Annotated in this window: 50 protein-coding genes and 4 tRNA genes (2 of these 54 cut by a window edge); 48 read left to right on the forward strand and 6 right to left on the reverse strand. The window is 42.8% G+C overall.

The window, feature by feature from the left end; genetic code table 11:
• On the forward strand, positions 1 to 12 hold the end of the coding sequence (gene ftsZ, locus AC0YN7_RS02675; protein WP_475808390.1) for a cell division protein FtsZ. 1,101 nt of this gene lie to the left of the window's left edge; 12 of the gene's 1,113 nt are visible here — the last part of the coding sequence; its start codon lies off the left edge, out of view; the stop codon is at positions 10 to 12.
• A gap of 881 nt (positions 13 to 893) precedes the next feature.
• Here the strand turns inward: ftsZ and AC0YN7_RS02680 are convergent.
• On the reverse strand, positions 894 to 1,574 hold the full coding sequence (locus AC0YN7_RS02680; protein ID WP_475808391.1) for a DNA-binding response regulator: 681 nt from the start codon (positions 1,572 to 1,574) through the stop codon (positions 894 to 896).
• A gap of 782 nt (positions 1,575 to 2,356) precedes the next feature.
• Here AC0YN7_RS02680 and spoIIGA point away from each other — a divergent pair.
• The 12 genes from spoIIGA (at position 2,357) to AC0YN7_RS02740 (ending at position 13,254) form a co-directional block, all read left to right on the forward strand.
• Positions 2,357 to 3,274: a sigma-E processing peptidase SpoIIGA gene (spoIIGA, locus tag AC0YN7_RS02685; protein WP_475808392.1), complete on the forward strand. Its 918-nt coding sequence runs from the start codon at positions 2,357 to 2,359 to the stop codon at positions 3,272 to 3,274.
• Positions 3,275 to 3,311: 37 nt separating this feature from the next.
• Entirely contained in the window at positions 3,312 to 4,034 is a 723-nt protein-coding gene (gene sigE / locus AC0YN7_RS02690; RefSeq protein ID WP_475808393.1) for an RNA polymerase sporulation sigma factor SigE, read from the forward strand.
• A 104-nt stretch (positions 4,035 to 4,138) separates the two neighbouring features.
• The gene (sigG, locus tag AC0YN7_RS02695; protein ID WP_475808394.1) at positions 4,139 to 4,921 is read left to right on the forward strand and encodes an RNA polymerase sporulation sigma factor SigG; all 783 of its coding nucleotides are present in this window, start codon (positions 4,139 to 4,141) and stop codon (positions 4,919 to 4,921) included.
• A gap of 183 nt (positions 4,922 to 5,104) precedes the next feature.
• Positions 5,105 to 5,386, forward strand: coding sequence for a YlmC/YmxH family sporulation protein (locus tag AC0YN7_RS02700; protein ID WP_475808395.1), 282 nt, complete (start codon positions 5,105 to 5,107; stop codon positions 5,384 to 5,386).
• Between the two features lie 91 nt (positions 5,387 to 5,477).
• On the forward strand, positions 5,478 to 6,329 hold the full coding sequence (pgeF, locus tag AC0YN7_RS02705) for a peptidoglycan editing factor PgeF (protein WP_475808396.1): 852 nt from the start codon (positions 5,478 to 5,480) through the stop codon (positions 6,327 to 6,329).
• Positions 6,330 to 6,332: 3 nt separating this feature from the next.
• A complete protein-coding gene (locus tag AC0YN7_RS02710) occupies positions 6,333 to 7,052 on the forward strand; it encodes a YggS family pyridoxal phosphate-dependent enzyme (RefSeq protein ID WP_475808397.1) in 720 nt (239 codons plus the stop codon).
• Between the two features lie 3 nt (positions 7,053 to 7,055).
• Positions 7,056 to 7,511 carry a cell division protein SepF gene (locus tag AC0YN7_RS02715; protein ID WP_475808398.1) on the forward strand — a complete coding sequence of 152 codons (456 nt, stop codon included), beginning with the start codon at positions 7,056 to 7,058 and terminating at the stop codon, positions 7,509 to 7,511.
• A gap of 34 nt (positions 7,512 to 7,545) precedes the next feature.
• Positions 7,546 to 7,797: a YggT family protein gene (locus tag AC0YN7_RS02720; protein WP_475808489.1), complete on the forward strand. Its 252-nt coding sequence runs from the start codon at positions 7,546 to 7,548 to the stop codon at positions 7,795 to 7,797.
• A 14-nt stretch (positions 7,798 to 7,811) separates the two neighbouring features.
• Positions 7,812 to 8,594: a YlmH family RNA-binding protein gene (locus AC0YN7_RS02725; protein ID WP_475808399.1), complete on the forward strand. Its 783-nt coding sequence runs from the start codon at positions 7,812 to 7,814 to the stop codon at positions 8,592 to 8,594.
• 98 nt (positions 8,595 to 8,692) lie between these two features.
• Entirely contained in the window at positions 8,693 to 9,193 is a 501-nt protein-coding gene (locus AC0YN7_RS02730; RefSeq protein ID WP_475808400.1) for a DivIVA domain-containing protein, read from the forward strand.
• Between the two features lie 487 nt (positions 9,194 to 9,680).
• Complete coding sequence (gene ileS / locus AC0YN7_RS02735) at positions 9,681 to 12,773, forward strand: isoleucine--tRNA ligase (RefSeq protein ID WP_475808401.1); 3,093 nt, start codon at positions 9,681 to 9,683, stop codon at positions 12,771 to 12,773.
• A gap of 142 nt (positions 12,774 to 12,915) precedes the next feature.
• Positions 12,916 to 13,254 (forward strand): DUF5665 domain-containing protein, encoded by a 339-nt coding sequence (locus tag AC0YN7_RS02740; RefSeq protein WP_475808402.1) that lies wholly within the window; start codon positions 12,916 to 12,918, stop codon positions 13,252 to 13,254.
• 3 nt (positions 13,255 to 13,257) lie between these two features.
• Here AC0YN7_RS02740 and AC0YN7_RS02745 read toward each other — a convergent pair whose 3' ends face one another.
• Positions 13,258 to 13,986, reverse strand: a complete 729-nt coding sequence (locus AC0YN7_RS02745) for a TraR/DksA C4-type zinc finger protein (protein ID WP_475808403.1) — start codon at positions 13,984 to 13,986, stop codon at positions 13,258 to 13,260.
• A gap of 238 nt (positions 13,987 to 14,224) precedes the next feature.
• On the opposite strand from AC0YN7_RS02745, the gene lspA reads away from it, so the two are divergent.
• The 23 genes from lspA to AC0YN7_RS02860 all read left to right on the forward strand — a co-directional run bounded on the left by lspA (position 14,225) and on the right by AC0YN7_RS02860 (position 38,166).
• A complete protein-coding gene (lspA, locus tag AC0YN7_RS02750) occupies positions 14,225 to 14,746 on the forward strand; it encodes a signal peptidase II (RefSeq protein ID WP_475808404.1) in 522 nt (173 codons plus the stop codon).
• A complete protein-coding gene (locus tag AC0YN7_RS02755; protein ID WP_475808405.1) occupies positions 14,727 to 15,665 on the forward strand; it encodes an RluA family pseudouridine synthase in 939 nt (312 codons plus the stop codon). Before lspA ends, AC0YN7_RS02755 begins: the two co-directional genes overlap by 20 nt.
• A 118-nt stretch (positions 15,666 to 15,783) precedes the next feature.
• A complete protein-coding gene (locus AC0YN7_RS02760) occupies positions 15,784 to 17,019 on the forward strand; it encodes an LL-diaminopimelate aminotransferase (RefSeq protein WP_475808406.1) in 1,236 nt (411 codons plus the stop codon).
• A gap of 348 nt (positions 17,020 to 17,367) precedes the next feature.
• Positions 17,368 to 17,943 carry a bifunctional pyr operon transcriptional regulator/uracil phosphoribosyltransferase PyrR gene (pyrR, locus tag AC0YN7_RS02765; RefSeq protein WP_475808407.1) on the forward strand — a complete coding sequence of 192 codons (576 nt, stop codon included), beginning with the start codon at positions 17,368 to 17,370 and terminating at the stop codon, positions 17,941 to 17,943.
• Positions 17,940 to 18,839 carry an aspartate carbamoyltransferase catalytic subunit gene (locus AC0YN7_RS02770; RefSeq protein WP_475808408.1) on the forward strand — a complete coding sequence of 300 codons (900 nt, stop codon included), beginning with the start codon at positions 17,940 to 17,942 and terminating at the stop codon, positions 18,837 to 18,839. Before pyrR ends, AC0YN7_RS02770 begins: the two co-directional genes overlap by 4 nt.
• A 39-nt stretch (positions 18,840 to 18,878) precedes the next feature.
• Positions 18,879 to 20,165 carry a dihydroorotase gene (locus AC0YN7_RS02775; RefSeq protein WP_475808409.1) on the forward strand — a complete coding sequence of 429 codons (1,287 nt, stop codon included), beginning with the start codon at positions 18,879 to 18,881 and terminating at the stop codon, positions 20,163 to 20,165.
• A 75-nt stretch (positions 20,166 to 20,240) separates the two neighbouring features.
• A complete protein-coding gene (locus AC0YN7_RS02780) occupies positions 20,241 to 21,386 on the forward strand; it encodes a carbamoyl phosphate synthase small subunit (RefSeq protein ID WP_475808410.1) in 1,146 nt (381 codons plus the stop codon).
• Entirely contained in the window at positions 21,373 to 24,594 is a 3,222-nt protein-coding gene (gene carB / locus AC0YN7_RS02785) for a carbamoyl-phosphate synthase large subunit (RefSeq protein WP_475808411.1), read from the forward strand. Before AC0YN7_RS02780 ends, carB begins: the two co-directional genes overlap by 14 nt.
• A 144-nt stretch (positions 24,595 to 24,738) precedes the next feature.
• Positions 24,739 to 25,476: an orotidine-5'-phosphate decarboxylase gene (pyrF, locus tag AC0YN7_RS02790; protein WP_475808412.1), complete on the forward strand. Its 738-nt coding sequence runs from the start codon at positions 24,739 to 24,741 to the stop codon at positions 25,474 to 25,476.
• Positions 25,469 to 26,116 carry an orotate phosphoribosyltransferase gene (pyrE, locus tag AC0YN7_RS02795; protein WP_475808413.1) on the forward strand — a complete coding sequence of 216 codons (648 nt, stop codon included), beginning with the start codon at positions 25,469 to 25,471 and terminating at the stop codon, positions 26,114 to 26,116. The genes pyrF and pyrE overlap by 8 nt, the downstream gene beginning before the upstream one ends.
• A gap of 185 nt (positions 26,117 to 26,301) precedes the next feature.
• On the forward strand, positions 26,302 to 28,029 hold the full coding sequence (locus AC0YN7_RS02800) for a methyl-accepting chemotaxis protein (protein ID WP_475808414.1): 1,728 nt from the start codon (positions 26,302 to 26,304) through the stop codon (positions 28,027 to 28,029).
• A gap of 216 nt (positions 28,030 to 28,245) precedes the next feature.
• A complete protein-coding gene (locus tag AC0YN7_RS02805; protein ID WP_475808415.1) occupies positions 28,246 to 28,974 on the forward strand; it encodes an ABC transporter ATP-binding protein in 729 nt (242 codons plus the stop codon).
• A complete protein-coding gene (locus AC0YN7_RS02810; RefSeq protein WP_475808416.1) occupies positions 28,940 to 30,013 on the forward strand; it encodes an efflux RND transporter periplasmic adaptor subunit in 1,074 nt (357 codons plus the stop codon). Before AC0YN7_RS02805 ends, AC0YN7_RS02810 begins: the two co-directional genes overlap by 35 nt.
• A gap of 3 nt (positions 30,014 to 30,016) precedes the next feature.
• The gene (locus AC0YN7_RS02815; RefSeq protein WP_475808417.1) at positions 30,017 to 32,938 is read left to right on the forward strand and encodes an ABC transporter permease; all 2,922 of its coding nucleotides are present in this window, start codon (positions 30,017 to 30,019) and stop codon (positions 32,936 to 32,938) included.
• Positions 32,939 to 32,943: 5 nt separating this feature from the next.
• A complete protein-coding gene (locus AC0YN7_RS02820) occupies positions 32,944 to 33,819 on the forward strand; it encodes an ABC transporter ATP-binding protein (RefSeq protein ID WP_475808418.1) in 876 nt (291 codons plus the stop codon).
• A 5-nt stretch (positions 33,820 to 33,824) separates the two neighbouring features.
• Complete coding sequence (locus tag AC0YN7_RS02825; RefSeq protein ID WP_475808419.1) at positions 33,825 to 35,327, forward strand: ABC transporter substrate-binding protein; 1,503 nt, start codon at positions 33,825 to 33,827, stop codon at positions 35,325 to 35,327.
• A gap of 218 nt (positions 35,328 to 35,545) precedes the next feature.
• On the forward strand, positions 35,546 to 35,713 hold the full coding sequence (locus AC0YN7_RS02830) for a hypothetical protein (protein ID WP_475808420.1): 168 nt from the start codon (positions 35,546 to 35,548) through the stop codon (positions 35,711 to 35,713).
• A gap of 110 nt (positions 35,714 to 35,823) precedes the next feature.
• Positions 35,824 to 35,900 (forward strand) — tRNA-Met (locus tag AC0YN7_RS02835).
• A 37-nt stretch (positions 35,901 to 35,937) separates the two neighbouring features.
• A tRNA-Ile gene (locus AC0YN7_RS02840) sits at positions 35,938 to 36,014 on the forward strand.
• A gap of 20 nt (positions 36,015 to 36,034) precedes the next feature.
• Positions 36,035 to 36,120: transfer RNA gene (locus AC0YN7_RS02845), tRNA-Leu, on the forward strand.
• A gap of 41 nt (positions 36,121 to 36,161) precedes the next feature.
• Positions 36,162 to 36,770, forward strand: coding sequence for a hypothetical protein (locus AC0YN7_RS02850; RefSeq protein ID WP_475808421.1), 609 nt, complete (start codon positions 36,162 to 36,164; stop codon positions 36,768 to 36,770).
• Between the two features lie 43 nt (positions 36,771 to 36,813).
• Positions 36,814 to 37,467, forward strand: a complete 654-nt coding sequence (gene rnhA, locus AC0YN7_RS02855; protein WP_475808422.1) for a ribonuclease H — start codon at positions 36,814 to 36,816, stop codon at positions 37,465 to 37,467.
• A 12-nt stretch (positions 37,468 to 37,479) separates the two neighbouring features.
• Positions 37,480 to 38,166, forward strand: coding sequence for a uracil-DNA glycosylase (locus AC0YN7_RS02860; protein WP_475808423.1), 687 nt, complete (start codon positions 37,480 to 37,482; stop codon positions 38,164 to 38,166).
• Between the two features lie 66 nt (positions 38,167 to 38,232).
• Here AC0YN7_RS02860 and AC0YN7_RS02865 read toward each other — a convergent pair whose 3' ends face one another.
• Positions 38,233 to 39,189: an S-layer homology domain-containing protein gene (locus AC0YN7_RS02865; RefSeq protein WP_475808424.1), complete on the reverse strand. Its 957-nt coding sequence runs from the start codon at positions 39,187 to 39,189 to the stop codon at positions 38,233 to 38,235.
• Between the two features lie 134 nt (positions 39,190 to 39,323).
• Between AC0YN7_RS02865 and AC0YN7_RS02870 the strand changes: the two genes are divergently transcribed.
• Positions 39,324 to 39,399, forward strand: a tRNA-Val gene (locus AC0YN7_RS02870).
• 745 nt (positions 39,400 to 40,144) lie between these two features.
• Here the strand turns inward: AC0YN7_RS02870 and AC0YN7_RS02875 are convergent.
• Positions 40,145 to 40,957: a helix-turn-helix domain-containing protein gene (locus AC0YN7_RS02875; RefSeq protein ID WP_475808425.1), complete on the reverse strand. Its 813-nt coding sequence runs from the start codon at positions 40,955 to 40,957 to the stop codon at positions 40,145 to 40,147.
• Positions 40,958 to 41,232: 275 nt separating this feature from the next.
• Here AC0YN7_RS02875 and AC0YN7_RS02880 point away from each other — a divergent pair, with 275 nt between their 5' ends.
• The 3 genes from AC0YN7_RS02880 (at position 41,233) to AC0YN7_RS02890 (ending at position 44,327) form a co-directional block, all read left to right on the forward strand.
• Complete coding sequence (locus tag AC0YN7_RS02880; RefSeq protein ID WP_475808426.1) at positions 41,233 to 42,219, forward strand: phytanoyl-CoA dioxygenase family protein; 987 nt, start codon at positions 41,233 to 41,235, stop codon at positions 42,217 to 42,219.
• A 582-nt stretch (positions 42,220 to 42,801) separates the two neighbouring features.
• The gene (locus tag AC0YN7_RS02885; RefSeq protein ID WP_475808427.1) at positions 42,802 to 43,092 is read left to right on the forward strand and encodes a hypothetical protein; all 291 of its coding nucleotides are present in this window, start codon (positions 42,802 to 42,804) and stop codon (positions 43,090 to 43,092) included.
• A gap of 389 nt (positions 43,093 to 43,481) precedes the next feature.
• On the forward strand, positions 43,482 to 44,327 hold the full coding sequence (locus tag AC0YN7_RS02890; protein WP_475808428.1) for an AraC family transcriptional regulator: 846 nt from the start codon (positions 43,482 to 43,484) through the stop codon (positions 44,325 to 44,327).
• A gap of 54 nt (positions 44,328 to 44,381) precedes the next feature.
• Here the strand turns inward: AC0YN7_RS02890 and AC0YN7_RS02895 are convergent, their stop codons facing one another.
• The gene (locus tag AC0YN7_RS02895; RefSeq protein WP_475808429.1) at positions 44,382 to 45,305 is read right to left on the reverse strand and encodes a phytanoyl-CoA dioxygenase family protein; all 924 of its coding nucleotides are present in this window, start codon (positions 45,303 to 45,305) and stop codon (positions 44,382 to 44,384) included.
• Between the two features lie 471 nt (positions 45,306 to 45,776).
• On the opposite strand from AC0YN7_RS02895, the gene AC0YN7_RS02900 reads away from it, so the two are divergent.
• The 5 genes from AC0YN7_RS02900 (at position 45,777) to AC0YN7_RS02920 (ending at position 53,042) form a co-directional block, all read left to right on the forward strand.
• Entirely contained in the window at positions 45,777 to 47,501 is a 1,725-nt protein-coding gene (locus AC0YN7_RS02900; RefSeq protein ID WP_475808430.1) for a sensor histidine kinase, read from the forward strand.
• A gap of 5 nt (positions 47,502 to 47,506) precedes the next feature.
• Positions 47,507 to 49,117, forward strand: a complete 1,611-nt coding sequence (locus tag AC0YN7_RS02905) for a response regulator transcription factor (RefSeq protein WP_475808431.1) — start codon at positions 47,507 to 47,509, stop codon at positions 49,115 to 49,117.
• 209 nt (positions 49,118 to 49,326) lie between these two features.
• Positions 49,327 to 51,123 (forward strand): type 2 periplasmic-binding domain-containing protein, encoded by a 1,797-nt coding sequence (locus tag AC0YN7_RS02910; protein ID WP_475808432.1) that lies wholly within the window; start codon positions 49,327 to 49,329, stop codon positions 51,121 to 51,123.
• 90 nt (positions 51,124 to 51,213) lie between these two features.
• Entirely contained in the window at positions 51,214 to 52,140 is a 927-nt protein-coding gene (locus AC0YN7_RS02915; protein WP_475808433.1) for an ABC transporter permease, read from the forward strand.
• Between the two features lie 11 nt (positions 52,141 to 52,151).
• Positions 52,152 to 53,042 carry a carbohydrate ABC transporter permease gene (locus AC0YN7_RS02920; RefSeq protein WP_475808434.1) on the forward strand — a complete coding sequence of 297 codons (891 nt, stop codon included), beginning with the start codon at positions 52,152 to 52,154 and terminating at the stop codon, positions 53,040 to 53,042.
• A gap of 859 nt (positions 53,043 to 53,901) precedes the next feature.
• On the opposite strand, the gene AC0YN7_RS02925 is transcribed toward AC0YN7_RS02920, so the two are convergent.
• Positions 53,902 to 54,840, reverse strand: coding sequence for an aromatic acid exporter family protein (locus tag AC0YN7_RS02925; RefSeq protein ID WP_475808435.1), 939 nt, complete (start codon positions 54,838 to 54,840; stop codon positions 53,902 to 53,904).
• Positions 54,841 to 55,201: 361 nt separating this feature from the next.
• Between AC0YN7_RS02925 and AC0YN7_RS02930 the strand changes: the two genes are divergently transcribed.
• From AC0YN7_RS02930 to AC0YN7_RS02940, 3 genes are all read left to right on the forward strand, one after another.
• A complete protein-coding gene (locus tag AC0YN7_RS02930) occupies positions 55,202 to 56,149 on the forward strand; it encodes an ABC transporter permease (protein ID WP_475808436.1) in 948 nt (315 codons plus the stop codon).
• A gap of 54 nt (positions 56,150 to 56,203) precedes the next feature.
• A complete protein-coding gene (locus AC0YN7_RS02935) occupies positions 56,204 to 57,106 on the forward strand; it encodes a carbohydrate ABC transporter permease (protein WP_475808437.1) in 903 nt (300 codons plus the stop codon).
• Positions 57,107 to 57,172: 66 nt separating this feature from the next.
• A protein-coding gene (locus tag AC0YN7_RS02940; protein WP_475808438.1) for an extracellular solute-binding protein crosses the window boundary here: on the forward strand, positions 57,173 to 57,671 show its start. It continues 1,154 nt past the right edge of the window; only the first 499 of its 1,653 coding nucleotides appear in the window; it begins with the start codon at positions 57,173 to 57,175; its stop codon lies off the right edge, out of view.

Consider the following 57,671-nt stretch of genomic DNA (forward strand, 5'->3'; position numbering starts at 1 on the left):
AGTGATCGTTAATACATTTGGAAACCGCTGCACCAGCTTAACCGGTGCGGCGGTTTTTTTATGTAGATTTGTTGTATGTGAGGCTGTTCACTACATGACTGGCTTAAACTGCGCTGTCCTCTACGCTCTGTAGGGGAACTAGTATATCATCAAGAAAATTGGCGATTACTGCCTGCATTCACGTAAATCGAAAATGCAGGATGCTTACTCCCTTCAAGTGGAAGGGAAGGAGAAAGGGGAGGAATAAGCGCTAAAGCGTGAAAAGCACCTTTACAGAACGAGGTTGCCCGCTAGGATGATGCGTGCGGAGATGGAGTACGGCAGGCATGAATAAGTAAATATGAATGCACGAAAACACGAAAACACGAAAACACGAAAACACAAAAACACTACGGCACGACAATCGAACAGAAATGCTTGCTATTATGTTGACATAGAAAGTAGAAAACTGTAAGCCTGAAAAGTGTGTTACATATCCGAGTATGAATACTGGGTGAAGGTAACAGAGTGCTATGAGCACGAAGAAGTAGAACGGAAACACTAAAATTAGCTATTGAACGGAAAGGCTTACGATGATGGAGAGACAAAAAAACTTAAGCACGAAAATCTAGCTTACAGCTTACAAATTTAATGATTTTTTGGCCATAAGCACGAAAACCATGCTTACAGAACGGAAATGTCCACAGAGAAGCAGAAAAAGCGAGCTGTAAGCGCAAAAAGCATGCTTACAGTCTAAATCTGAGGTGAGTTGCTATCTGTAAGGCCAAAAATTGATCTTAAGCGTGGCGACTGCCTACTAACGAGGCAGGTAATGAGAGTTGTGGGTATTTGCAAGTGCTGAAATTAGAATATTGACTCGAAAGTTACGTAATCACAAGCCGAAAAAATGTATACTATATTTGTAATCTTTTTTTATTCAAATAGTCCATATTGACCTTATAGCATCGTATTCTTTGGTTTCCATCACCAGCAGGCAAAAGACTATTTTTTTGCCTCATACGATGAAGATGATTCTGCGCTCGATTTGTGCTTATTTGAAGAAACTCACTTACATCGGATGGGCGAATGTGATGATGCAACCTCATTGCTAGCCGAATGATTTCTAGTTCTAAAATATCATCTAGACTAGTTTGTTCAGAATGGCCAACTATCCACGACCCCATAAATTGTTGGAGTAATTGTTGGCAGAACCGAGGTTTTTCATTTATATCGTCATATGAGAAACGTAATATTTTCCAGCCGTCTAACACTAGGTGGTTTTGTCTTATTAACGCATCAGAAAATTGCCACCTCGTTATGTTGGCTGCGTGTGAACTAAATCCGTCAATTTCGATAGCAAGCGATAGTGGATAATGTATGTAAGCAAAATCTAAATAGCGAGATCCATCTCGAAAATCAGCTATTTCATACTCAGGATGTAAGTACTCAAAGTGTTTGAAAGCTGGATACCAGACGTTTTCTAAAAACTTCTTTTCAGCATGGCCATGTCCAGTTTCTAGCCTACCTTTCCTTTCTCCCCTTGGATTCTTAATATGCTTCTCCATCCACTTCGAATAAGCTAATTCAAAAGTCATAACCTCTCAACCTCCCTAAAATAAAAAACCGCTCTCAAGGGCAATGGTTAATTCCCCTGAAAGCGGTGTTCTACACGGCTCAATTGCTATGTTTTATTCTTCAAATCATACTACGTATCATCAACTACAACAACCTAAAAAATGAAGTTTAAGTAGCAAGTTTGTGCAGTAGAAAATGGTGAACAAGTGGTCTAATATAGCTTGCAGTAAGTCATGTCGAAGTAGCATGTAATAGTGTGTAGGTTAAAGCAGTGGGAAAGTATCGTGTAATGTTTGTTAGGGTAGGTAGCAGCATGTCACTAAGTTAACAGAGAAAGACTTGAGCAATCATTAATAACTATTTAGTAATTGATTGATTTCTTATAGAACACTGCTTAAGCGCATGAAAGACAGCTCGAAAAAGATAGTCAAACTAGATAGTCAAACTAGTTGGCATTACAAGTCACTATCTAGCGCCGAAAATATTGTGAGCATGATAGAAACCTATGTAATGATAGGCAAGTCTATGTTTTGCTTCACTGCTTCATAATAGGTGAGGGCTTCATAGCATCGACATTTTTTACAGCTGTAAATGTACTTGGACATACTTGATAATCATGACTTTGCACCTAAAGCAGAACGATAGAATGGCGGATTTTATATGGTTACTCGACAAAAAAAGATGTGTCATGACGTCATGAATAGACAGACTTTGAAATAGGATTTGAATATACTAGTCTCAATCGTTCTCTCGGGTGCCAGCCGCAAACCCGTTTACCTACAGTGGCAGGAAGGTGACCGAAGTGGCTGTATATGTAGATGTCATGTTTTTGCAAGAGCTGCTCGTTGATGGTGCTGTTCTATTAACTACAGCGTGGGCTCGTCATCTGAAGCCGCGACCTTGGCGGGTGCTGCTCGCTTCTACAGTAGGTGCTTGTTATGTCGTTTTGATGTTGTTTCCACAATTGACTTTTATGTTTACGTTAGTTGTGAAAATTGCCATGTCGTTGTTAATGATTTGGATTGCGTTCGGATATACGACGATTCAGCATTTTCTTCGAAATGTGGCTTCATTTTATGCGGTTAATTTTGTTGCGGCCGGTGCTATTCTAGGCATTTATTATTTGCTTATGAATGGATCTGATGAAGTTTGGAGAACGATGAACTTCGTAAACGGCAGTATGAATGTGCAGCTGAAGATGAGTTTATTTTATTTGATTGCTGCGTTTTGTATCGGATTATATATATACCGTGCCGTTTTAACGCAAAAAAGAGAACGGGAGCTGGTGCATACTCATTTAGCAGATGTAAAAGTGACAATTGGCGATCGCATACAAACATGTGTTGGTCTGATCGATACCGGAAATCAGCTCTACGATCCTCTGACGCGTATCCCGGTTATGGTAATGGAGGCTGCCCTCTGGCAGGATGAATTGCCTGAGTCATGGTTAAACAGCATACGAGATGCACAAGTAGATCGACTTGTAGCAGGGTTGGATAGTGAATCCTTTGTTTGGCAAGACAGGCTGCGTCTCGTACCGTATAGAGGCGTTAACCGCGGCACACAATTTATGCTGGCGCTTAAGCCGGATGTAGTTGAGATTACCCGAGAAGGCCAAATGTTTGAGACGCGGAAGGTTCTAATTGGACTTGATGGCGGCAAGCTTACGTCCGATGGAGCATATCGAGCGATTATCCATCCGTCAATGGTACAACAGTAAAGAATGTATGCTCATAATTTGAGGAGGGATGGGTCTGATGCTCGTCAAGTATAAATTGATCCTGCAGTTATATTATTACCGGGTTTTATTTTTATTCGGACTAAAAAGTGAAGAGATTTATTATATAGGCGGCAGTGAGGCGCTTCCGCCTCCATTGACCCGTGAGGAAGAGGAATATTTGCTGGAAAAGCTGCCTACAGGCGACACAGCTATCCGTGCAATGCTGATAGAACGGAATTTGAGACTTGTTGTATACATCGCTCGCAAATTCGAAAACACAGGTATTCATATTGAAGATCTTGTATCGATAGGCGCGATTGGTCTTATCAAGGCAGTTAATACGTTCGACCCAGAAAAAAAGATAAAGCTTGCGACCTATGCTTCTCGCTGTATTGAGAATGAAATATTGATGTATTTACGTCGGAATAGCAAAACGCGGACAGAGGTATCTTTCGACGAGCCCCTCAACATCGATTGGGATGGCAATGAGCTGCTGCTTTCTGACGTGCTTGGAACGGAAAATGATACGATTTATCGCAATATTGAAGAGCAAGTAGACAGAAAGCTGCTGCATAAAGCACTCGATAAATTGTCAGAGCGCGAGCGAATTATTATGGAGCTTCGTTTTGGTCTCGCCGATGGAGAAGAGAAAACTCAGAAGGATGTTGCAGACCTGTTAGGTATATCGCAATCCTATATTTCTCGCCTAGAAAAGCGAATCATTAAGCGGCTCCGCAAGGAATTTAACAAAATGGTTTAGTATCCATTTGCTTATTGTTGTTGTCGAATGATGTCGCATTAGGAATAAAAAGAATGCCCAGGGAGATAATGTACAATAATGTTTCTCCTTGGGAGGTAATCACGTTGACCCGAAATAAAGTCGAGATCTGTGGAGTGGATACCGCTAAACTGCCAGTCCTTACTAATGTCGAAATGAGGGAATTGTTCACGGCTTTGCAAACACGCAACGAGTGGACAGCAAGAGAGAAATTAGTAAACGGCAACTTGCGTTTAGTACTTAGCGTTATACAACGGTTTAACAATAGGGGAGAGTTTGTAGACGACTTATTCCAAGTTGGCTGCATCGGACTTATGAAGGCGATAGATAATTTCGACCTTAGTCAAAATGTCAAATTTTCCACCTATGCCGTACCGATGATTATTGGAGAAATACGCCGTTACTTGCGAGACAACAACCCGATACGCGTATCACGCAGCTTGAGGGACATCGCTTATAAGGCGCTTCAAGTAAGAGACAGCTTAACGAACAGAAACTCGCGCGAACCGACGATTTTTGAAATATCGGAAGCATTGAACGTACCGAAAGAAGATGTTGTGTTTGCACTTGATGCCATTCAAGATCCCGTCTCGTTGTTTGAACCGATTTATCATGATGGCGGAGACCCGATTTATGTGATGGATCAAATTAGTGACGAGCGTAATAAAGATGCATCGTGGATTGAAGAAATCGCATTAAGAGAAGCGATGCACAAGTTGAACAGTCGGGAAAAAATGATACTGTCCATGCGATTTTTCGAAGGGAAGACGCAGATGGAGGTTGCTGATGAAATCGGCATTTCCCAGGCTCAAGTATCACGGCTGGAAAAATCAGCCATTCAGCAAATGCAAAAGCATGTAAAAACGTAAACTAGACGGTGCCGAGAGGCACCGTTTTTTATATTTCAATGAAAAAATTAGGCTGTCGCTATCATCAAATTGAGTTTTATCCCCATGATTTTTTGGCGGAGTAGGACATTTTGGGCAAATGGCTCATATAGTTATATAAGGCATTAACGGACGAATATCACAATGGAAAAGTGGTGAAACAAAATGAAAATATCTGATTTTCAAACGAAGGATGTTATAAATATAGTGGATGGTAAAAAGCTGGGACAAATAACCGATTTAGAGCTAGATTTACGGCAAGGTAGGATCGATTCCATCGTTGTGCCACAGTTTACAAAGTTTATGGGTATCTTTGGCGGGGGAGGCACGGAGGTTGTTATTCCTTGGAGAAACATTGTGAAGATAGGTGCTGACGTTGTTCTTGTTCGCATGGATGACAATAAGGCGCTGAGGTCGGAGGAGGATGATTTGCACGTTCGGACGTAACACGGTAAAATTAACCTATATTGCTAAACAACCTAAGTGAATGCTTACGAAGTAGGTTTGTTACACAAACCTTTAGAGAGGTGAAAGTCAGATGGAATCATTTCAACCCTTGCAAATAGCGAAGAAACCTTCGCTTTTTTTGTTGTCTGATTGGCAAAAAAGATACGGACGGTTAACGGCTGGTTTTACAGGCAGGGACGGTGGTGTTAGCGGGGCTCCTTGGGCTTCTTTTAATATGGGCTTGCATGTAGGTGATCAAGACGAAGATATCCTGACCAATCGTCAAATGCTGACGGATGCGCTTGAATGGCCTTTTGAATCGTGGACATGCGCGGAGCAGGTACATGGAAATAAAGTTTATGAAGTGACAGAGAAGGATCGTGGAAGGGGGAGAGCCTCGCTGAGTGATGTCATCGCTGACTGCGATGCGATAATGACAAATGTGCCAGGGGTGTTTTTAACTTCCTTCTATGCGGACTGTGTACCTCTATATTTCTATGATCCCGAGAATGAAGCGGTAGCTTTGGCGCATGCTGGCTGGAGAGGGACGGTACAGCAAATAGCAGCGGAGACCATTCAAGCTATGTCGAAAGCGTACGGTTCAAAACCGGAATCACTAGTTGCGGCTATAGGACCATCAATAGGCAGCTGCTGTTATGAAGTTGATGGCATGGTTATTTCACAGGTTACTGAACTGCTTGAGGGCTTGAACCTGAGTGACGATACGATTTCTACCATGCTGGAAATGAATGTGAGTGGTAAAGCAAATATAAACTTGAAAGAAATAAACCGACAGATTATGATAAAAGCAGGAATTTTGCCGATCTATATCGAAATAACAAAGTGGTGCACTGGCTGCAGACGGGATTTATTTTTTTCCCATCGCAAAGAAGATGGCTTAACCGGCAGAATGGCCAGCTGGATCGGCATTCGGGAGAGGTGAAGCATGAGTAATACAATAGACAATAGAATAAAGCTGGTTGAAGAACGTATAAGGCAAGCATGCGACCGTTCTGGACGGAGCAGAGAAGATGTTCAGATTATAGCGGTTACTAAATATGTATCGTTAGAAACGACCGTGAGCGCTTTAGAGCATGGCTTAATTCATCTAGGCGAGAACCGATGGCAGGATGCGCAGACCAAATGGGAAGCAATTAGCGGACCCGCTGCGGAATTAAAAGTTGGACAACCTATTTGGCATTTTATTGGATCCTTACAAACGAATAAGGTAAAGGACGTCATCGGGAAGTTTTCATACATGCATTCTCTGGACAGGCTGTCGCTTGCCCAGGCGATTAACAAGTATGCAGCGCAGCTTGGCATTATTGTTCCTTGCTTTATCCAAGTTAACGTATCAGGCGAAGATTCAAAGCACGGCATTGAGCCGGAGCAGCTACTTTCGTTCACAGAACAAATGCAGCAGTTCACTTCTCTTAAGGTTATTGGTTTGATGACAATGGCTCCATACGTAGCTGAACCTGAACAGACTAGATCTGTTTTTAGAGCGCTTCGCGAGCTGAGAGACGGGCTACAGCAGCATTCACCGCAGATGAAAGACATTACACAATTATCAATGGGGATGTCAAATGATTTCGAGGTGGCGATTGAAGAAGGGGCGACTTGGATTCGTTTGGGTACCATACTAGTAGGAAAAGAGGAGGAATAACCAATGAGCGTTATGAACCGATTTATGAATTTTCTTGGCTTGCAAGAGGAAGAAGAAGTGATCGAGCGTGAGAGTATAACTCAAACTCAATCGGAGGAGCAAGAACCTGAAACCTCTCCCTTCGAGGCACGTAAAAATACAAAGAGCAATAACGTTGTCAGCATTCATTCCCAGAAAAATGTTCGGGTTGTACTTAGTGAGCCGCGTTCGTATGATGAAGCGCAGGAAATTGCCGATCATTTGCGTTCACGCCGCGCTGTTATAGTGAATCTTCAACGTGTTAGAACCGATCTGGCTGGTCGGATTGTTGATTTCCTGAGTGGTACAGTGTACGCTTTAAACGGCAGCATTTCTAAGCTAGGTCCCCATATTTTTCTATGCACGCCGGATTCAGTAGAAATTCAAGGTACCATAACGGATATGCTGGCAGAGGATAACGACTACAATAGGATGAGGTGACCTTGATTTGTTCAATAGTGTCTATGATTTAATTATGACTTTGCAAAGTATATACAGCTTTATGATCATTGGTTATGTGCTGATGTCATGGCTGCCTAATGCAAGAGAAAGTTTCATCGGTGTATTTCTTGGGAAGCTCGTAGAACCATATCTGGGTGTTTTCCGTAGATTTATTCCTCCGATTGGCGGGATGCTTGATCTATCCCCAATCATAGCGATTTTCGCTCTGCGTTTCATCGCAGCTGGCTTAGTTGCTGTTATTAGCTTTTTTCTTAATTTATTTTAAGGACATGACGAACTATGAAAACAGTTATATATGATCATTTCCACCCAGACGAGAAGTCTTTCGTCGATCGGGCATTGGAATGGGTGGAACGGTCCGCACAACAGCACGAGCTGAAGCGGACCGATTTTTTAGACCCGAGACAAGCTCAAATATTGGTAATGCAGGCAAACCGTAATCCAGATGTAAGCTTACGTTTAGATGGTGGTTATGAACAGGCTGAACGGAAGAGAGCAATAATCGGACCCGATTATCGTAATATGGATGACGAGGCTGTCGGAATCTCCGTACTTGAGGTCAGCGGACCCAGTCAAGCTGAATGGGAGCTGGATCATGGTGATTTTCTAGGTGCTCTGCTTGGGCTGGGCATTAAACGAGATCGTATCGGTGATATTCATGTGCATGAGCATTTTTGTCATATCATCATTATGGATGAAATAGCCGATTACTTGAATATACATCTGAGACAGGTTCACCGGATTAACGTGCTAACGGATATCATTCCTCTGGCTGAGTTGAAGACAGTAATACCTAAGCTTGAGGAAATGAGTTTGTCTGTTGCTTCTATGAGACTTGATGGAATCGCGAGCGATGTTTATCGCGTGAGTCGATCCAAAATTGTCGATCCGATTCGATCTGGCAGGTGCAGAGTCAATTGGAAGTCAGAAGAGGATCCATCTAAGCAGCTGAGGCAAGGAGATGTCATTTCGTTCAAGGGCCTAGGCAGATTTAAGGTGCTTGAGGTGGATGGTGTGACAAAAAAGGGCAGAATCCGAGTCAAGGTTGGTAAATTTATTTAAATCCTTGAAGGATTTGCGAGCTGCTTGTCGAATTTGTCTTCTACAATAATAGTATAATCCGGTTGTCCGTGTTACAAATAAGTTGAGGAGGTGCGCCAATGCCTTTATCGCCATTGGACATACATAACAAAGAGTTTGGACGCAGATTACGTGGCTACGATGAGGATGAAGTGAATGAGTTTCTAGATCAAGTCATCAAAGACTATGAGTCGCTCATTCGTGAAAATAAAGAGATGCAAAATCAAGTGCTAATGCTGCAAGAAAGACTGAATCATTTTACTAATATTGAGGATTCACTAAGCAAAACGATTATTGTTGCGCAAGAAGCAGCCGATGAAGTAAGAAGCAACGCGAAGAAAGAAGCTCAGCTAATCATCAAGGAATCTGAGAAAAATGCTGATCGGATCATTAACGATTCACTTTCAAAGTCTCGCAAGGTATCACTTGAAGTCGAAGAACTGAAGAAGCAAGCTTCTGTATACCGTGCTCGCTTCCGTACTCTTGTTGAAGCACAGCTTGAGCTGCTAGCCGTTGACGGCTGGGATACGCTGGAGCCGCAGCAATCCAGACAATCGGAGCATGAGCTCCTAAGAGGCTAGTGTTTAACAATTGGGCTCAAGTATATTTGACAATTAGTCGGTAATTAAGCTATAACTAATAGTAATAAATTGATGTAGTAAACTTCGTTGATGAGAACAAGTACGTTCTAAGTGCACTCCAAAGAGAGCCGGCGGTTGCTGAAAGTCCGGTGTGTGAACTATTGCGGAATATCCTCTCTGAGAAGCGGTGCCTAACCTGAAGCTATAACCGAAATAAGCTAGCGAATCCAAACTGGATCTCCTAGTGGTATTTTTTTTCGAGTGTAGAAGCAGTAATAAGTGCTGACGGCTGTCCCCCGTTACAGGGAACACGAACGATACGTTCGTGACTAAGGTGCCGCATGATGCGCAGTCAATAGGACTGTTTGTATCATCAGCTCGTTCTTAACGAGCAGAAAGTGCGGAACAAGGGTGGTAACGCGACTAAGCCTCGTCCCTTCTCATAGGGATGAGGCTTTATTTTTGTCTAAATTAGGAGGCTGGAAAGATGCAACGCGTTGATGTGAAGGAACCTGCACGCAGCCGGGAGCTGCGTGTGCTAAACCAGTGGAAGCAAGATGATACGTTCAAACAATCCATTTTAAATCGTGAAGGAAAACCAAACTTTGTATTTTATGAGGGACCTCCAACGGCTAATGGCGCGCCGCATATTGGGCATGTACTAGGGCGGGTTATTAAGGACTTTATCGGCAGATACAAAACAATGTCTGGCTACCGGGTTGTCCGTAAAGCCGGCTGGGATACGCATGGTCTTCCTGTTGAGCTCGGAGTTGAGAAGCAGCTTGGTATTTCTGGTAAACAAGAAATTGAGAAATATGGTGTAGAAGCCTTCATTAAGAAATGCAAAGAGAGTGTGTTTGTCTATGAAAAGCAATGGCGTGAGCTTACAGAAGCAATTGCTTATTGGACTGACCTAGATGATCCTTACATTACGTTAAAAAATGAATACATCGAAACGGTTTGGCATATTTTATCGACGATTCATAGCAAAGGCTTGCTATACAAAGGCCACCGTGTAAGCCCTTATTGCCCTTGCTGCCAAACGACGCTGAGCTCTCATGAAGTAGCGCAAGGCTACGAGGATGTTAAGGATTTGAGCGCTACAGTAAAATTCAAGCTTACAGAAACAGGTGAGTTCGTTCTGGCTTGGACTACAACTCCTTGGACTTTGCCTGCAAATGCTGCACTAGCTGTAAATCCAGAGCTGGATTATATACGTGCTTCAAAAAATGGCGAAGTGTACATCGTAGCTCAAAACTTGGCGGACAGTGTGCTGAAGGATGAGTATGAGACACTTTCCGTATTCAAAGGCTCTGAGCTAGTTGGCCTAAGCTATGAGCCGCCGTTTAATTACGTGCCAATCGAGAATGGCCATACGGTTATTGCAGGGGAATTTGTTAGCGATACGAGTGGTACAGGTATCGTTCACATTGCTCCAGCACACGGGGAAGACGATTATAAAGTCGCTCGTCAAAATGGTGTCAGCATGCTTACAGTCGTCAATAACGCGGGTCGGTACGTTGATGATGTGACTGATCTTGCCGGACGTTTCGTGAAGGATTGTGACGTTGATATCGTGAAGATGCTGAGCGAGAAAGGCTTGCTCTTCTCCAAAGAACGCTACGAGCATAGCTATCCGTTCTGCTGGCGCTGTAAGTCACCGCTGCTCTATTACGCGACGGAGAGCTGGTTCATTCAAACGACGGCTGTTAAAGATCAACTGATCGCTAACAATAATAGCGTGGATTGGTATCCTGGACATATCCGCGAGGGCAGATTCGGTAAATTCCTTGAGGATCTCGTTGATTGGAATATTAGCCGCAACCGCTACTGGGGAACGCCGCTAAATGTTTGGGTTTGCGATACAACGGGTAAAGAATATGCACCAAGCAGTATTGCTGACTTGCGCGAGCGGGCAATTGGTGATGTGCCAGCCGATATTGAGCTTCATAAGCCTTATGTGGATGATATTAAATTGAAATCACCATTCTGTGAAAATGGAACAATGACGCGTACGCCTGAAGTAATCGACGTATGGTTCGACAGCGGCTCGATGCCTTTTGCGCAGCATCATCATCCATTTGAGAACGGAGAAACCTTTGCTGAGCAATATCCTGCGGACATCATCTGCGAGGGCATTGACCAAACGCGCGGTTGGTTCTTCAGCTTATTAGCTGTCTCCACGTTGTACAATGGTAAAGCGCCATATAAAGCAGTTATTTCGACAGGCCATATTTTGGATGAGAACGGACAAAAAATGTCCAAGTCAAAAGGAAATGTCATTGATCCTTGGGAAATCATCAATGAGTACGGCACGGATGCTTTCCGTTGGGCATTGCTTGCTGACAGCGCGCCTTGGAACAGCAAACGATTCTCGCGCGGCATCGTAGGTGAAGCGAAATCGAAAGTAATCGACACGATCGTCAATACCCATGCTTTCTTTGCGCTTTACGCATCGATCGATGCGTACGATTATTCAGCGCATGGCGAGATAAAATCGGACAATAAGCTTGATCGATGGATCCTTTCCAGATTAAACAGCCTTATTAAGACGGTAACTAAAGGGCTTAATGAAAATGATTTTCTCAATCCGGCAAAATCAATTGAGACTTTCGTCGATGAGCTCAGCAACTGGTATATCCGTCGTTCACGTGATCGTTTCTGGGGTAGCGGACTTACAGAAGATAAGCTGGCCGCCTACCAAACCTTGCGCAGTGTGTTGATGACTTTATCGCGTCTAATAGCTCCTTATGCTCCACTGCTAGCTGATGATGTATTCAGCAATCTTGGCGGCGAGGGTAGCGTTCATCTGACGAACTATCCGCAAGCGGATGAAACAGCGATAGATGTAACACTTGAGCGTGACATGGAAAGCGCGAAGCAGATCGTAGAGCTTGCACGTAATGTACGTAACGAAACAGGTATTAAGACACGTCAGCCTTTGTCAGAGCTAATCGTTTCACTGGATCGTGATTTCGAAATTGCTGGATATGAGGATATCGTGAAGGATGAAATTAACGTCAAAGCGATAACGGTACAAACATCCGACAGCGGATTTGTAGATTTCACATTGAAGCTGAACTTGAAGGTAGCCGGTAAAAAATACGGTAAGCATGTTGGACCGATTCAGGCTATGCTGAAAGGCTTGTCTGCTGATGAGACTCGTGCAATTGTAAATGGCGGCAGTCTAGATTATGTTGGCGGTGATGGTGAACAACTAGCGATTGCTGTAGATGAGTTATTGGTTGAGAAGCAAGCGAAATCCGGCTTCGCATCAGCATCAGGTAATGGTGTTACTGTTGCTCTCAATACGGATATTACAGCGGAGCTGGAACAAGAGGGCTGGGTACGTGAAGTTATTCGTGCTGTTCAGGATACTCGTAAAAAGCTGGATCTACCGATTGAGAAGCGTATTAATCTTGTGCTCGATGTCGACAGTGAGCTGCAAACTGCGCTTGAAGTATTCGCTAATGTGCTACAAGAAAACGTGCTTGTACAAACGGTCTCCTTTGAAGCGGTTGAAGGAATGGAGAGAGTCGCGCTCGGTGAAAAAGAAATTGGGATTTTCATTCGCGGATAAGGTAATAGTATAAAGGGATAATAACAAGCGAAAAACGAGGCCGCTGTCCTACAGAGCTGCATCAAGCAATCAGACAGCAATGCTTGATGCCGACGCTGGAAAGACGGACCTCGTTTTATTGTTTACAAAGGGGATGACTCGTATGGAACAAAAAAATCCGGAAAAATCGAAGGATTCTGACGAGCTATATACTTCGTTAAGCAAGCTTGATACAAGGCTTCAGCATATCGCTTCCAAGATGGAGAAGACGCATATTGCAGCGTATGTTGATTTACTAAACAGACCATGGTCACTTATTTGGCGGAATTTGCTTTCCGGTACCGCAAGGGGTATCGGAATTGCGACTGGATTCACTTTTTTTGCAGCAACCATACTTTATGTCTTGCAAATATTAGGCGCGTTGAATTTACCGATAATAGGCGACTACATAGCAGATATTGTACGGATTGTTCAAATCCAGCTAGAAGGCAAGGCATATTAAAGGCTAGCTAAACTCAGAGTCGTCGAATTCAAGGCCGTGGTCACCCTCGCCTGATTCCATGTAACGATCATAGGCATGGTTGCGAATGACGGATACATGCCTTCCTGTAATATCAGTAGCGATAAAACTTTCCAGTGGTTCTACAAAGCCATCGTTCTCGTCTGCTTCGAGGCCGACATGTTCGTAGTCAGTGACATTTCGGTTTTCGGACATGGCAGGTGAACTTGCGTTGCCCCACTGTTCAACGATTTGCCAAGCGTCTTCACCATCAAAGCCATTATAGGAATCATGCTCATCCATACTTGTCCTGCCAAACGCGGGAGTGAGTAAGAGCTCTTCTATGGGACGATTGAACGCAAGCTGTTGCCGCGGTGCATGCTCAATGCAATAAATAGTATCGGGTACAGCGTCTAATCGTTCGTAAGGAATTGGTTCCTTGCATGTTAAACAAACACCATAGGTTCCTTTGTTTATTGCTTCAAGAGCAGCTTCAATTCGTACGAGATGCAAATCTTCTTGCTCGAGAAGGGCAATGTCCTTCTCTCGCTCGTAGAGCTCAGTAGCCAGATCTCCTGGGTGGTTGTCGATTGGAGAAAGCTCTCCGGTGTCATCACGCAATGAATGGCTTAGACCGTAATGCTCATTGTCCGCGAGACGTTGTTCAATTTCATGGCGCTCAGCTTGCAGTCTGCTGCGGAGCGAATTAATTTGTGCTTGAGTAGGGGTTGACATATGAAGCACCATCCTTTCCAGAAAACATAATTGCTTCATTAGCTTTTGCTGTTGTGCGTTTTTTCAGTATGGACATCGTTGGAAGAAAAACAGTGTGCGCTGGCTCTTGCTTATCCCAGTATGCTACAATAATTTGGGACTAAATTAATTGGTCTATGTTGTTGGCTTTACTTCGCAAAACCTAAGTTAATGCTTACGATGCTGGTTTTGCTACGCAAAACCTAAGGAGAGTGAAAAGATGCGGTTTTATTATTATTTAATTGCAGTACTTGTTTTGGTGCTTGATTTTATAACGAAGAAAATAATTGAAACGCAGTTAGTTCTGGGTGAGCAGATAAGCGTTATTGGTAATTTTTTTCTTATTACCTCGCATCGAAATAGCGGTGCAGCCTTCGGTATAATGCAGGGGCGGCGTTGGTTTTTCGTTATTATTACTTGTGTAATTGTAATTGGAATTATTTGGTACATTCAAGCTGTGCGTAAGTCAGCGAAGCCATGGCTATTAGTTGGACTAGGGCTTGTGCTTGGTGGTGCCGTTGGCAATTTCATCGATCGGGCTCTTTATGGTGAAGTTGTTGATTTTCTACAGTTTAATTTTGGCAGCTATCAGTTCCCGATATTTAACGTTGCTGATTCTGCTATCGTATGCGGTGTAATATTAATATTAATTGACACCTTGCTAGTGGCTAGGGATGAGAAGAAACAATTGCAAAACGGAGAGGACAAGGATCAAAACAATCATGAGCAGCAACCCGTATAATGAAGAGTCGTTAGAATGGATCGTCTTGCCGGAGCAATCTGGAGAACGATTAGATAAGTTTGTGACTGACTGCATCGATGATGTCGCGGTATCGCGAACGCAAGTTCAAGAGTGGATTAAGGCTGGGGCCGTTGAGGTTAACGGGAAAGTCGCAAAGGCAAATTATAAAGTTTCGGAAAATGATCAAGTTGCTTTGCAAATACCAGAGCCTCATGAAGCGGCTATTTTGCCCGAAGCTATTCCACTTGAAATCATCTATGAGGATTCTGATGTGATTGTGATTAACAAACCTCGCGGCATGGTTGTTCATCCCGCGCCGGGTCATTCATCAGGAACAGTCGTCAATGCGCTTATGCATCATTGCCGCGACTTGTCCGGAATTAATGGTGTTCTTCGCCCCGGTATTGTGCATCGTATAGATAAAGATACTACAGGCTTGCTAATGGTTGCCAAAAACGACCTGGCACATATATCGCTAGCGGAACAGTTAAAGGAGCATACCGTTACACGCAAGTATATTGCACTTGTACACGGCAATGTGCCGCATGATCAAGGAACAATTGACGCTCCTATCGGACGCGATTTAAATGATCGGAAGCTGTTTACTGTAACAGAACACAATAGTAGGCACGCGGTGACTCATTTTGTAGTGATGGAGCGTTTGGAGGATTATTCGATTGTAGAATTGCAGCTTGAAACTGGACGTACGCACCAAATTCGTGTCCATATGAAATACATTGGACATCCTCTTGCCGGTGATCCGGTATATGGCAGAAACAAAACGGTTGCCTTGAAAGGACAAGCTCTGCACGCAGCGGTAATTGGATTTACACATCCGCGGAGCGGGGAGAGATTGGAATTCGAAGTGCCAATACCTGCTGATTTTGAGCATGTATTAAATAGCTTGCGGTTACGGTAACATTAAACGTGCAAAAGTGCAAACTTTTCAGCAGATTATTCATTATTTCAGTCAGGGAAGTACGTTATTCTAAACAATAACAACGAAATTAATGAATTTTAAGGGCTGGTGACACGAAATGACATCGATTAATCAAAACTATTTAGAGCTGCAAGGCAGCTTTTTGTTCTCAGAAATTGCTAAGCGACGCACAAAATTTATTCAAGAAAATCCAAACGCTGAAATTATTAGCTTAGGAATCGGCGACGTAACACGCGGCTTGCCTGATACAGTGCTCCAAGCGATGCACAGTGCAGTAGATGAGCTTGCGGCACCAGAATCTTTTCGCGGATATGGACCAGAGCAGGGCTATGACTTTTTGATTCAAGCGATTATCGACAATGATTATAAATCACGCGGCATTCACATCGCATCCAATGAAGTATTCGTAAGTGATGGATCGAAATGCGATGTAGGCAACATTCAAGAGATTTTTAGCCAAAATAGTATTGTTGCTGTTCAAGATCCAGTTTACCCGGTTTATGTCGATACGAATGTAATGGCAGGACGCTCAGGGAAATATAATCAAGAAACCAAACGTTATGAGGATATTGCATATTTGGAATGTACAGCTGAAAATGATTTCAAGCCAAGCTTGCCAAACCGCAAGGTGGACATCATTTACTTGTGCTATCCTAACAATCCTACGGGAATGACGCTAACGAAGGATGAGCTCAAAGTATGGGTTGATTACGCGAAAGCAAACAACTGCATAATTTTGTATGATTCAGCTTATGAAGCGTTCATTCAAGAGGAAGATGTTCCGCACAGCATTTATGAAATCGAAGGCGCCCGCGAAGTAGCCATTGAATTCCGCAGCTTCTCCAAAACAGCTGGCTTTACCGGTGTTCGTTGTGCGTACACAGTTGTACCGCGTGAGCTTAAGGGTCTTGATGCTAGCGGTAATGAGGTATTGATTAACGATCTATGGAATCGCCGTCATACAACCAAGTTTAATGGTGTGTCGTATGTAACTCAACGCGGTGCAGCAGCTATATACTCCCCTGAAGGACAAGAGCAGATCAAATCGCTGGTTGAGTACTATATGACGAATGCAGCTATTATCCGTGATGGTCTTGCTTCAATTGGTCTTGAAGTATTCGGCGGCGTCAACGCACCTTACATTTGGCTTAAAACACCTAATGGCTTAGATTCGTGGGCATTTTTCGACAAGCTTCTATCTGAAGCGAACATCGTAGGAACACCTGGCGTGGGCTTCGGTCAAAGCGGTCAAGGCTATTTCCGACTATCAGCTTTCGGAAGCCGTGAGAATACGGAAAAAGCGGTTGATCGTATCCGTAAGCTCAGTCTATAATAACCAACGCTTACCTTGTATAGTTAATTAGAATAAATCAACACGTAGCAGAAGCGGAAATAATCGTTTTTACTTGACATCTTTTGTCGAACGTGGGATAATTCCTATGATATACAGCAGTACCTTTAACTCAGTCCCGAGAGGCTGGCAAGGTAGCGTGAATAACAAGTCAATATAGTGAGAAGAGTAGGACAGCCTATTACACTGCTTTCTGTGACGAGAGCAGTGAGGCATGCAACCTCTCTTTTCCTGACTAGTCACCGACTCCTTGCGAACGACGCAAGGAGTTTTTTTATGCCTTTATGCCAAAAGCAAACCATTGGGCAATTATGAAAGGGGAACGCGGAAATGACGGAAGAAGAGTATCTGGTCATCATGGATGAAACGGCGATTCGCCGGGCATTAACGCGAATTGCCCACGAGATTGTGGAGAAAAACAAAGGGATTGATAATTGTGTGCTCGTTGGTATTAGAACACGCGGTATTTATCTAGCTCGTCGAATCGCGGAACGCATTCAAGAAATCGAAGGTAAGCCCGTACCTGTGAGCGAACTTGATATTACGCAATATCGGGATGACCGCAAAGCCGCGATTACAGCGAATGTGGAGGTTGCAGCAGCGATTGGTGAAGTGGACGGCGCACCACTTTCGGTAGAGGATAAACGTATTATTTTGTTCGATGATGTCTTGTATACAGGTCGTACAATTCGAGCGGCTATGGACGCGCTTATGGATTGCGGGAGACCGCAAAGTATTCAGCTCGCGGTACTTGTTGACCGGGGACATCGAGAGCTTCCTATTCGTCCTGACTTCGTTGGCAAAAACGTACCATCCTCCAAACAGGAGCAAATCGATGTATCACTTACAGAAATTGATCTGATTGATCAGGTCACCATAATTAATCAAAGGGGGCAAGCCGGATGACGATGACTCAACTAAAACAACGGAGTTTGCTCGGATTAAAAGAGCTTGGCAAAGAGGAGATTGAATCCATTCTTGACCGAGCGGCTTATTGGGAAAATCATTCCACAAAAGTACACACATTGATGCAAGGTAAATTTGCAGCGAATATGTTTTTTGAAAATAGTACAAGAACTAGATTTTCATTCGAGGTAGCTGAGAAACGCTTAGGTGCAGAGGTGTTGAACTTCTCGGCCGCCGTATCGAGCGTACAGAAGGGCGAGTCGATCTATGACACAGTGCGCACCTTAGAATCAATGGGCATTGATGTTGGCATTATTCGTTTGAAACCAAACGGAGTGCTTGCAGAGCTTGCAACTCAAATAAAAGTGCCACTAATAAATGCCGGGGACGGCAACAATGAGCATCCAACACAAGCGTTGCTCGACCTGTACACGATGAAGAAACATTTCGGGCAACTAAAAGGTCTTAACGTTTCTATAATCGGGGATATAATGCACAGCCGCGTTGCTCGCTCAAATTTATATGCCTTGAAGAAGTTTGGAGCAAACGTTCGCTTCTGCGCTCCCGCGAATATGCAAGCGACTGAACTGGATGCACCTTATGTGTCAATAGATGAAGCGTTGAAGTCGGATGTAGTCATGATGCTCCGCGTACAACTTGAGCGTCATGAGAGCGGAATGCTTAGCTCGGCAGAAAATTATCGCGAGCAGTTCGGTTTAACAGTCGAACGAGCTAGTCGATTAGGAAAGCAGGCCATTATCATGCATCCGGCACCAATAAATCGCAACGTAGAAATTGATGATGAGCTCGTCGAGCACCCACAGTCGCGTATTTTTACTCAAATGGAAAATGGTGTTCCCATTCGAATGGCTGTTATTGAACGGGCGCTTAACTAGAATAATAAAAACTGAATAATTCCGGAGGGTAAACACACAATGTCATTATGGATTATTAACGGCAACATTTGGAACGAAGCTACTGGCAGCTTGGAAGTCAAGCATTTACAAATTGAAGACGGAAAAATCGAAGCTGTTGTGGATGGTGCCGCAACACCGGATACTGGCAGCGCTCAAGTCATTGACGCGCTAGGCAAGCTAGTGTCACCAGGCTTTATTGATATGCATGTTCATTTACGTGATCCTGGGTTTGAATATAAAGAAGATATTAAGACAGGCACACGCTCTGCAGCCAAAGGCGGATTCACAACGATCGCATGTATGCCGAATACACGGCCAGTAAGTGATACCCCTGAAACGATTCGCTACATTACGAATAAGGCGGAGCAGGTTGGTATTGTAAAGGTCCTTCCTTATGCTGCCATTACAAAAAATGAGCTTGGACGTGAATTGACTGATTTTGCCGCATTGAAGGAAGCAGGCGCAATTGGTTTTACAGATGACGGAGTCGGTGTACAAAATGCTCAAATGATGAAAAATGCGATGGCGCTCGCTAAATCGATGGATATGCCTATCATTGCTCATTGCGAAGATGATTCACTTGTCGAAGGCGCGTGGGCATCTGAAGGTGAGTTTTCCCGCAAGCATGGACTGAAAGGGATTCCGAATGAGTCGGAGGCTATTCATGTAGGTAGAGATGTTTTGCTTGCCGAAGCGACAGGCGTTCATTACCACGTTTGTCATGTAAGCACGGAGCAATCGGTAAGATTGATCCGATTAGCGAAGCAAGTAGGAGTAAAGGTAACTGCTGAGGTTTGCCCGCATCACTTGGTCCTTTCAGATGAAGATATTCCGGGACTTGAGGATGCCAATTGGAAAATGAATCCTCCGCTTCGTACGCCTCGTGATGTGCAGGCAGTTATTGAAGGTCTCGAGGATGGTACGCTGGATATGATCGTAACCGATCATGCACCGCACAGCGCGGAAGAAAAGGCTCGCGGCGTGCAGCTAGCGCCTTTTGGTATCGTAGGCTTCGAAACAGCTTTCCCGCTCTTGTATACGAAGTTTGTACAAACGGGTAAATGGACACTGGGCTTTCTACTGCAGCGTATGACAGCTGACCCTGCTCGAGTGTTCCGCCTTCCGACTGGTAGCCTTGAAATCGGCTCGCCGGCAGACGTTACAATTGTAGATTTAGACAGCGAGCGTGCAGTTGATCCGAGTACATTTGCTTCAAAAAGCAACAATACTCCATTCGGCGGTTGGAAGCTGAGCGGTTGGCCAGTAACGACAATTGTCGATGGCGCTGTGGTTTGGTCAGAATAATAGAAGCTTCGATTAACAAGCAGACTAGCAGACTAGCAAATAGATGAATGAATCAACACCTGAGGAGTGATACGGATGCAAGCAAGACTATTGTTGGAAGATGGTACGTTGTTCACGGGCCTTTCGTTCGGCGCAGAAGCGCAAATGATGGGTGAGGTTGTATTTAACACAGGCATGACAGGGTATCAGGAAGTTCTGTCCGATCCATCATACTGCGGACAAATCGTTACGATGACTTACCCATTGATCGGTAACTACGGTATTACACGCGACGATTTCGAATCGATGCGCCCATATATACACGGCTTCGTTACACGTCGCCATGAAGAGATTCCAAGCAACTGGCGTGCGCAATATTCACTTGGCCAATTGTTGAAAGAGTATGGCATTCCTGGCATCAGCGATATTGATACGCGTATGCTGACTCGTAAATTGCGTCATTTTGGCACAATGAAAGGTCTTATTACAACTGGAAATGAGCGCATTGAAGAGCTTGCTGAGCGTCTCAATATTTCACAGCTTATGACCGATCAAGTTGCTCGTACTTCAACCCCTAACATATTCTCAAGCCCAGGGCAAGGTGCTCGTATCGTACTTGTAGATTTCGGCTCGAAAAGTGGTATTTTGCGCGAACTGACGAAACGCGGTTGTGACGTAGTTGTCGTTCCGCATAACACGACTGCTGAAGAAATTCGTCATTTAGCACCAGATGGCATTCAATTGTCTAATGGCCCTGGGGATCCGAAGGATGTTCCTTACGCCGTGAAAATGATTTCGGAGCTGCTTGGCGAATATCCGATTTTCGGTATTTGTTTAGGTCATCAGCTGTTCGCATTAGCTTGCGGCGCTGATTCAGAGAGACTGAAGTTTGGTCATCGCGGCGGTAACCATCCGGTTAAAGAGCTAGCGACTAATCGCTGCTATATTACATCGCAAAACCATGGATATACAGTAATAGAGGATTCCATTGCTAACACAGGGCTGTCTGTCACTCACATCAATAATAACGACCGTACCATTGAAGGCCTGAAACATAATACATTCCCTGCTTTCTCAGTGCAATATCATCCAGAAGCAGCGCCAGGCCCTCAGGATTCCAGCTATCTGTTTGATGAATTCCTGGAAATGATCCGTACTCACAAGCAAAATAACCCACAAAAACCTCGTCAAGCTGTGTTATCGGAGACGTTGAAAGGAGAACTTCAGTATGCCCAAAAATAATAAACTTAAAAAAATTCTCGTGATCGGGTCTGGTCCGATCGTGATCGGACAAGCAGCTGAATTTGACTATGCAGGAACGCAAGCTTGTCAGGCGTTGATGGAAGAAGGGTATGAGGTTGTCCTCATAAACAGCAATCCAGCAACAATCATGACGGATACAAATATGGCTGACAAAGTTTATATCGAACCAATTACGCTGGAGTTTGTAACACAAATTATTCGTCAAGAGCGCCCGGATGGCTTGCTGCCGACGCTAGGCGGACAAACTGGCCTTAACATGGCTGTCGAGCTTGCTCGCGCAGGCGTGCTTGAACGGGAAAATGTAAAGCTGCTTGGAACGCAATTAACTGCTATCGAAAAAGCGGAAGATCGTGATTTGTTCCGTGATCTCATGCGTGAACTAGAGCAGCCAGTACCTGATAGTGATATCATCACTACAGTAGAAGCGGCAGTAGAATTCGCTAATTCAATCGGGTACCCAGTCATCGTACGTCCTGCTTATACACTTGGGGGTACTGGCGGTGGTATTTGTGCGAATGAAGAAGAACTAATCGAAATCGTTGCTTCCGGTATTCGTTACAGTCCGATTGGACAATGCTTGATCGAGAAATCGATTGCGGGCATGAAGGAAGTTGAATATGAAGTTATGCGTGATGCGAATGACAACTGTATTGTTGTTTGTAACATGGAAAACTTTGATCCGGTTGGCGTGCATACAGGTGATAGCATCGTTGTGGCTCCTAGCCAAACATTGTCTGATCGTGAGTATCAAATGCTTCGTTCGGCATCACTCAAAATTATTCGCGCTCTAAATATTGAAGGCGGATGTAACGTGCAGTATGCACTTGATCCACATAGCTATCAATATTACGTCATCGAGGTTAACCCACGTGTAAGCCGTTCGTCAGCGCTTGCTTCGAAAGCAACGGGCTATCCAATTGCGAAGATGGCAGCGAAAATTGCCGTTGGTTACACGCTTGATGAGCTCATAAACCCAGTAACAGGACAAACTTATGCATGCTTCGAGCCGGCACTTGATTATATCGTATCCAAAATTCCACGCTGGCCTTTTGACAAATTCGTTAATGCGAATCGTAAGCTAGGTACGCAAATGAAAGCAACGGGCGAAGTTATGGCTATTGGTCGTACTTTCGAGGAGTCCATTCATAAAGCTGTTCGTTCCCTTGAAATCGGTGCTCATCGGATTCATTTGCCGGAAGCTTCTTTACTTGATGAAGCAACTCTTAATACTCGCCTTGAGAAGCCAGACGACGAGCGTATGTTCCTAGTAGCGGAAGCTTTCCGCCGCGGCTATAAGCTTCAGGATATTCAAGATTTGACGAAAATCGATTGGTGGTTCCTTGATAAAATTCAATCGATCATCGCTTTTGAAGATCGCATGCGCAGTGAATCAACGCTATCTCAGCAAACGCTGTATGAAGCAAAGCGTAAAGGATTCTCTGACCGTTCGATCGCAGAAATACGTCGCGAAGGCTTCCCGAATGGCAGCCACACAACTGAAGCGGATGTGCGTGCACTGCGCGTACAGCTTAACCTTAAGCCGGTATACAAGATGGTAGATACTTGTGCCGCTGAATTTGAAGCGACTACACCGTACTACTATTCAACATACGAAGTAGAAAATGAAGTCATTCATACCGATAAGAAAAAAGTTCTTGTGCTTGGTTCTGGTCCAATTCGTATCGGTCAAGGTATCGAATTCGATTACTCTACGGTTCATGCGGTATGGGCTATTCAGAATGCGGGCTATGAGGCGGTTATTATTAATAACAACCCAGAAACCGTTTCGACAGATTTCAGCACGTCTGACAGACTGTATTTTGAACCATTATTTTTCGAAGATGTTATGAACGTCATCGAACAAGAAAACCCGATCGGTGTTATTGTGCAATTCGGCGGACAAACAGCGATCAATCTAGCTTCACCGCTTACTAAAGCAGGAGTTAAAATTCTAGGCTCCAGCTTGGAGAGTATCGATGCAGCCGAGGATCGCAAAAAGTTTGAAGCTTTGCTTCGCAGCTTGGATATTGCACAACCGGACGGCAGCACAGTTACTTCTGTTGATGAAGCAGTTGCAACGGCTCAAGGTCTAGGTTATCCGGTACTTGTTCGTCCTTCCTATGTACTCGGTGGACGCGCAATGGAAATCGTGTATTCAGATGAAGAACTACTGAGCTATATGGAAGTTGCTGTGAAAATCAACCCGGAGCATCCGGTACTGATTGACCGCTACATGCTAGGCAAAGAAGCGGAAGTTGACGCGATTTGTGATGGCGATACGGTTGTAATTCCAGGTATTATGGAGCACGTAGAGCGCGCTGGTGTTCACTCAGGCGACTCGATCGCGGTGTACCCGCCGCAGTCGTTATCGGATGATATTAAGCAGCAAATTATCGATATAACGATTAAGATTTCTAAAGCTCTAGATGTAATTGGTCTAGTGAATATCCAATTCGTTATTCATCAAGATAAAGTGTATGTGATTGAAGTTAATCCACGTTCATCACGTACGGTTCCTTTCTTGAGCAAAGTAACTAATCTGCCGATGGCAAACTTAGCTACACAAGTCATTCTCGGCACAAAACTTGCTGATCTTGGCTATGTTGAGGGCTTGTGGCCTGAAGACGAGTTTGTATCGGTAAAAGTACCTGTATTCTCCTTTGCTAAGCTTCGGAGAGTTGATCCTACGCTAACTCCGGAGATGAAATCGACTGGTGAAGTAATGGGTCGTGACGTACAGTACGCCAAGGCACTTTATAAAGGTCTCATCGGGGCAGGAATGAAAATTCCTACATCTGGCGCTATTATCGCTACAGTAGCTGACAAAGATAAAGAAGAGGCGACTGAATTGCTTCGCGGATTCTTCAATCTAGGCTACAGAATTATTGCGACAGGCGGAACGGCAAAAGCTCTAGAGGAAGCTGGCTTGATCGTAAATACGGTTAATAAGCTAAGCGAGGGATCACCGAACATTCTAGATCTAGTTCGTGAGGGAGAAGCGCAATTTGTTGTCAATACTTTGACAAAAGGCAAGGCTCCTGAGCGTGATGGCTTCCGTATTCGTCGTGAAGCAGTTGAAAATGGTGTGGTTTGTATGACATCGCTTGATACTGTACGTGCTTTGCTAGTTATGCTTGAAACACTTAACTTCTCCTCGCGTTCTATGCCAGTACCGCAGAAGAAGTAAGATAAATAAGCTTCTTGAAGCTTAAAAGTACGGCCAGCGTCAGATGCTTCGCACTGCATTAGCTTAGGAATTCATTCCTATCTAGTATTGCGAAGCAGACGTATGGCCGTTTATTGTGCCTATCAAGAAAAGGGGAGATTAGTAATGAAGCTGACAAACGATCAAGCAGCCGGAAAGATTATGGTCGCGTTAGATTATCCCGATGCTGTAGCAGCGGAGCGTTTGATTGAAGAATTAGAGGGCATACCGTGCTATATGAAAGTTGGAATGCAATTATTCTACGCAGCTGGACCCTCCTTCGTGCAAAGGTTGAAGGAACGGGGCTATTACGTTTTTCTCGATTTGAAAATGCATGATATTCCGAATACGGTCAAGGGTGGCGCAAATAGTATAACGAAGCTTGGCGTCGATATGTTTAATGTACATGCTGCAGGCGGAAGCGCCATGATGGAAGCTGCTTTAGAAGGCGTTGACATGGCTCTAGCAGGCAGGTCTAATCGTAAACCGACAGTAATTGCGGTCACACACTTAACAAGCACAAATCAATCTATGCTGAATGATCAAATAGGTATTGAAGGAACTGTCGAAGCTGCTGTTCTTCGCTATGCGCAACTAACTAAAGCAGCTGGATTGGATGGTGTTGTTGCATCTCCTTCTGAAGTAACAGCCATTAAAGCGCTCTGCGGCGCTTCGTTTCAAACGATAACACCTGGCATCAGGCCGATAGGTGCAGATGTGAACGATCAATCACGTATTATGACGCCTAGCGAGGCATTGAGACAAGGAACAGATTATCTGGTAATTGGGCGTCCAATTACAGCTGCAATAAAGCCGCGTACGGCAATAGAATCCATAATTGAGGAGATGACTTCCTATGAGTAAAATAACAGTTGCACAATTACCGAAAGAAATCGCGAAGAGCCTGCTTGAAATCGAAGCGGTAGCACTTCGTCCGAATGAGCCTTTTACATGGACATCAGGTATTAAGTCACCAATCTATTGCGATAATCGGTTGACTATGACTTACCCAGCTATTCGTGATCTTGTGGCGGAAGGCTTTGCTGCGATTATCCGTGAGCGTTATCCGGATGCAGAGGTCATTGCCGGCACATCAACAGCAGGCATTCCTCACGCGGCATGGGTAGCGCAAAAGCTTAATCTGCCTATGGCTTATATACGCGACAAAGCTAAGGGACATGGCAAGCAGAACCAGATCGAAGGGCGTGTTCTACCTGGCCAGAAGGTTGTTGTTATCGAGGATTTAATTTCGACAGGCGGAAGCTCGCTGAAAGCGGCGCTTGCCGTTCGCGAAGCAGGGGCAGAAGTGCTGGCAGTACTTGCGATATTTACTTATGAGTTTGATCAAGCCGTGCAAGCATTCGCTTCGGAGCAAGTTCCGCTTCAGACGTTATCCAATTATAGCGCACTTATTGAAACGGCTGTAGAGCTAGGGAAAGTAGATCCTGAGGATGTTGCGGCACTGCAAGCTTGGAGAAGTAATCCGCAATCGTTCGGAAATTAAGTGATTTACAATATTGTACGAGAGCACGTTTGCCGACAATGGTGAATGTGCTTTTTTTTGTGGAAATAAGACAGTATTCGACATTTATTTTTTTTGAAAATGATCTGTGTATCTTCCGAAATACCTATAGATTTCCGATATACAGAGTGTATGGGTTTCTATGAATTGAGGGGCGGGAAAGATTAATGAATTTATCATTACGAGTGAGGCTGGCGTTACTTGCTTTAATTCCACTAGGCTTTTATTTGTTCACGGGATTGTTTTTGCTTGGCGAAAATAATTCTACATTTAAAGAGATGTCCGATGAAATTTATGAGACGTCCAATGAAGTTAATAGCCTTATATTAAATGCCGACAGAGATATGTATCAGGCATATGTGGCCTTTCTGAAGGTGGAATCGGGAACGCTGGATCAAGTGGAAGCAAAAGCTGCTCGGGAAGAATTAGCGAACAATATTAAGCAAGTAGATGAGGGAATCTCAGAAGCACAAACAATAATAAGTAAGAAGCAGCTCCAAGACCTAGCATATGGTGAGTCTGAGCGAAAGATCGGAAATATTTTAATTGAAGTTAAAGCTAATTTTAATTTTTGGTCGGCAGCGGCTTTGAAAGCAGCATCCGATGGTAGTTCGGTATTTAGAAATAAAGAAATGGATAACAATTTTCAGGTGGGCAGATCAGGGATCGATGAAGTTGATCAAAATGTCGATGCATACGCCAAAAGCAAAATTAGAGAGATACAAGATAAGCTAAAACAAACACAACTTAGTATTTTTACCGGTATCATTGTCGTTTCCTTGTTAATAATCAGCACAACACTATTTACAATTCGACAAATAATGAGAACTGTCAGAAGTGTTGTTAGTAAGATGCAGTGTGTAACCGAAGGGGATTTAATGGTCCTGCCGGACAAGAAGTATAGCAAGGATGAACTTGGCATCATTTCAAAGTCAGTCGACCATATGATTGATGTGACGAAGCAGCTCATATCGGGTATTTTCGTTAATGCGATGGAGGTAAACAAATCTGCAACGCAAATGTCGACAGCATCCTTGGAGTCATCAGCCGCTGCTGAGCATGTCGCGCACAATATTCAAGAGGTTGCGAATGGAACGGAGATTCAAGCTCGCGGTGCAGAGGAAACTTCTAAAGCAATAGTAGAGATGACAGTTGGAATTCAACGTATTGCGGAAAATACAACAGCGATTGCTGATCACTCTACTACTACATCGCATCAAGCAGATCAAGGTCAAGCCGCACTGTTACGTTTGGTTGATCAAATGACAGAAGTAAAAACAGTGATTTCGAAGCTGTCGAATACGATTGGTATTTTGGAAAATCGATCACAGCAAATTGGGGCAATTGCTGATAACATTACTGCATTTGCTAATCAAACCAATATTTTATCACTCAATGCATCTATTGAAGCAGCACGAGCGGGGGTGCATGGAAGAGGCTTCGCAGTGGTAGCGGGAGAAATCCGGAAGCTTGCGGCAAATTCACTTGAATCAGCAGATGGCATTCATCAGCTAGTCGATGTTACGCGCAGCGAAATATCTGGTGCCTCCTCTTATATGGTTCAGACGATAGAAGAGATAGAACGAGGCAGTGCGCGTGTAAACGAAGTAAAGGACAACCTGGATGTTATTGTTTCCTCTATTTTGAAAATGACGGAGCAGCTGGTTGAAACCTCGGCAATTACAGAAGAAATGTCGGCAAGTTCGCAAGAAGTAAGCGCATCTATGGAACAGTCGGCTTCTAGCGCAGCGATTAATTTTGATAAAACAGAAAATGTAGCTGCCGCAACAGAGGAACAGCTGGCTCTTATGGAAAATATAAATACGGCAGCATCGCATTTGAATGAGATCGTAAGCGAACTAAACCGTTCGGTTTCCCATTTTAAAGTGAATTAACTGTCGAAAAAAAACTGTTTTTAGCTGGAAGTTTTATCGTCCGCTGAGGGCAGGTTTTTTTTGTAAATATTTTTTGCTAAATTTATGAAATAGACGTAACTTTTTACGCATGTCCTTCGTCTATCATGTAAGATTAGAATTATGAAAGTTACAATTGCGAAATTTACGAAGTAAGTTTTGTTGTACCTGTTCACGAAGGGGGTAATGGAGGGGCTCATGGCAATTCCGGAAGAAACTGAACAAAACACGAAGCTAGGAGTCACGGATGATGAACAGAGCAAGCTGCTGATCGTCAACAATGTAGAGCGTATTTTCCAAGTGGGAGGCTCGCCGCTTCATGTACTGAAAGGGATTCAAATGGAACTGAAGCCTCGGCAGTTAGTTATGCTAAGAGGCAGATCAGGTTCAGGAAAAACGACGTTATTGAATTGCTTGGGTGGATTAGATACGCCGAGCAAGGGTGAAATTTGGTTTAATGGCAAGCATTTCGACAAAATGAGCGATAACGAGAGAACTCTTGTGCGCCGTAAGGACATGGGGTTTATTTTCCAAGCGTTTGCTCTTATGCCCTTGCTGTCTGCTTGGGAGAATGTGGAGCTATCACTTAGAATGGCTGGCATACCGCGTGGCCAATGGAAGGAAAGAGTTGCTCAGTGTCTAGAGCTAGTAGGGCTAGAGAAACGAATGCATCATCGCCCATTTGAGATGTCGGGTGGAGAACAGCAGCGTGTAGCCATTGCTAAAGCAATTGCGCATAAGCCGATGCTCCTGCTGGCGGATGAACCGACGGCCGAGCTTGATTCGGGGATGTCGGCACAAATTATGGCGGTCTTTCAAAATATAATTCGCACTGAACAAGTTACGATTTGCATGACTACACATGATCCTACGATTTTGGAGGTTGCCGACCATGTTTACGAAATGGTGGACGGAAAGTTTGTTTAAACGTTCAATAGTTGTTGTAATGAGTGCTTCTTTAATATTTACCAGCGGTTGTTCTTTACTTCCGAAGGAAGAGGAAGAGGAAGTGCTGCCTGAGATAGCACCAGCTCAAATATCAAAAAAACCGGAGTATGAGGTAACGACAGCAAATCTCGAGACGAAGGTTCCTGTAATCGGAAAATTAATTTCAATGAAGGAAGAAACGCTTTTCTTCACAATGGATGGAAAAAATTTGAAAGAGCTTTATGTAAAAACAGGTGATGTCGTTAAGGTTGGTCAAGTAATTGGCGAGCTTGATGTAGATGAATTGGTCAAAAACTTACGATTGGCGAAGATCGCGTTTAAGAAAGAAGAAATTGCGATGAAAGAGACTCTTCGTCAGCGAGATGAGATGGACCAGATTGAATTTGAAGAGAAATCGATTGCGTTCGAAGAACAGAAGCAAAAACTCCTTGATCTTGAAGAGGAAATAGGCAAAGCGAGTTTAACCTCCCCTTTAAATGGCACGATCGTTACATTAAACGTTCAAAAGGGTGATGTCATAAAAAAATACGCTCCGATTGCGATCGTAGCAGATACAAGTCAAATAACACCTGCAGCAAAGCTTACGAAAACCGAGCTTGAGAAAGTAGCAGTTGGTATGGAGGTTGTTGTCAACATTAGCAATGTCGGCAATTTCAAAGGTAAAATAAAGCAGCTGCCTATTAAAGGCGAGGAACAGAATAACGGTGGAGGCATGGGGGGGATGCCAGGTGAAGTGAAGCCTGAACGCCCAGAGGACTTTCTCATTGTCGATATTAAAGACTTGCCAAAAGGATTGAATAGAGGCGCGCCTCTATCGATTAATATTATTACTAAGCGCACAGAAAATGCTATTGTTATTCCTCCTTCCGCGTTACGCACGATTGGTTCCCGTACTTATGTACAGGTAGTTGAAGCTGATGGCAAACGTGAAGTTGATGTGGAAGTAGGTCAACAGACCTCGACGCAGATCGAAATTTTGCAAGGGTTAAAGCCGGGGCAGAAAGTTGTAGGTCGATAGCCAATGGGAATTCCGCTGTTTCGTTTTTTGTTCCGCAAAATGTGGAACACTCGCTGGCTAACCATAAGTACGTTGGCGGGACTGACCTTAGCGGTAGCTTTTGCAACCAGCATACCGATGTATGCGGACGGAGCATTAAAAAGGGTTGTAGCCGAATCGCTGCAGCAGAAGAGCGTAGGCTTACCTGCGGGTTCTTTGTTAATGCGGTATCAGTCACCCGCTGGCGGGAAAACGGATTTACCGGCATTGTCAGAGCTAGAAAGATACATCACTACGGATGTTCCGAAAGAACTCGGATTTCCTTTTGAAACGTTCGTAAAGAGCTATTCGATTAGAAGCTCTGAGGTGACTCCAGAGGATTCTTCTAAGGTTGATGCCGGACGCAATCGACAAATGTCAATTATGACGATGTCTGGGTTGGAAGGGAAGACAGAGCTGACTCAAGGTCGGTGGTTTGTAAATACAGAGGGCGACGAATCGCTGCTGGAAGCCGTCATGTTAGAGGAAGCAATGTACCGCAATGATATACATATCGGTGATGTGTTTGAATATCCGGTATACGGCGGACTTGATCTTACACTAAGGGTCAAAATCGTCGGGGCAGTTAAGCCATTGCTTGATACGGATCCTTATTGGTATCAAGGCCTTGAAGGCATGCTGAGCACATTTCAAATCAGTGAAGAAGCCTTTATGAAGCTGCTGCTTGCCAAGAAGAATATTCCGCTTCACAACGCAGGCTGGTATTATGCGTTTGATTTATCAAATATTAAAACCAGTCAATTAACACCGCTTGGCAGAACGCTGGAGCGACTCAATATTGAGTTATATCAGCGCCTTAAAGACACAAGGGTGGAAATCTCATTCGCTTCTACGCTCACTGAGTTTAAGAAGCAAAGCTTGCAGCTGCAAACGTTGTTGTTCACTCTTGCGGCACCAATGCTTGCTATGGTCTTTTTCTTTATTGCAATGAATGCTCGTCAATCTCTTGATAAGCAGCGAAGTGACATTGCCGTTCTGCGAAGTCGTGGAGCCGGTACAAGACAAATCATTTGGATTTACTTGCTTGAAGGTTTGCTGTTAGGAGCGGTTGCGCTCGCGATAGGACCATTTATTGGATGGTTTATGGCGAAGAGCATCGGTTCAGCAAATGGGTTTCTGTCGTTCGTCAGCCGTAAATCCATTCCTGTCGGCTTCTCTACAGAGGCCATTATTGCAGGCGGGGCAGCCGTATTACTAGCACTGCTTGCAACTATTATTCCAGCTATCATGTATGCTCGCTCTTCTATCGTAAGCTACAAGCAAGAGCTTGCTCGCTCCGATCGTAGACCCGTATGGCAACGCTGGTATTTAGATGTATTGCTGCTAGCTGCTGCCGGCTATGGCTGGTACATGTTTAATGAACGTCAAATGCTGACGTTTCAGACTGGAATGACTACGGATCAGCTGAATGTTCAGCCTTTTCTGTTTTTCGTACCAGCGCTGGCGATTTTTGCATTAGGATTATTTTTCCTAAGATTATTTCCTTGGTTGCTAAAGCTATTTCATTGGCTTGGCCGCAAATTTTTACCTGTACCGCTATTTTTAACATTAACGCAATTATCGCGCTCAACTAAGGGCTATTATCCGATTATGATTTTATTGGTTCTGACGCTTGGACTTGGCGTTTACAACGCTTCTGCCGCTAGAACGATTGATTTGAACTCAACTGAACGGATCCTTTATAAATATGGAACCGACGTTATCGTTCAAACCGTCTGGGAAGGATCACCGGAAATTACTAAAACCGGAGGAACTGGCGGCGGTTCAGGCGGAGGATCAGGAGGCGGAGGTGGCGCTGGCGGAGGATCAGGAGGCGGCACAGGAGGTGGTTCAGGAAACGGAGGACCTGGCGGAGGCGGCGGTGGAGGTACTACCGTACCGACACGAGTCTTATATAGTGAACCTCCTTTTGAGCTCTTCCGCTCGCTAGAAGGTGTTAAAGCAGCTGCACGTGTCATGCAGACCAAGGGCAATGTCGTTGTGTCAGGCAAGTCGATTGGTCAAGGTACAGTTATGGGTATCGATAACTCAGAATTTGACGATGTAGCCTGGTTCCGTGATGATTTGTATCCTGCTCATCCTAACATTTATCTGAATAATTTAGGCAAATATGAGCATGGTGCGCTTATTCCTACAGGTGTGGCAGAAAAGTATCAGCTGAAGTTAGGCGATATCGTATCAGTGGGCTTCCCTGAAGGCATGCTCGAGTTTACAATAACAGGAATTCTTCCTTATTGGCCGAGTCAATACCCTGATAAGTCGCCGTTTATCATTACGAACTTAGATTATCTTTACGATCAGCTTCCACTGATGCCATATGAAGTATGGTTGAAGATGGAGCCTGACGCGAAGGTTGCACCTATTATTGAATCTCTGCAAAAATCAGGTATTGAGCTAGCATCAGTGGAGGACGTAAGAAGCGAACTTATTTCGCAAGCGAAACATCCTTCCAGAGGCGGAGTTTTTGGGATATTAAGTCTCGGCTTTCTCGTTTCGGTCGTTATTACTTTAGCAGGATACGTCTTATTTTGGTTCTTTAACTTGTCAGGCAGGGTCGTTCAATTCGGTGTGCTAAGGGCTATGGGCTTATCACGCAAACAGTTAACAGGCATGCTTCTTCTAGAGCAGTTGTTCACAGCCGGATTAGCGATAGGACTTGGTGTTCTGATCGGTAAAGCTGTCAGCCTTCTTTTCCTACCATTCTTGCAGACAACCGAAAACGTTGCAGAAACGGTTCCTCCGTTCAGAGTAGTCTTTGACTCCAATGATACGAACCAGCTCTTCATCGTTGTAGGGTTCATGATGCTGACCGGTGCGTTACTGCTCTTCCTGCATATTCGCAGGCTAAGAGTGCATCAAGCGGTCAAAATGGGAGAGGAGCGTTAACGGCTATGATCGAATGCGAAGGACTAGTGAAAATTTACAAAACGGATGATCTTGAAGTCGTAGCGCTTCAGGGCCTTAATTTGAAGGTGAATGCTGGCGAGCTAATGGCCATTATAGGGAATAGCGGCAGCGGTAAATCGACACTTCTGAATACGTTAGGTGGTCTTGATCGGCCCTCTGCTGGACAGGTGCGGGTCGGTCAATGGGATTTGCTGAAGATTACAGAAGAGGAGCTTGTGGAGTACAAGCGCGAAACAGTAGGTTTCATATGGCAAAATAATGCGCGTAACCTACTGCCGTATTTGTCAGCATTGGAAAACGTAGAAATGCCGATGATGCTATCTGGTAAGGTTGATCGAGCGTATGCGAAGCAGCTGCTGGAGTGGGTTGGGCTGAAGGAGCGCATGCATAACAAGCTGCATCAGCTCTCTGGGGGTGAGCAGCAGAGGGTTGCTATTGCGATCTCATTGTCCAACCGACCGAAGCTTCTGCTCGCGGATGAGCCGACAGGGTCTGTAGATACAGCGACCTCCGATTTAATCATGGGCATATTCCGAAGGCTTAATAAAGAAATCGGAATAACGATTGTAATTGTTACACATGATTTGACGCTTGCAAGCAAAGTAGATCGAGTTGTTGCCATTCGTGATGGACTTACAAGCACTGAGTTTATTAAACGTAATCCAAAAATAGGCGAGGTTGAAATTCCAACTGTGAGTGGACTACAGTCGGTGCACGAGGCTTTTGTCGTCATCGATAAAGTCGGACGTTTGCAGGTGCCTAAAGAATATTTATCTGCATTGAATATTAAAGACAAAGCGACAATGGAGTTTGACGGAGAGCGGATAGTTATTACTCCGCCTAAATCACTGGGGGGTTAAATCGAATGAATAACAAATGGTTTCCTGGTTTACGTATTCGCAAATTTGCAGCTCTTAGCTTAACACTAGCATTGTCTGTGGGCTTACTTGCAGCATGTAGCGGCGGCTCGAACAAGTCAGCGGAGACAAGCGTGCTGAGAATTGGCGTATTGTATGGCGGAGCGGAGAATGAGCCTTATTTCCGTCAACAATATACTGATATGTTTGAAATGACACATCCAAACGTACAATTTGAAATTGTTGGAGCCATCAGTTATGATGATCAACGGTATCAACAAACTGATCCAGAAAAACAGGAAAAACAACCAGACCCGTATGAAAAAATGAAAGAAATGCTGACGGGCCAAAACCCAGTTGACGTGGTTGTACTGGATTACAATATGCTGCGTAGAATGACACAAGACAATTTATTGCAGCAGCTAGACCCACTCATTCAACAGGATAAATTTGATTTGACCGATTATGTTCCGACTGTAATCGACGGAATCAAAGCAGCGGGAGATAACAACATTTATGCTTTAACTCCTACCTTTACTTCATCCGCACTCTTTTATAATAAAAAGATGTTCTTAGATGCGGGTATCGAGCCTCCAACCGACAAAATGTCATGGGATGACGTGCTTAACAAAGCTCGTCAAGTGGCTAAAGGAGAAGGGGTAGACCGTCAGTTTGGCTTCTCATTTAATCGCTGGCAGTCTGACGGATTTAACGACACTCAAGTCTACGGCCAAGCTCTGCAGTTGAAGACATGGGATGACAAAGGCGAGAAAATGCTTGTGAACAGCGATCAGTGGGAATCAGTATGGAACAGTGTTTCCTCGCTTCATAAAGATAATATTGTACCAAATCAAGAATACTTTAATTTAATAAACGAGAAGAGAAGCGAAACGGATGGCAACGATCCATTCTACGGTGATTTGTTCATTAGAGGTAAAGTTGCCATGACAATAGGTGAATATTACTATATTAATGAGCTTAAGAAAGCTTCGGACAACGCTTCGAAAATAAAAGATTTTGTACCAGTTGATTGGGATGTCGTTACGGTGCCTACAAACCCAAGTGATCCTACCACGGGAGGAAGTATTGGCCTAAATCAACTAATGGGAATTAATGCTAATGCACAGAACTCGAAGGATGCCTGGGAATTTATTAAATACTCGAACAGTAAAGAGTGGGCTAAGCTGAAATCAAGAAGTTTGTATGAGATGGTTGCTCGCAAAGAGTTTCTGAAGCCAATTGGCGGACTGCAATACAATATGGACGCTTTCACTACTCTAAAGCCACTGCCACCAACTAATTCGAACGCGGATAGAATTTTCAATGAAAAACCAGGAATTTGGAATGCTCAGCAGCCTGCCTATGAGTTATTCGCTGAAGTGCTGAAGGGAACAAAGACTGCAAAAGAGGCACTTGCTGAATGGGAGACTAAAGGAAATGCTATCCTTGAAGAGATAAAGAATAATCCGACAGGTGGCGGAGGCGGCGTCATTAGTCCAATGATGAGATAAACTTTTAAATGTCAAAGAGCGACCCAATGACTTAAATGTCGTTGGGTCGCTCTTCTGTTTGTTTATTGATCTTTTCAATCACTTAGGAGTAACGAAGTAAAGGCAGATTATGTTCGAATTCTTTTGCTTGATTTATCCGAATTTGGGCATTCTAATGACAATAAGTTAAGATCAATCGGCGAAAAATACTGGAGTGCATATGCATCAGGAGGGGTTCGATGTTAAGATGGGTGTATTGGGTCCGACTATATGAAACGAAGTTTCAAGCCGGGTGCCTTGTCAAACGTATGGAAAATGATTATTGGATATACGGGTACGAATGTCCAAATGAAGTTGAGGTATTTCGATCGAGAAAAGGACGATACGGTGTACGATTTATTCCATGAAAAAATTGTTTTTAAATTAATTTATAAAAATGCTTGACTTAAAACGGTCGAATATAGTATAGTAATTCTTGTCGCCAATTCAATAAGCTTCAAATCAAATGGAAACACGTCGCGGGGTGGAGCAGCCCGGTAGCTCGTCGGGCTCATAACCCGAAGGCCGCAGGTTCAAATCCTGCCCCCGCAACCAACCCTTTCGATGACTACGTTGAAATATACGTTTTCGAGGGCCCTTAGCTCAGTTGGTTAGAGCGGTCGGCTCATAACCGATTGGTCGGGGGTTCGAGTCCCTCAGGGCCCACCATTTGTAAAGCTTATCTCCATGCCGGGGTGGCGGAACTGGCAGACGCACAGGACTTAAAATCCTGCGGTGGGTGACCACCGTACGGGTTCGATTCCCGTCCTCGGCATACCTGAACAATCTAGCAGTACCAAGTTTTAAGAAGTACATATGAAAGAAAAGAATCCCTTTTCTCGACTTGCTAATTACAAGTTAAGAAATAGGGTTTTTTTTCTTTCAAGACATATGCGTTATAATAAAGAACGGAAGGGGACGGATTATTTGATAAGAGACGATAAGTTTGATGCCCAGTTAAAGGACAGCTCACGCAAGCTTTATGCGCAAGTTTTTGCATTAAAGGACTCTTTACATAACGAATTGCTGGAGAGATTTAAGAACGATCCTACAATTGTTGAGAATGGTGAGCGATGGAAGTTGCTAATTATGTCTGCGTCTGTTTCAACTGCACTCTTTAGTACTGTTCTATCAGGAAATAAAAATTTCCTATTGCTCTATACTTATTTTAAAATAAAACTAAAAGAATTTAATAGTGAGGGTGAAGTAGCGATGGACGATTGCATGCAATATATCGCTGACCTGCGGAATGGTGTAGAATACAGCTCAGAGCAATTTTCAGAGGCTGTGGCTCTTTGGTTATATTTTAGTATTAGGGGTAAGGATCAGTTTGTTGAGGAAGAATTAGCTCCATACAGTATAGTTGGTCAGTTTATTCATGATTATTTTTATAATTGGTTTGATAAAAATGTAGCGTTAAAATAAATAGATATCAAAATATACAGTTACGAAGGAGTGAGTCGTGTAAATGGCAGCAAGTAAGCATTATGTCGTATGGGTCGGCAACAGACCTGGTATTTATACAACGTGGAAAGAGTGCCAGGAGCAGGTGAACGGATTTACCGGAGCAAAATTCAAATCATTTGAATCAGCTCAGCAAGCGGCTGTTGCTTTTAAGGAAGGCTGGAAGGGCTACTGGGGACAAGAGAAGGCCTCTGGTAAGGCTAAGCCATACACTGAAGGAAAGAAGCAGAAATCTATAGTAAGCGAACAAACAATCGATTATAATAGCATCTCAGTCGATGTAGGGACGAGAGGTAATCCTGGGCCTGTGGAGTTCAAAGGGGTTGATACGCAGACGGGTGACCTTTTGTTCTACGTGGGACCGATTCCAAATGGAACGAATAATTTAGGCGAGTTTATTGCAGTTGTGCATGCACTCGATTATTTGAAGAAAAAGGGCTCCACTCAAACGATATATAGTGACTCTAGAACTGCGCTCAGTTGGATTCGCAATAAGAAGACGGCCTCGACATTGCCGCGCGACGCGTCGACCGCGAAGATTTGGGCTTTGACGGACTGGGCAACGGATTGGCTTCACAATAATAAGTATGATAATAAAATATTGAAGTGGAATACAGAAGAGTGGGGGGAAATTAGAGCGGATTTCGGCAGGAAATAGGAGGGGATTTTTTTGTCTATTCATTTCGATAACGATTGGTCACGCATTTTACAAGATGAGCTCAACCTACCATATTTCAAGAAGATAGAGGCTTTTCTAGTAGAGCGATCGAAGGAAGCTGTCATTTATCCCGAAATTTCGGACATATTTAGCGCTCTAAATTACACGCCCTATGAAGAAACGCGCGTTGTTATTTTAGGTCAAGACCCGTATCACGGTTCTGGACAAGCACATGGATTAAGTTTCTCTGTGCAGCCCGGAGTTCGAATTCCTCCATCACTAAAAAATATTTATAAAGAACTGCATGATGACATAGGCTGTTCAATTCCAGAGCATGGATCGTTACATTCATGGGCAAAGCAAGGGGTGCTATTGCTTAATACGGTGCTGACGGTTGAGGAGGGGGCTCCTAACTCACATCAAGGGATTGGTTGGGAGCAATTTACGGATCGGATTATATCCTCATTAAACGAGCGTAACGAGCCTGTCGTGTTTATACTGTGGGGTAAGCATGCTCAAGCGAAGGCGGCGAACATTGATGTGGATAAGCATCATATTATCGCTTCGCCGCATCCGAGCCCGTTTGCGGCTAGAAAGGGCTTCTTTGGCAGCAAACCATTCTCTCGAGCGAATACCTATCTTGAGAGTGTTGGTAGAGCTGCTGTAGACTGGACGATTTCAGAGCTAGAGGTGCACTGACAGGAAGAAAAAAGGCTTCTCCTCTATCTGATTAAATAATCAGATAAGTGGAGAAGCCTTAGTTCTCTATTCCGCAATGATGCCTGTGCTGGATCCTGAATTACTTGGTTCCATTGATTCTGGAAGCACTGGTTTTAATTTAGCATCTACATAAGTAGATACTTGAACGTCTGTAATGACTTGAGGGTACATTTTATCTGGATCAGGCAGTGTCGTTTCTACATAGATAATGGCTTTATCACCTTCGAAACCTATAGAGGCGATACGAATACCATAACCAGGATGTGCAACTTGCGTGCTGATGGTTACTTTGTTCACATCAGCGTTTACAGAGGTAACAGATAGTTTTAAATCAAGGGCTGGTTGCTCAGGTAATTCAGGAATAGGAGTGGTCTCCTTTACAAATTTGATGCCGTCATAAAGCCATCCAGCTGCTTCGCTGCGTGTAATGGCTTGCTTCGGATAAAACTTGTTCGAGCTATCTAACGTGACAATTTTGCTGATGAGCAGTTTTTGAATACTGTCCATATACTCTTTATTGATTTCACCCTCGTCTTCTATCAGCATGAAGATTTCAGTAAAGGCATAGTCGCCTTTCTTCATCATGGCTTTAAATAAGTGGTGAGCAAACTGCTCGCGCGTCATTTTGTCGCTAGCTTTTACTGTTTTAGGAATTTCAAGTCCGTTTAAGCTAGCAATAATGAAGGCATCGGAATACCAAGCATCATCCTTAATGTTAGGGAAAGAGTCGCTTGCTTTTGGTGCTTTAACGAAGCGAATATGGTCAATGTTGATGTCCAATCCGCGTACGATCATGGAAATGCCAGCCGCGTAGGTTAGTTTTCCTTGTGGATCAAATGTATCATTCTTTGTATTGCCGTTAATTATACCTAGCTTTTTTAGTTCAGCAATTTTTTGTGCATTTGGATCGTTGTTTACGTCTTTAAATGCCCACACGGTTTGTCCAAGCGTCAAAAGCATCATGGCTACTAAAGTCATAATTAATAACGGTCGCTTCTTCATACGATCACCTCTTCTTTAATTTGCTGCAGCACTTATTTGACGCAACTCACTGTCATATTGTTGCTTAACATTTTGAAAAAATTACTATTGACTTAAGTTTTGAATCCTGATATATTATTACTTGTCGCTAATATGATCTGATAGCTCAGCTGGGAGAGCGCCATCTTGACAGGGTGGAGGTCACAGGTTCGAACCCTGTTCAGATCACCATAACTTATAACTCGTAAAGCCTTGTCCAGCAAGGCTTTTTTTGTTTTTATTTTTATAAGCAATATTGGATGAAAGAGCGTTGATGTAAATATGATGTAAAAATGTTTATTTTAATGAATTTGAATGCAAAGCTCTGCTTCAATGGATAAACAAATGCACATAGGTCGGCTTTTTATTCTAACATCTATACTATTGCCGCTAATGTCCAGCACATTCCATTATAATCGCTTATTAGCCAAGTAAAGGCTTTGGATTGCAAGCAAGCAACTACTTGATAAAACAATAGTCATTGGTGTTGTTTTAGTATTTAGTTCCGTATTTCGGCCCAGGCTTATGGGACGGTACATGATTGGAAGAGCACATTGACTTGCCGCTGTGTATTAATAGAACTCTAAAAATAGAGTGCGGTATTTTCTATCGTTTATAGTCGCTGCTGTACAGAACTATATGAAGGGCCTAACATCAGCGAAAATCTTCTTTACAGAGGGTTTAAATTGGGACGTCATTGGAAACGTGAAGCTCAATAAGAGTCTGGCGCGTCAGCAGCAGGCCTACTATGTCCATGGTGAAGCCGGATTACTGACAATCTATTCTACTGTACGGTAGCCATGCTGGAAGGTCATCAGTTGGCTGTCATCGATTACTGAGGAATGGGACAAGTATGAGAGTTGAAATGCTGAAAAAAATTGAAAATACATGTTGTAGGTATTATTTGAACTAGAATAAGTGATGACTTATCATACTCCTATATGTCGCGTCCAGCCGTCCAGGACCTTTTGCGCACTTCTGATGGTGTGGAGTTTGACATTTCCTTTACTTGGCGTGCAAAATGATTTGCCGTTTTAAAGCCGCATCGGTCTGCTATTTCTCTAATAGGAAGGCCTGTATTTTGCAGTAATGAGATGCCTTTCTTAACCCGGAAATTCCATATGAAGGTTGATACTGGCATACCTGTTTCTTTTTGGAATAAGCGATTTAAATATTCAGGTGAAACGAAGGCTTTTTTTGCTAGTAAGGCTACGGTCAGATCCTCTGTATAATGTAATTGGATAAGAATCTTGGCTGCGCTTACAATTGGGTTCCGCTGAAAAGCGGGAAGCTGAATGCTAGATTCTATCATGAATAACTCAAATGCTGACAGGCTAAGCCTACAGATCAAAGAATTTTCAGAGTGGAGTTCCTTCAGATGGAGATTTAATAATAAATTCATAAGTTGATTCATTTCATCGGATATTGGAATCTGTAATGGAAGAGTCCTCAATCGGGTATCCAAATGCAATTGATCTACATGAATTTCGATCCATTGATGCCAAGTTTCTTGGTTCTTAGAGAATTCAAAATATTCATGGTGATTTGGTTCTAGAAGAAAGACATGACCTTCTTTTATTTTAAATGATACTTGGTCAATAAATACTTGTATCTCTCCCGAATGTAGGAATACTAGCTGGTAATGCTTTTTGATACGAGGTCCGCAAGTGCCTCCAGGAGGATAAATGATCGTACCGATCTCTGTATTCGTAACATTCAAGTGTGACAGCGACTCATCATTAATTACCATACCCTACCTCTTTTCGTTTGATTTCTTTATTTCATTCACAGATAATAACTGAACTCTAAATTTACCATGAAACAAGAAGAATGTGAATGAAGATGTCAAATTCAGATACATATTAAAGGATTTGTGCATTCCTGGTTCACCTCTCACTGGTATAAAATAGATTACATAGAAATGGAGGTTGGTTAATCAATAAAGAAAGCCTCTGGAAGCGAGAAAATTCACTAAAATCGATTGCAACATCCATTTGAAGGACATGCATTTAGGGAGGAATTTCTATGAGTAGAGATCGCTATCTAGTCAGTGTTGAACAGTATGTACATTACCAAAAGAACGGGTATATTTTAATTCCAGGTTTATTGGCCAGTGATGATTGGCAGAGAATCGCCAAGCTCATGATAGATATGTATGAGGGCAAACATACAATTGAAGGCTTTGAAAAAAAAGCTCCAGGTTCTGAAAGCAGTGTGGCGATCGATCAACAGATTCAAGATTTGACCCGGGAGCATATGCTTCATCGTATTGATCCAACTATTGAATGGGCACTTCTCCATACGCAATTGCTTGATGTTATAGAGGCATTGATTGGCCCGGATGTTGTTGCGTTACAGAGTATGCTATTCTTCAACCCACCAGGTCGTGGAGGTCAAGGCTGGCACCAGGATTCCTTCTATATTCCAACAAACCCAGATACTTTGGTTGGTGCATGGGTAGCGCTTGACGTTGTAGATGAAGAGAATGGCTGTTTGTGGGTCGTTCCAGGTTCAAACAATGAGCCAATTTATCCTCCTGATTTAACATCTGTATCCCTTCACTCGAGAGATGCTTTTGCGGATCTTAATCCTATTCAAAATGCGAGCCACCTCGATGATGAAGTAAACACCTTATCAAAAATCGCTGGGAAATATGATCCTCCGATTCCGATAAGAATGCAGCCAGGGGATGTCCTTTTCTTCGATTCACACTTGCTTCATCGGTCACATCCGAACAAGACAACAGATAGGTTCCGCAAGTCTTTTGTCGGACATTATTGTAATGCACGTTCGTGGATACCCTGGAATCATGGGGAACCATTTGAAGGGGATTCTGCAAACTATCTCCATATCTTAGGGCGGGGAAGTTCTCATATGCCTTTTGCTTCACCGAAGTTTGGTACAGAAGTTGAGCTTAGCGATCATAGTGATGATGGACAATCACGACGAATGATGGGCATGGGGGACAAATTGATGCCAGTGATGACTATAAATTCTGATCACGAGGACTAATTCAGGTTCGTGTGCATGAAATAGCAAGATTTTCGGAGAAAGTTGCTAGATATCGTAAACAAAAGGTTGATCTTCTTCGTTGAATATCAACCTTTTGTTTTGTAATATGATTTATTTATTATATTAAATAAGAGAAGAGGAACGTAAGTTCTTAATGGTAATTGGTACACATTCTTGTCATCCGTCAAAGTTGTCTAAGGACACACAAGTACCACCATAAAAATGATTAAAAAATCTTGATATAACAGACTTTTTATTTTTAATGTAGGGACATTTGCGTCTTAAGAAAATGCACAAATGTGCCTACATTGTCGTCAAAAGACACAATAGTGCCTACATTCTCGCGAAAAAAGCTGCAATTGTTTGTGTAACAAGAAAATAGTCCATTAAATTGCCATCTATAGACGGATGCTTAGTTTTATCGGAACATTTTCTTGTCATTTCTCTATATCAAGGAATTGATCCGATTGCCGTTTTATTGAATATAATATGTTCCAGTCTAGTCGCTGATATTGCGATGTTGATTGAACTTTCGATAAGGATCAATGGGGAGGATAGGTTCCAGACGATGGTGTTGGAGGCGTGAAAATTGATAGAAACAGAACCGTCTCCTATAGCTGGTCAGGAAATTCCACTCACGATTCCCTCGTGATGAATAAATTTTATGGCAATGTAACCGATGACAGAATTACTACAATCGAATTGCTTTTGACGGACAAGGAAACAGGCAATCTGACGCCGATGCGCGAAGAGATAACGAATGATCACATGTTCCTATTCATATGGGAAGAAAAAAATGGAAGTATCGAGTGGCAAGTTGTTCGCGGCTTCATCAAGGCTGGCAAGTTTATCTATGAGCACAAGCTCAGTTAACGATTAATGAGTAGATGTGGTTATTTTTCGGAAGGTTTTTAACAGTAAAAGATAAGTTACAAAGGCGGTAGTAAACTTGGTTATGTTCAACTCCCATGAAAATTAAATCTCGTAGTTGCAGAAAAAGTCAGTAGTATGGATAGACGGAGCTCTTTCTTTTGGAAAGGCAGCCGGGTGATCGGTTGCCTTTTTTTCAAATATCTGCAGTTTAGAATAATAATACGATCAAGGTTATTCATGGCTTAGCTAACACAATATGTGGTAGATTATTGAAAGGACGGTTCAAAGGACTAATTGATGAAGTCTAAACCTATTATCAGCATTATGACGCCAACTTAAGTTTATAATAGGCTAGGATAATCTCTACTGCAAGGAAGAGGAGAATCGATATGTTCTATCAAGATTTAAAGCTGGAAGAGGAATTAATTGTCGAATGGCGAATCGATGAGGAGACCGAGCATGAGTTGCACATGCACGATCTGTTGGAAATCAATGTTCTATTGGAAAATAACGCCGAGTTCAGATTGCTGAACCGGTCGTACTCCGGCGAATCCGGGGACGTCTTCATCTTCCGTCCTTACGAGCCTCATTATAATTTGGCTAAGAAATCCGATGAGCCGATCAATTGGATTATGGTGTTATTCTCTCCTTCGATCGTGAGAATGATTCCGTACGGGTATAAGCTGCTGTATCCGTTCTACACCCAAGCCGTTTCTCCGTATATTCTCGCTTCGACTGCGTATGCGCGCAATATCCATGTCGCCGCTTTGGCGGCGTACGAAGAGCAAGAACGACGGTTGCCGGGCTGGGAATCGAAACAGTTCATGCATTTCATTGATATTTTACTTCAAATTTACCGCTATACGTTGGAGATGTCTTCAAACCCGGAAAACCCGGATGTTGACGTTGATATGGGAGTAATATCTGTCGTGGAGCATATATTGAAGCATATCACGGAGGACATCGACGTACATGATTTAATCGAGATGTGCGGCAAGGGGAAGACGTATTTATATACCAAGTTCAAACAGACGGTCGGAGTAACGCCAAATCAGTTCATTCATCGGATGAGGATGCAGATCGCGATGTACTTGCTTAAGACGACGGATCGGTCGATTACGGATATCACCTTCGACTGTGGTTATCATTCGATTCATTACTTCAACAAGCATTTCAAGCAATTCCAGGGCATTTCTCCACGGGACTACCGCAACCGGACGAAGCGAGCGATGTAGCCCAAATAAGAAAGCGCCTCATTCCTTTTTCGGGATGAAGCGCTTTTTCGGCAGCTACCTGTTCGTACGGACGACCTTAAGGTTCTCTCGTTGTTGAGCGGACATTTCCGCTTGCAGAGTATCCCAATATCTTGGCGGCGTTGTTGGCGCGCCAACAAATTTGAACCCCTGCTCACCGAGCTGTATGCTGCCGTTCAGGTCCGGAGTGTCAAAACCCATTGCCGCTCTCTTCTGCAGCATGCTCTGAATCAGATTCCTGCGGTCTTCGTCCCAGCCCTCCTTCCCCCATGCTTCAGGAGCGTAGCCATCCTGGTAGACCTCTTCATTGATATAGTGAATGTAGAAAATACGTCTCTGTTTATCAGAATGGTTAAAGGCGGAGCCGTGCGGCGTGGATAGGCAGTGAAACAGGACGTCACCAGCTTCCATTTCGAGCGGTACCGCACCGCATTTGGTGTAAAGCTCTTCCTCGGATACCTTCTTCAAATCGACGTGACCAACGAGATGCAGTCCGTGTATCGCCCAGACGGAGCCGTTATCCGGACCCGAATGGTTTAAATAGATATCGGTCGTGAAGTTTGGAATGCCGAACGTCGTCTCGCGGGATTTCGCACCGTATGGGGGATCCTGATGCCAGTGGACAGGGGCACCGGAATTAGCCAACTTGACGACGAGTGAGTCGTTCCACGGATAGAAGGAATGCCCGATGATCTGTCCGATATTTTCCAGGAGCTCTTGCTTGACGGTCACAGCTTGGAATATATCGTCACGCTGCCACATATTCTCGGACCGCCAGTACGTTTCGCTGCCGTCTTTATTTTTGTAATAGCGGTGATCTGAGCCTTTGAGTGCCACGCCTTGTGTCTGTGCTTCGTCGGCCGCCTTTTGCATCAGCTCCAGCTCCTTGCCCGTGAATAGCCCCTTCATGACCAAATATCCGTTTTTGTGAAAATCGTTGATTTGCTGTTGAGTCAACATATAACCACTGCTCCTTTATCGGTGAATGAATGATTTCACCATTATGGTAGCACAGCCGTAAGAAGCAATACTTTCCCGAAACTTTGCATATAGTTGCAATCTTGTTCATTCGCGGTTAGTGAATTCGGGGAGGGGGGGGAGATGACCAGAGAGTGAACAATTTTGCAATTTAACACCCTTATGTAGACAAGTTTTCATAAGGGGGAACCGCTATACTTTGGGTAAGTAATGAAATGATCAATAAAGGGAAGAGTTTAAAAAAGAAAGATAGAACTTTGGGCTGGACAATCGGTTTCGGTACTTGGGGTTTGGTAAGTAGATTTATCGCGATATGGGAGATTCGGGTCCGATTTTCTTTCATTTGTATGATGACAGAGGATGAACGATATCGGTTCAAGCGTAGGTATTCCAGGGAAATTCATCTTGTGGAATGTCATTTTGTTCACATTAACATAGTAAGGTTGGTGCGTGATGAAAGCACTCTGGAAATCATCGATTGCAAGAAGCCTTTTTGGTAGTTTCCTTGTAGTAATAATACCAATCACAATCATCAGTCTCATGGTTAATTATACCGCTATGAGAATTACACAGAATGAAGTTTTCCGCTCATACGACAATTCGCTTCGACTACTTTCCAGACAATTAGATGATAATTTAAAAAAGTTCGAAACACTAGCCAATGTATTCTCAACGGATAAAGATTTGAGTGCGCTTAACCAATCGCCGAACAATACAGGAATTCTGTGGGATTATGTCACACTCTTGAACCAATTAAAGTTTTTCTCCGCTACTAATGAACTCGATAGCAATATATCTATTTATCTCAGAAATAAGGAACGTGCCTTTTCCTCTAAAAAGGGTATGGATGAAATTAAGAATGAGGATGAGATTAATCTATACGACAATGGATCCGATTATATGGGGATCTGGAGATTTAAGAAACTCTCCGATGGTAATTCTGACGTGCTGTCCTTCATGCAAACCGCCGCCTATGACCGATCTACAAGAAATATTGTCATCACAATTGATATTGAGGTCTCACAGGTAAGGAAATTCCTTGGAAATTTAGATATTCAGGGAGGTGGAACCAGTTTCCTAATTGATTTGAAGGGACGCAGTATAGAGCCCAACAGTCATCATAACGTAAATATGGATGATTTGAAGGCAGCCATATTGAAATTAGAAAAAACGGACGGTCAGTTCACCTATTCACAAGGGCGAGAAAAATATATCGTTTCGCTAAACAAGTTAAATCGTGACGGTCTATCTTTAGGTATGTATATACCGGTATCGCAAATTATTCAGCCCATTCTGCAGATCCGCCTCTGGATTATTATAATCCTGATCATGTCTTTAGGTTTAGCATTATTCTTTACGTTTTATTCCTATAAGAATATCATCCAGCCCATTCGGCAACTGGTGAAAGGCATGCTGATGGTAAGTATGGGGAACTTTAAAGTACGTATACCCGAGAATAAGCAGGATGAATTGGGATTTATGCATATACAGTTCAACCGGATGGTGATTAAGATTGATTCTCTGATCCATGAAGTTTATGAAGAACGGATCAATGTCCAGAAATCAAAATTGAAGTTGCTCCAATCGCAGATCAACCCTCATTTTTTATATAATTGTCTGAATTTTATTTATAGAATGGCTGGGGCTGAAAACCTTAACGGGGTATCGAAAATGTCCTTGTATCTCGGAAGGTATTTTAGGTTTACCACAAGGGTGGACAAGGATACTACCACACTAAGGGAAGAAATGGAGAACATTGGGAGCTACATCCAGATCCAGGATCTACGTTACCCTAGTAAGATCAATTATACCGAGGAAATTCAGTCGGAGGTTCTAGATATATGGATACCTAGATTGTTAATCCAACCGGTGATAGAGAATGCACTGATTCATGGTATAGAAAAGGTACAGGCCCCCATAAGTATTTGGACAAAGGCAGCTAAACAGGGGGACAAAATCGTCATTATAATTGAGGATGACGGAGTAGGCATTGAGCCTGAGAGGCTTGAAGAAATCAATAATAACTTAAATAAAGCAAATCAGGAAAGCGACAGCATTGGGCTAAACAATATATATTGGCGTCTCAAGTTAAAATTTGGAGAAAAAGCAGATTTGAAACTTGAACAAAGAGTAACCCAGGGTACTAGGGTAGTATTCATCATTCCCGAGGAGGAATAGCATGTATGTATAACCTTTTAATCGTGGACGATGAAAGTGCCGTTGTTAATGGATTAGCTTATGATGTTGATTGGAACGACCTAGATATAGGAGAAAAGTTTAAGGCTTATGACGGTGCCCAGGCCGTAGAGATATTAAGGAAAAACAGGATTGATATCGTCATATCGGACATTCGCATGCCGGAAACAAATGGTTTGGAACTGGCATCCATTATCAGAAGACAGTGGCCTAAGGCGAAAGTGATATTTATGTCAGGTTATAATGAATTTGAATATGCTCAAAAGGCTCTTGATCTTGGTGTCCATGGTTATATTCTGAAGCCTGCATCCGATGATGAAATAATTGAAGCTGTAAAAAAAGCGATAGATGAAATAGAGAAGGAATTAAGTGAATTAGAAAAACTGATAAAGGCTGAGAAGCAGTTAAAAGAAACGATACCTTTGTTGCAAGACAGGTATCTGAATGCATGGATTGTTCAAGGACGTATGGATGCTTATGAAGACAATGAACAACGGATAGCAGGAATGCCACTTTACAAAAAGGATTGCCAAGCCTTCCTAATATTGATTCGTATGGATGAGACCGAGCCACAATATGATCTAGAAGGAATGAGCGAGGTTGTTGTTCAGAACCTTGTTTGGAAGATTCTAATAAAGGATGAACAAGGGTTGATGTTTATGGATCCCGAAGGGAATCTGGTGGTTTTCATACAAATGGAAGATGGACAGCAACTTGAAGATCTGCACCAATATGTGCAAGGATCGGCGGAGATATTCCAGCTTTCAGTAAGGCGGTCATCAGGGTGTGTAGTATCTATATTTTACGGGGAATTGGTTCACATCAATGATCTTAATAAATCTTACAATAAAATAGTAAGTCTTATGCATCGGAATTTGAGCTTTCATTCGGGTGTTATTCTTGGATCGGACGCCCCCCTACTCCAGCTTGATGACTTCAGACATTTAGCGCTGTCTACAAACTGTACGTTTTCGCTATTGCTCGAAACTTTACAGAAGGATAAATGTCTACAGCGTATCGATGAGATCTTTGTGGAGTTGGAACAGAATGAGAAAACACCCTATGAGCATTTATTGGAGATTTATTTCACGGTGGCCAATGCAATCATACAGGACTCGAACAAGAGGGGTATCCATCTGTCGAAATGGGCTGATGAGGAGGATGAAATGTTTTTCTCCAACTTTAAAAGCTTGAACTCGCTGTATAAGCAGAAGGTCTGGTACAGGAAAATTACTGAAAAATACATCGGATATGCATTAAGTCAAGAGAAAGGGAAAACGCATCATCTCGTTGAAGAAGTGAAAAGGTTTATTTTGGAGAACGTGCGTAGTGATATTTCTTTGTCTGGTATTGCAGCAAAATTATATGTACATCCTAATTACTTGAGCAGGTTGTTCAAAGAAGATGAAGGTATGAATATTACAGAATACATGACTAGGCTAAGAATCGAAGAGGCTAAAAAGCTTCTTAGGGAATCTAATATGAGGGTTTATGAGGTTGCAGAAAATGTCGGATACTTGAGCGTTGCGCATTTCAATAGGACTTTCAAACGTGAAACTGGTATGAGCCCTAAAGATTATCAGACCGCTCTTCTATAGAAGATGTGTAAAAGCTGTTTTAGGAAGGCTGGGAGGTCAAACCTTTGTAGTCTTCCTATTTATTTTATAAGGACGTAATCTCCTTAAAAGTGCAAATTAAGTTAAAAAAGAGCAAGAAAAGGTTAACAGAGGAAATGTTTTTGAAATCGATTACATAATAAAATGAAGTTGCGTATAAAGCGCTTTCAAATGAAGAAGGAGGCAATTCAATGAGAAAGGTTTTCAGCCTAAGTTTGGCCGTGCTGCTCTTATCGTTGTTGATCTTATCCGGCTGTACTAAATCCGATGACGGTCAAGTACCCGACAGTACAGAAATTACGCCAGAAGACAACTCAGTACAATCAGAAAACACACAGACCGGTGAAGAGAAGTGGTTCCATAAGTATAGCCCTGAAATTACATTTACAAAGAACGCAGTAACCTCGGCAGATGAAAAATTTGCAGCAGGGGACAACTCTGAGAACAACCCTTATACGCGATGGGCGAAAGATCAAGTCGGTGTTGTGTATAAGCAAAAATGGGTTGTTCCGGATGGAGGAACAGACGTACAAAAGCTGAATTTAGCGATGGCGAGCAATGAACTACCGGATATTATCAGTATTAGCTCTGGAGATATGTTCACAAAGATGGTACAGTCGGGCATGCTATTACCGCTCAATAAACTGATTGACGAATATGGTTCACCACTTACCAAGTATATGATTGAGTCATATCAGAAGGAATTAAATGGAGACTTCTTCTCTCTTTTCACAGTGGATGGTAATTATTACGCTTTCCCTCAAGCAGCCGATACATTTGCTGCCAACTGGGATAACCTCTGGCTGAGGAAGGATGTGCTTGATTCACTTGGTAAGCAGGCTCCAGAAACACTAGAGCAGTTCGAAGATATTCTCGCAGCATACAAGGCAAGTAATCCCACAGGTGTAGGTTTCGTTCTTGACACTCCCGCATCTACCCCGATTATGAACGCTTTCGGCGCATTTCCACGCAAATGGCTGAAGGATGATAACGGCAATTTAACTTACGGAAGTATTCAACCAGAAATAAAGGAAGGTCTTGCAAGACTGAACAAATGGTATGAGAATGGCTGGTTGGACAAGGAATTTTTTGTGAAGGATGATGCCAAATCTAGGGAACCATTTATAGCTGGTAATGGACTCTCCATATATGGAAAATGGTGGTATGTGTTATGGCCGTTCCCTGATCTATGGAAGATTAATCCAGGGGCCGAAATGGTACCGGTAGCGCCATTAAAAGGGCCTTCAGGAAAACAAGCAGTCATGTTTGACATGAATAACGGCTATTACAATGGCGGAAGAGCTATCAATGCCAAGACTAAGAATCCAGAAGCGCTGGTTTATTTACTTAATGAGCAATTGGATTCGCAGTATAGGAATGACTTGGAACTAAGGGACAAGATGAAGCAGGAGTACAACTATGAGTTCAAGTATCCTGTTGAAAAGGTAAGAGAGCCCATCAATCCAGAGGCTAAGCCAGAAGAACAGATATGGGATTATCAAATGGAAGGTCCGAGTATATTCTTCAATGTCTACCAGGGCAATTACGTACACCATTTCTTTAGTTTTCAATTTAATCAGGCTCCGCTTGAACTGTATAACACCTATATGAATATGAGAGAGGCAATTAACAACAACACTATCGATAAGCTGAAAGTAGATGATATGGTAGCTTACCAGAACTATATAGGTTTCGACACAAACAAGCAGGGGTTAGCCCCCCTTCTAGGGAGTCTTGACTTGTATAACAAGGCCAAGCAGCAGGATGGATTGATCGTATTTAACGAGTTCACATCTGCAATAACAAAAACAATGATCGACAAGGGTGCGTATTTGGAAAAGCTAGAATCTGAAATCTTTATCAAAATAATCATTGGAGAAAAGAAAATCGATGAATTCGACAAGTTTGTTGCCGATTGGAAGAAGGCCGGCGGAGATGAGATTACAAAGGAAGTTAATGAATGGTATCAAACTAAGACTAAAAAATAGTTAATTGAGAAACACATAGGAAAGATGGAGCTCGTTACAAGAAACGGGGAGAATAACTTCTCCCCGTTCTGAACATAGGAGGTTGGGTATGTGGTAAAGAATAACTCCTTTTATTCTACTAGAATCAAATGGAATTTGAAGAGAAACTGGTATCTCTATGCCATGCTTGTCCCTGCATTTGTTGTGCTTGCCATTTATTCGTATTACCCGATGTATGGCATAATTATTGCATTTCAGGACTACCAGCCCATACATGGGTTTACCGGTTCCCCTTTTGTCGGACTAAAATGGTTTAAGTATCTGTTGGATATGCCGGATTTCGGAAAAATTATTTATAATACTGTTTTTATCGCGGTTATGAAAATAATAGCAGGCTTAGTGTCTTCTATTCTATTTGCATTGCTATTAAATGAGGTTCGCCATACTTTATACAAAAGGGTTACACAAACATTGGTTTATTTGCCGAATTTCCTGTCATGGGTTATTGTCGGAGGAATATTTATTGATTTGTTGTCAGGTGACGGGATTGTTAACCAGCTGCTTGGTATTTTCGGAATGGACAGCATCTCCTTCTTGGGAAGCAATCAGTGGTTCAGATCTACAATGATCCTAACTGATACCTGGAAAGGATTTGGTCATGGAGCTATTCTTTATCTTGCTGCATTGGCAGGGATTAACCCGGACCTGTATGAATCCTCTGAAATTGACGGTGCTAATCGCTTTCAGCGGGTGTTGTATATAACGCTTCCGGGGATATTGCCGACAGCCATACTGCTTACTACTTTGAGTCTCGGAAATGTGCTAAATGCGGGTTTTGAGCAAATATTGATCATGTATAATCCAGTGGTGTATGAGACTGGAGATATAATTGATACATTTGTATATAGGACAGGTTTATTAAATGCACAATTTAGTCTAGCAACCGCTGTTGGTCTTTCTAAATCAGTAGTGAGCTTTGGTTTGATTGTTATATCCTATAAATTAGCCTACAAGTTCGCTAATTATAGAATATTCTAGGAGGCACTTTCATGAATATTAAATATACTTCGTTATCGTCTAGGATATTCGACATCTTCAATTATATATTTCTGGGATTGATAGTACTTAGCTGTGTTTTACCCCTTTGGAATATACTTGCCGTGTCGTTTAGTGACAAAGCTTCATCTAGTGCCAATTTGGTCAAATTGTGGCCTATCGGCTTTCACACTATGGCTTATCAGAAAGTTTTGCAAAATGCAGGTTTTTTACAATCATTTCTTGTTTCCATTGAAAGAGTAATTATAGGGACAGCAGTCAATATTTTGTTAATCTGTATTACGGCGTACCCAATGTCGAGAGAACCTGAGGAACTGAAGGGACGAAATACGTTGATGTGGCTACTTGTTGTTCCTATGTTGTTGGGCGGTGGATTAATTCCTACTTATTTGGTAGTTCGGGATACAGGTCTACTCAATTCTTTCTGGTCACTTATCATCCCTGGTGCTGTTCCTGTCTTCAGTGTGATCTTGATGATGAACTTTTTTAGAGCCCTACCCAAAAGTCTTTATGAAGCTGCAATGATTGATGGAGCAGGCCACCTTACAATACTTGTGAAAATATTCATTCCTATCTCCATGGCTTCTATTGCCACACTGTCTCTCTTCTCCATGGTCGGACACTGGAACGACTGGTTTACTGGGATTATTTATTTAAATGATGTTGAAAAATGGCCTTTGCAATCATTCCTAAGGCAAATACTGCTGCCCTCCTTTACTGCAGAGAAGTTGAATTTCTCTGATATAGAATCTTTGAAGTCATTGTCAGATCGGAACTTTAGGGCGGCACAGCTATTTATATCCGTCGTTCCGATTATGTGTGTATACCCGTTTCTACAGAAATATTTTGTTACGGGCATTGTCATGGGTTCGGTTAAAGAATAATGAGGAGACTTCTCCGATAATTCCATATGAAGGTTAATACTGGCATACCTACTGTTTTTTGAAATAAGCGATTTAAATATTCAGGTCAAATGAAGGATTTTTTTTCCAATAACGCTACAGTCAGATCTTCTGCATAGTGCAGTCGGTTAAGATTCATGGCTGCGGTTACATTAGGATGTCGTTGAGAAGAGGAAAATTGCATACTAGATTCTATCATGAATAATTCAAATGCTGACAGACTAAGCCTACAGAGCAATGAATAGTCGGAGGGAAGATCCTTCTGTTGGAGATTTAATAACAGATTCATAAGTTGATTCATTTCATCGGATATTGGTAGCAGTAGCTAAATCAAACCATTTCGTTGCAATCGATGGTATCATACCAGCATAAGCTTAACCTTGTTAAAATAATCTACTCCTTAATCATGAGTAGATTATTTTTTTGGTGCCGAATCTGGTGCCGAAAGCTAATTACAGGTACCAAAATTGACAAACAGCTAACCCATGCAGGGAAGTGAAAAAGCTAATTAAATCAAGGTTTTAACAACACTAACTACATGCAACAAAAACCATTGGAACTCTTGACAGGGTGGAGGTCACAGGTTCGAACCCTGATCAGATCACCATAACTTATAACTCGTAAAGCCTTGATATTCAAGGCTTTTTTTTGTTGTGAACAACCTTAGCTAGGTCAACATATTTCCTCATCAAGTTCTAGTGGTAGCAGCGTGGTATTAAACTAAATAAATCCGATTAGAAAAGCATATTGCCAAGCTCAGGAACAATATGAGTTTTCATATATGTATCCTGAACTCATCAATTCTACTAGATCTTGATAGCTTAAACTATACGTGCAGCTATTACATAGTATTGACAAACCGCTCCAGATTATTGCCGACTACAAACAAATGTGCTCGGTTTTCGAATTCGCTACGGTCAAGCGGCAACGGCAACTGTTTGTGATATTCACGAATGCGTAGTAATTCCTCATAAAGCTGTTTACCCTGTTGTGAATCACAGAATTCGTTGCTTAATTTAAGAAGGAACTCCCCTAACCTTACTCCTTGCCCTGTCTGGGAAGTGATTTGCGAAATAGATTCCAGCATACGTTCCAATAGATCCAATTGCTTCTGTTTATTCTCAAAAAAGATCATGTAATTGTTTTTTGTTTGCTTTTTATTGTTTTCCGAATCGAGCTGCGCCATCCCTATTGATTTACGAAGCAAATCAGAGAGCGTCAGCAATTCCTTGCCATCCCACAAAGTAAAGTCATCTAGTAGATAGTTTGCGTATTCGTTAAGAATTTTTGCAATCAATTGGCTGCTTTGTTGTTTTAAGGCATCGAGCTGCTTATCGATACTCGGCATATACCAGTTGACAAGTAGCGCAGTGCCTAGCCCAATAATTACAACCAGAAATTCATTAAGATAGAATGCTGCTTCCATCTGCCCGTGCATATATACATGCATCATAATAACAGAGCTGCTGGAAATGCCCACCTGAATGTGCAGCGCGACGCATAACGGGATAAGCAACAGCAGTAGCACAAGCAAGCTGTAGGGCATATAGCCCAGCAACTCGAACAGTACGCTGGAAAAAAAGAGGCCGAGCATACAAGCGTAAAATCTACTTAATGCTGAGTTTATGGACTGTCTTCGCGATTTCTGAATGCATAGAAGTGTCAGGATGCCGGCAGCTGAATAATATTCGAGCCCAAGTGAGTGGGCGATAAGAACCGAAATACTGACTCCGATTGCAGTTTTGATGGTACGGTATCCCCAAATTTTAAATATTCCCACTAATTTCCTCACCTGATTTCCTTGATGATAGTGAAATTATACTAAAGTATGAGTTCAAATGTAAGCTAAACTCATGACAAAATTCGTCCAAATCCGTCTTTGCCCTCTGTAAAAATCAAGTAATGGTATGACGCTTTGCATATTAGGAACGAGAAGTGAGCATAGATCGAATATAAAGAAGAAAAGTATTATCTGAGGGCAGCTAATGCCGAAATCCCCTTCATTTTATAAAGACAATTGTACATTTCATCGAGATTTATCATACAAATCGAAAAATCCTAGTTTGCATGCTGACCATCCCATGGCTTAAATCCAATCAATTAATTTAATCAAAAAGTTTTATTGAGGGAAGGTGTAATTTATGTCCATTAAAACCAATATACGCAGAAAGCCGCGCTCGACAAGAAACAAGTTCCTTACTGCACTCATTCGCGATAAGTACTTACATCTTCTGGTTCTTCCTACGATCATTTTTTTCATTATTTTTAGCTATGTTCCCATGTACGGTTTAACGATCGCCTTTAAAGATTATTCCTTCATGAAGGGGATTCTGGAAAGTCCGTGGGTAGGACTCAAGCATTTTGAAGCTTTTTTTGAATCTATTTTCTTTTGGCGGCTAATTAAAAACACTGTCCTTCTTAGTTTGCTGGCCTTAATCTTTGCATTTCCTGTTCCGATTATTTTCGCATTGCTCCTTAATGAAGTTAGGGTTAAGTGGTTTCGCAATACCATTCAAACCATAAGCTATTTCCCTCATTTTGTTTCTGTCGTCATTGTAGTCGGGATGCTGCATATCCTTCTGTCACCTGAAAACGGAATTTTCAATGTCCTGTTAGGTCAATTAGGCATGGGGCCGATTGCTTTTATGCAAACTAGCGAGTGGTTCCGCCCTTTATATATCATCTCCGATATTTGGCAAGGGTTTGGGTGGGCCTCTATCATCTACCTAGCGGCTCTTACAGGAGTGTCTCCGGAATTATATGAAGCTGCTCAAATTGACGGGGCAAGCCGTTTTAAACAAGTGTGGCATGTATCCCTCCCGGCCATTGCGCCAACGATCGTCATTTTGTTCATCTTGAATGTAGGCGGCATTATGAATGTGGGCTATGAAAAAATATTATTGATGTACAATCCAGGCATTTACGAAGTATCCGATGTGATTTCTACTTATGTTTATCGGAAGTCGATACTGGGAGGGGAATTCAGTTTTGGCACGGCAATCGGTTTTTTTAACAATGTCATCAATTTCGCCTTAATAGTTGCAGTCAACTATATTAGCAAGAAAGTGTCTAGTGTGTCACTTTGGTGAAAATATGCGATTGATGTACCCAGTCATACCATTCATAAAGAAGGGAGTATGCATATGCACATACGTAAAAGTGTAGGCGAAAAAATTTTCGATTACAGCAATATCGTTTTTTTAGCGATTCTTGCATTCGTTACCGCTTATCCTATGTTATTCATATTGGCCAGTTCTTTCAGTGATTATCAAGCGATTTTGCGCAAAGAGATATTTCTTCTTCCAATAGGTTTTACTTTAGAAGGTTACAAAGATATTTTTTCCGATGGACAGATCTTCAAAGCTTATTACAATACACTCTGGTATACCTTTGTCGGTACCTTCATTAATCTGCTGCTAACGCTATCTGCCGCATATGCCTTGTCGCGAAAATATTATTCTCTTCGCTCTCCAGTCATGTTTATTATTGCGGTCACGATGTTTTTTGGAGGAGGGATGATCCCCAGCTTCCTGCTCATTAATTGGCTGGGATTGTATGATACCCGCTGGGCAATGGTGCTGCCTGGTGCGGTTGCTGTTTTTAATCTGATTATGGCAAGAGAATTTCTATCAGCTAATATCCCGGATGAGCTATCTGAAGCAGCCAAAATTGACGGGGCTAATGATATTTACATTTTTACCAAAATAGCATTTCCGCTATCTAAGCCAATCATTGCCGTTATGGCTTTGTATTACGGAGTAAGCCATTGGAATTCATTCTTTAACGCTCTCATTTATTTGAAAAACGCAGATTATCTTCCCTTATCGCTCTACCTTCGCCGATTGCTCATTATAGGGATGACTAATTTCTCCAGCGACTCTCTTAATGATCCTGCCATCGTCCAGGATGGCGCGGCCGTTCTCGGCATCACACAGCGGTTAAAATATGGCTCGATCGTCGTTACGATGGTGCCAATCTTATTCGCATATCCTTTCTTCCAAAAGTATTTTGCCAAAGGCGTCATGATCGGCGCAATTAAATCATGATAATAGATTTGCTATTGCGGAGTTGCATTCAACCGTAAAGTTAAGTTATTTTGAGGGGGATAAAATATGGTCAGAAAGAGTGTTTATGTTGCTGGCTTGATTGCATTGCTGATGATTGTTGCGCTTGCTTGCAGCAAGGATTCAAAGCCTGAAGCAACTACCAATCCTATAGTCTCGACGAGTACGCCGGTCGTGGACAGCAAATATGAAGAAGGCGAATACACGCTGCCTATTGTAAAAGAACCTCTTGAGTTGGTCTGGATGGGACGGGATACCGAGGATGCGGGGAAGAGCTTCCTTACTAACAAATCGATTATTTGGGAACGTTTCGAAGAAGAGACTGGAATTCATATTAAATGGGATGTCGCTCCGTTCATGGAATACACAGAAGTTATGCAGTTACGTTTGGCCAGTCAAACCGATCTTCCGGATATCATTGCGATTGAGGGCAGTGCGGATGGTTCCCATTTGGTCAAATATTACGAGGATGGCATTTTAATGCCAATGAACGATCTGATCGACAAGTATGCACCGAACCTAAAGAGAATGCTAGAAGAAAATCCCG

The organism is Paenibacillus sp. J31R122, from assembly GCF_056269185.1.

What these genes read in the sequence shown, in the direction of transcription:
- AC0YN7_RS02680 (WP_475808391.1), bottom strand. Translation starts at nt 1,574, where the DNA reads ATGACTTTTGAATTAGCTTATTCGAAGTGGATGGAGAAGCATATTAAG.
- sigE (WP_475808393.1), top strand. Translation starts at nt 3,312, where the DNA reads ATGCTCGTCAAGTATAAATTGATCCTGCAGTTATATTATTACCGGGTT.
- AC0YN7_RS02700 (WP_475808395.1), top strand. Translation starts at nt 5,105, where the DNA reads ATGAAAATATCTGATTTTCAAACGAAGGATGTTATAAATATAGTGGAT.
- pgeF (WP_475808396.1), top strand. Translation starts at nt 5,478, where the DNA reads ATGGAATCATTTCAACCCTTGCAAATAGCGAAGAAACCTTCGCTTTTT.
- AC0YN7_RS02710 (WP_475808397.1), top strand. Translation starts at nt 6,333, where the DNA reads ATGAGTAATACAATAGACAATAGAATAAAGCTGGTTGAAGAACGTATA.
- AC0YN7_RS02715 (WP_475808398.1), top strand. Translation starts at nt 7,056, where the DNA reads ATGAGCGTTATGAACCGATTTATGAATTTTCTTGGCTTGCAAGAGGAA.
- AC0YN7_RS02720 (WP_475808489.1), top strand. Translation starts at nt 7,546, where the DNA reads ATGACTTTGCAAAGTATATACAGCTTTATGATCATTGGTTATGTGCTG.
- AC0YN7_RS02725 (WP_475808399.1), top strand. Translation starts at nt 7,812, where the DNA reads ATGAAAACAGTTATATATGATCATTTCCACCCAGACGAGAAGTCTTTC.
- AC0YN7_RS02730 (WP_475808400.1), top strand. Translation starts at nt 8,693, where the DNA reads ATGCCTTTATCGCCATTGGACATACATAACAAAGAGTTTGGACGCAGA.
- ileS (WP_475808401.1), top strand. Translation starts at nt 9,681, where the DNA reads ATGCAACGCGTTGATGTGAAGGAACCTGCACGCAGCCGGGAGCTGCGT.
- AC0YN7_RS02740 (WP_475808402.1), top strand. Translation starts at nt 12,916, where the DNA reads ATGGAACAAAAAAATCCGGAAAAATCGAAGGATTCTGACGAGCTATAT.
- AC0YN7_RS02745 (WP_475808403.1), bottom strand. Translation starts at nt 13,986, where the DNA reads ATGTCAACCCCTACTCAAGCACAAATTAATTCGCTCCGCAGCAGACTG.
- lspA (WP_475808404.1), top strand. Translation starts at nt 14,225, where the DNA reads ATGCGGTTTTATTATTATTTAATTGCAGTACTTGTTTTGGTGCTTGAT.
- AC0YN7_RS02755 (WP_475808405.1), top strand. Translation starts at nt 14,727, where the DNA reads ATGAGCAGCAACCCGTATAATGAAGAGTCGTTAGAATGGATCGTCTTG.
- AC0YN7_RS02760 (WP_475808406.1), top strand. Translation starts at nt 15,784, where the DNA reads ATGACATCGATTAATCAAAACTATTTAGAGCTGCAAGGCAGCTTTTTG.
- pyrR (WP_475808407.1), top strand. Translation starts at nt 17,368, where the DNA reads ATGACGGAAGAAGAGTATCTGGTCATCATGGATGAAACGGCGATTCGC.
- AC0YN7_RS02770 (WP_475808408.1), top strand. Translation starts at nt 17,940, where the DNA reads ATGACGATGACTCAACTAAAACAACGGAGTTTGCTCGGATTAAAAGAG.
- AC0YN7_RS02775 (WP_475808409.1), top strand. Translation starts at nt 18,879, where the DNA reads ATGTCATTATGGATTATTAACGGCAACATTTGGAACGAAGCTACTGGC.
- AC0YN7_RS02780 (WP_475808410.1), top strand. Translation starts at nt 20,241, where the DNA reads ATGCAAGCAAGACTATTGTTGGAAGATGGTACGTTGTTCACGGGCCTT.
- carB (WP_475808411.1), top strand. Translation starts at nt 21,373, where the DNA reads ATGCCCAAAAATAATAAACTTAAAAAAATTCTCGTGATCGGGTCTGGT.
- pyrF (WP_475808412.1), top strand. Translation starts at nt 24,739, where the DNA reads ATGAAGCTGACAAACGATCAAGCAGCCGGAAAGATTATGGTCGCGTTA.
- pyrE (WP_475808413.1), top strand. Translation starts at nt 25,469, where the DNA reads ATGAGTAAAATAACAGTTGCACAATTACCGAAAGAAATCGCGAAGAGC.
- AC0YN7_RS02800 (WP_475808414.1), top strand. Translation starts at nt 26,302, where the DNA reads ATGAATTTATCATTACGAGTGAGGCTGGCGTTACTTGCTTTAATTCCA.
- AC0YN7_RS02805 (WP_475808415.1), top strand. Translation starts at nt 28,246, where the DNA reads ATGGCAATTCCGGAAGAAACTGAACAAAACACGAAGCTAGGAGTCACG.
- AC0YN7_RS02810 (WP_475808416.1), top strand. Translation starts at nt 28,940, where the DNA reads ATGTTTACGAAATGGTGGACGGAAAGTTTGTTTAAACGTTCAATAGTT.
- AC0YN7_RS02815 (WP_475808417.1), top strand. Translation starts at nt 30,017, where the DNA reads ATGGGAATTCCGCTGTTTCGTTTTTTGTTCCGCAAAATGTGGAACACT.
- AC0YN7_RS02820 (WP_475808418.1), top strand. Translation starts at nt 32,944, where the DNA reads ATGATCGAATGCGAAGGACTAGTGAAAATTTACAAAACGGATGATCTT.
- AC0YN7_RS02825 (WP_475808419.1), top strand. Translation starts at nt 33,825, where the DNA reads ATGAATAACAAATGGTTTCCTGGTTTACGTATTCGCAAATTTGCAGCT.
- AC0YN7_RS02830 (WP_475808420.1), top strand. Translation starts at nt 35,546, where the DNA reads ATGTTAAGATGGGTGTATTGGGTCCGACTATATGAAACGAAGTTTCAA.
- AC0YN7_RS02850 (WP_475808421.1), top strand. Translation starts at nt 36,162, where the DNA reads ATGAAAGAAAAGAATCCCTTTTCTCGACTTGCTAATTACAAGTTAAGA.
- rnhA (WP_475808422.1), top strand. Translation starts at nt 36,814, where the DNA reads ATGGCAGCAAGTAAGCATTATGTCGTATGGGTCGGCAACAGACCTGGT.
- AC0YN7_RS02865 (WP_475808424.1), bottom strand. Translation starts at nt 39,189, where the DNA reads ATGAAGAAGCGACCGTTATTAATTATGACTTTAGTAGCCATGATGCTT.
- AC0YN7_RS02875 (WP_475808425.1), bottom strand. Translation starts at nt 40,957, where the DNA reads ATGGTAATTAATGATGAGTCGCTGTCACACTTGAATGTTACGAATACA.
- AC0YN7_RS02880 (WP_475808426.1), top strand. Translation starts at nt 41,233, where the DNA reads ATGAGTAGAGATCGCTATCTAGTCAGTGTTGAACAGTATGTACATTAC.
- AC0YN7_RS02890 (WP_475808428.1), top strand. Translation starts at nt 43,482, where the DNA reads ATGTTCTATCAAGATTTAAAGCTGGAAGAGGAATTAATTGTCGAATGG.
- AC0YN7_RS02895 (WP_475808429.1), bottom strand. Translation starts at nt 45,305, where the DNA reads ATGTTGACTCAACAGCAAATCAACGATTTTCACAAAAACGGATATTTG.
- AC0YN7_RS02900 (WP_475808430.1), top strand. Translation starts at nt 45,777, where the DNA reads ATGAAAGCACTCTGGAAATCATCGATTGCAAGAAGCCTTTTTGGTAGT.
- AC0YN7_RS02905 (WP_475808431.1), top strand. Translation starts at nt 47,507, where the DNA reads ATGTATAACCTTTTAATCGTGGACGATGAAAGTGCCGTTGTTAATGGA.
- AC0YN7_RS02910 (WP_475808432.1), top strand. Translation starts at nt 49,327, where the DNA reads ATGAGAAAGGTTTTCAGCCTAAGTTTGGCCGTGCTGCTCTTATCGTTG.
- AC0YN7_RS02920 (WP_475808434.1), top strand. Translation starts at nt 52,152, where the DNA reads ATGAATATTAAATATACTTCGTTATCGTCTAGGATATTCGACATCTTC.
- AC0YN7_RS02930 (WP_475808436.1), top strand. Translation starts at nt 55,202, where the DNA reads ATGTCCATTAAAACCAATATACGCAGAAAGCCGCGCTCGACAAGAAAC.
- AC0YN7_RS02935 (WP_475808437.1), top strand. Translation starts at nt 56,204, where the DNA reads ATGCACATACGTAAAAGTGTAGGCGAAAAAATTTTCGATTACAGCAAT.